Consider the following 57671-nt stretch of genomic DNA (forward strand, 5'->3'; position numbering starts at 1 on the left):
TCGTGTGCAGCTTTCTTTGCACTATTCGCACACGAGACCGCGGGTGCAGCGCGCATCCGGCATTCCCTGCGCCCTCTGAATTTTGGGGGCGAAGAATTCCAGCACAACTCGGGCGCATCGCGCCGCGAGAATGCGAAGGTGCGTTTGCTTACCCTCCCCTGGAGGGGTCCGAGACAAGCGAAGCTTGCTCGTGGGTCGACGCGAAGCGGCGGGGTGGGGTGACGGTCTATCCCCTCGGACAGTCCCCGTGTTGAGAGATCACCCCACCCCGTCTCACATTTCGCTACGCTCAATGCGAGCCGACCCTCCCCCTCCAGGGGAGGGTGAAAGCAACGCATGCGCCGGTATGAAGACTTGGTACTGCCGGGATGCACCCCCGCTCCCCCCGCATCATCTTCGGGCATGACGGCCGGAATTTCCTCCGCTAACCTCCATTCAAAATGTCCGGGGAGGACAAGCGTGCATAGAGGGCGTGTGGTATTCGGCGCCATGGATGAGGTCGTGTTCGGACGGCCTGCATCCGAGGTGATCGTCGAGCAGATGGACCGGCTCGGCGCTGTCAGAGCGTTCCTGATGGTCAGCGGCACGCTTAACCGCGAGACTGACGTGATCAGGAACATTCGCGACGTGCTGGGGCCGCGCTGCGTCGCGACGTTCGACGCGATGCCCGCCCACACGCCGCGCGCGGCCGTGATCTCAGCGACCGAACAGGCCCGATCAGCCAAAGCCGATCTCATCGTCACCGTCGGCGGCGGCTCGATCACCGACGGCGCCAAGGCGGTGCAGCTCTGCCTCGCCAATGACATTACGACCGTCGAAGGCATCGACAAAATAAGGGCCGTTGCCGGCGCGCCGCCGCCGATGAACCCGCCGGCGGTGCGGCAGATCAGCGCGCCGACGACGATCGCCGGCGGCGAATTCACCGCAAACGCCGGCGTTACCAACGAGCGGACCAAGGTCAAGGAAGCGCTGCGCCATCGGCTGGTGATGCCGCGCGCCGTGATCCTCGACCCCGCGATCGGCCTGCACACGCCGGAATGGCTGTGGCTGTCGACCGGCATCCGCGCCGTCGACCATTGCGTTGAGGGCATTTGTGCGCGCGAGGCGCATCCCTATGCCGACGCCCAGGCGCTGAAGGGGCTTGCGCTGCTGGCGCAGGCGCTGCCGCGGGTGAAGGCCGATGGCGCCGATCTCGACGCGCGGATGGATTGCCAGATCGGCACCTGGCTTTCGACCGGGCCGCTGGCCGCGGGCGTGCCGATGGGCGCCAGCCACGGCATCGGCTACGTGCTCGGCGCCGAGTTCGGCGTGCCGCACGGCCACACCTCCTGCGTGATGCTCCCCTTCGTGATGCGCTGGAACAAGCCTGTGAATGCCGAGCGCCAGGCGCTGGTATCAGCCGCGATGGGGCATCCGGGCAAGGATGCCGGCGACGTGCTCGATAATTTCATTCGCGGCCTCGGCATGCCGCGCAGCCTGCGCGAGGTCAAAGTCGGGCCTGAGCATTTCGACCGCATCGCGCGGCAGGCGATGGCGACGCCGTGGGTGCCGCGCAACCCACGCAAGATCGAGGGACCTGCACAGGTGCGCGAGATTCTCGAACTGGCGGCCTAGAGCATGATCCGGAAAAGTGGGCACCGGTTTTCCGAGATGATCATGCTCAAAACAAAGGGATAGACGGAAAGTAAATGTACACCGGCAAGCATGTAAAACTTCGTCCGCTGCAGCCCGCCTTCATCATGGCGGGAACCGGCGAGACCGTCACCTATCGCGAACTCGACGCGCGCTCCAACCGGCTGGCGCATCTGTTCCGTCAACGCGGCCTGAAGCGGCTCGACCATTATTCGATCTTCATGGAGAACAACAGCCGCTATCTCGAAGCCTGCGGCGCCGGCGAACGCTCCGGCCTCTATTACACCTGCGTGAACTCCTACCTCACCGCAAGCGAGCTCGCCTATATCCTGACCAACAGCCAGTCGCGCATCCTGATCACATCGAGGGAAAAACTCGATGTCGCGCGCGAGGCGCTGAAGGAATGCACGCACGTCGAGCTTTGCATCGTCGCCGATGGCCAAGGAGAAAGTGGGCCCGAAAGCGATCGCATCGTCGGCCTGCTGGACGTAACGGCAGGATTGCCGCACACGCCGATCGCGGATGAATGCGTCGGCACCGCGATGCTCTATTCCTCCGGCACCACCGGCCGGCCGAAGGGGATTCTGCGCCCGCTGCCGGAACTGCCGGCCGACCAGAATTTGCCGCTGTTCGATTTCCTGGTGAAGATCTGGCAGTACCGCGAGGGCATGATCTATCTATCGCCGGCGCCGCTCTACCATTCGGCGCCGCAGGCCGCCGTCAACCTCACCATCAAGATGGGCGGCACCGCCATCATCATGGAACGGTTCGATCCCGAACATTATCTCTCGCTGGTTCCGAAATGGGGCATCACGCACACCCAGCTGGTGCCGACGATGTTCTCGCGGATGCTGAAGCTGCCGGAAGAGGTGCGCACGCGATACGATCTCTCCTCGCTCGAGATCGCGATCCATGCCGCCGCGCCCTGCCCCGCGGCGGTCAAGGACGACATCATCAAATGGTGGGGACCGATCATCCACGAATATTACGGCGCCACCGAAGGGCTCGGCTTCACCTCCTGCAACAGCCAGGAGTGGCTTGCCCATCGCGGCACCGTGGGCCGGGTGCTGCTCGGCGATCTGCATATTCTCGACGAGAACATGCAGGCCGTTCCCGTCGGCACGCCGGGCACGGTGTGGTTCAAGACCGCGACGCCGTTCGAGTATTTCGGCGACCCGGCCAAGACGAAGGAGGCGCGCTCGGCGGACGGCAGCATGAGCACGGTGGGCGATGTCGGCTATGTCGACAATGACGGCTTCCTCTATCTCACCGACCGCGCGACGTTCATGATCATCTCCGGCGGTGTCAACATCTACCCGCAGGAATGCGAGAACTTGCTGATCACCCATCCCAAAATCGCCGATGCCGCGGTGTTCGGCGTACCCAATCCGGATCTGGGCGAGGAAGTGAAGGCGGTGGTGCAGCCAATGCCCGGCGTTTCGCCAGGAGCGGATCTCGCGGAGGAATTGATCGCGTTCTGCAGCCAGTCGCTGTCGCGCCAGAAAGTGCCGCGCTCGATCGATTTCGAGAAGGAGCTGCCGCGGCTGCCCACCGGCAAACTCTACAAGCGCCTGTTGCGCGACCGCTATTGGGGCAACAAGACCTCGCGGATCGTGTGAGGAGCTCAGGATTGGCAAACGCGCGACCGCGTTGATGCGAAATATGCCGGAACGTGACGGCGTGAGCGCTCGGGTGAGGCATTATGGCGCGATCATCTTGTGTGCGTCGCAACGACGGCGCCAATTGCTCAGCCATATCCGTGCAAACGGTCGCAAAAGTCAGGCCAGTTCCGCCATACGGAGTTTCATTCGTCCGAATTGCCAACCTCCGCACGGCCTTGGCCGGTTGCCCGGCAGGATGGTCATGCTATCGTCGGCGGTAATCGGCCATTTGAGACCGAACATTCTCGGGAGGGGACACCATGCGGAGCGTGCGAACGCTTGCCGTCGCGGCGTTGTTATTGCTGCCGGCCTACCATGTTGCATCGGCGGGCGAGCCCAAGCAGGGCGGCATCCTCAAGGTCTATCACCGCGACAGCCCGGCCAGCGCCTCGATCCACGAGGAGGCGACCTATTCGGTCAACATTCCCTTCATGCCTGTTTTCAACAACCTCGTGATCTACAAGCAGGACGTCCCGCAGAACTCCATGGAGTCGATCGTCCCTGACCTCGCGGAGAGCTGGGCGTGGAGCGGCGACAAGAAGAAGCTCACCTTCAAGCTGCGGCAGGGCGTCAAATGGCACGACGGCAAGCCGTTCACCTCCGCCGACGTCAAATGCACCTTCGATATGCTGATGGGCAAGTCGCAGCAGAAATTCCGCAAGAACCCGCGAAAATCCTGGTACGACGAGGTCGTCGACGTCACCACGTCAGGCGATTTCGAGGCGTCGTTCAATCTGAAGCGGCCGCAGCCGGCGCTGCTGGCGCTGCTCGCCTCCGGCTATACGCCGGTCTATCCCTGCCACGTCTCGCCCGGCGACATGCGCACCAAGCCGACCGGCACCGGCCCGTTCAAATTCGTCGAGTTCAAGGCCAATGAATCGATCAAGCTGACGCGCAACCCGGATTACTGGAAGAAGGGCCTGCCGTATCTCGACGGCATGGAATTCACCATCATCACCAACCGGTCGACGGCCATTCTCGGCTTCATCTCCGGCCAGTTCGACATGACCTTCCCCACCGAAGTGTCGATCCCGCTGCTCAAGGACGTCAAGAAGCAGTCGCCGAATGCCGTGTGCGTCGTCGAGCCGATCAACGTCTCGACCAACATCATCGTCAACTCGTCCTCGCCGCCGTTTGACAGCCTGGATATCCGCCGCGCGATGGCGCTGGCGATCGACCGCAAGGCGTTCATCTCGATCCTGTTCGAGGGACAGGCGGATATCGGCGGCACCATGCTTCCCGCGCCGGGCGGGTTGTGGGCGATGCCGAAAGAGATGCTGGAGACCATCCCGGGCTACGGCCCCGACATCAACGCCAACCGGGAAGAAGCGCGCAAGCTGATGCAGAAGGCGGGCTTTGGGCCGGACAAGCGGCTCGCGGTCAAGGTCGCCACGCGCAACATTCCGATCTATCGCGACCCCGCCATCATCCTGATCGATCAGCTCAAGAGCATCTATATCGATGGCGAGCTTGACGTGGTCGAGACGGCGAACTGGTTCTCGAAAGTCGCGCGCAAGGATTATGCGCTCGGCCTCAATCTGACCGGCAATGCCGTCGACGATCCCGACCAGTCGTTCTACGAGAACTATTCCTGCGGCTCGGAGCGCAACTACACCAACTACTGCAACAAGGACATCGAAAAGCTGTTCGGCGAGCAGTCCCAGGAGACCGACGTCGCCAAGCGCAAGAAAATCGTCTGGGAAATCGACAAGAAGTTGCAGGAGGACGTCGCCCGCCCGATCATCTACCACGGCCGCTCGGGTTCCTGCTGGCAGCCCTACGTCAAGGGCATCACCATCATGGTGAACAGCTCCTATAACGGCTATCGTTACGAGGATGTATGGATGGACAAGTAACGTCCGCCATTACGTCGGCCGGCCAGGGAGAATAGCCAGGTGTTTGCTTATATCGTGCGACGCCTCGCCTTGATGTTCGTGACCCTGATCGGGATCTCGATCATCATCTTCGTGCTGCTGCGCGTCGTTCCCGGCAATATCGTCGACATCCTGTTCGACGCGGCCGGTTTCGTCGATCCCGCCGACAAGGCTAATCTGGAAAAGGAACTCGGTCTCAGCGACCCGATCGTGGTGCAGTATTTCCGCTGGATCGGCGGGTTGCTGCACGGCGATCTCGGCTATTCCTATGTGTCGGAAAAACCGGCTCTGCAGGAGATCCTGCCGCGGATTCCGATCACGGCGCGGCTGGCAGGGCTGGCGCTGCTGTTCTCCGCAGCGATCGGTATTCCCTTGGGCGTCATCAGCGCCGTTCACCAGGGCACAAGGCTCGATTATGCCTTGCGTATCGTCAGCCTGAGCGGGCTGTCGCTGCCCTCGTTCTGGCTCGGACTGCTGATCCTGATGGCGTCGGTTTCGATGTTCGGAACCATGCCGATCTTCAATCCCAATCCGAAAACCTGGACCGAAGCGATCGCCATCTACTGCGTTCCGGCGATGGCGGTCGGCTTTCGCAGCGCCGCGCTGACGATGCGCATCACGCGCTCCTCGATGCTCGAAATCCTGCGCCAGGATTTCATCCGCACCGCGCGCGCCAAGGGCGCCTCGGAGAATTCGGTCAATTATCGCCATGCGCTGAAAAACGCCATCCTGCCCGTCATCACCGTGATCGGCATCGAGGCCGCCTTTTTGATCGGCGGGCTGATCGTCACTGAAACCGTGTTCAATATCCCGGGCATCGCCCGCTTCCTGGTCGAGGCGCTGCGCTGGCGCGACTACCCGATCGTGCAGAACCTCGTGATGCTGATCGCCGTCGTCGTGGTATTCGCCAACTTCACGGTCGACTTGCTGTACGCCGCGATCGATCCGCGCATCCGGTACGGGGATTAGGAGATTCAGGTTTGGCCGTGGTCAATTACGATAGCGAACTGAAACGCGCCGGCGCCCATTCGACGCATGGCTGGCGCCGGCTGACGTTTCTCGCGCAACGCTACATGCTCGGCACCATCGGCCTCTTCATCATGGTGATGTTCGTCTGGGTGGCGATATCGGCCGATCTGATCTGCCGCTTCAGTCCGCTCAGCGTCGATTCCACGCACCGGCTGGCGGCGCCGGACGCCGTGCATTGGCTGGGTACCGATTCATTCGGCCGCGATGTCTGGAGCCGGATCGTCCATGGTGCCCGGATTTCGCTGGCCGTCGGCATCGGCGCCACGGTGCTGGGCTCAACGCTCGGCGTCATCGTCGGCCTCGTCTCCGGCTATCTCTCGGGCTGGGTCGATTTGCTGTTCCAGCGCGTGACCGACATTTTGCAGGCCCTGCCGCTGCTGGTGCTGGCGCTGGTCATGACGGCGGCGTTGGGGCCGTCGCTGCCGAACGTCATCATCGCGATCGCGATCCCGCTGATACCGACGGTGGCCCGCGTGATCCGCGCCAACACGCTGGCGTTGCGCGAACTGCCGTTCGTCGAGGCCGCCAAGTCGATCGGCATGAGCGAGACTCGTATCGCGATCCGCCACGTGCTGCCGAACACGCTGGCGCCGCTGATCGTGCTGGCGACCGCGCAGCTCGGTTCCACCATTCTCACCGAAGCCTCGCTGTCGTTCCTCGGCCTCGGCATTCCCGAACCCTATCCGTCATGGGGCCGCATGCTGTCGGAATCGGCGGCGGAATATGTCCGCACCGCGCCCTGGCTGGTGATCTTCCCCGGCGTCGCGATCAGCCTTGCGGTGTTCGGCACCAATCTGTTCGGCGACGCGCTGCGCGACATCCTCGACCCGAGGCAGCGCGGCTGATGACCGAGGCACGCGCGGATGAGACGGTTCTCGATGTGAAGAACCTGCAGACGGTGTTCTTCACCAATTCGGGCCTGTTCCGGGCAGTCGATGACGTATCGTTTCACGTCCGCCGCGGCGAGACGCTGGCGATCGTCGGCGAATCCGGCTGCGGCAAGAGCGTCAGCGCGCTGTCGATCATGCGGCTGGTGCCGGACCCGCCGGGGCGAATCGTCGGCGGCTCGGTGACGCTCGAAGGCACCGACCTGCTCGGCATCGGCGAAGCGGACATGCGCAAGATCCGTGGCAACCGGATGTCGATGATCTTCCAGGAGCCGATGACCTCGCTCAATCCGGTGATGCGGATCGGCGACCAGATCACCGAGGTGGTGCGCCTGCACCAGGACATGACGTCCAGGCAAGCGTGGACGAAAGCCGTCGAGATGCTGCGGCTGGTACGGATTCCCGAACCGGAGCGGCGCGCGCATGAATATCCGCACCAGCTTTCCGGCGGCATGCGCCAGCGCGCGATGATCGCGATGGCGCTGGCGTGCCGGCCGGCGCTGTTGATCGCGGACGAGCCGACCACCGCGCTCGACGTCACGATCCAGGCCCAAATCCTGGCGCTGATCGTCGATCTGCAAAAGACCCTCGGCACCGGCCTGATCCTGATCACCCATGATCTCGGCGTGGTGGCGCAGACCGCGCAGCGCGTCATCGTGATGTATGCCGGCAAGAAGGTCGAGGAGGCTACCGTCGAGGCGCTGTTCGAGAATCCACGGCATCCCTACACCCGCGGCCTGATGGCCTCGATGCCGGCGGTGATTTCGCTTGGCGCGAAAGAGGATGTCAGGTTGAACGAAATTCCCGGCATGGTGCCGTCGCTGACCAATTTGCCGCCGGGCTGCGCCTTTGCACCGCGCTGTCCGTTCGCGATCGACCGCTGCCGCGCCGAATATCCGCCGCTACTGGATTTCGGCGACAATCATTTTGCGGCCTGCTGGCGCGCGGCGGAAATGGTGGCCGCGATATGACCGACGCAACGCCCCTGCTCGAAGTGACCGACCTCGTCAAACATTATCCGGTGCGCGGGGGCATCCTGCGCCGGCGCATCGGCACCGTGCATTCGGTCGACGGCGTCAGCTTCTCGGTCGGCAAGGGCGAGACGCTCGGGCTGGTCGGAGAATCCGGCTGCGGCAAGTCGACGGTCGCGCGCAGCGTGCTGCGGCTGGTGGAACCGACCAGCGGCGCGATCAAGCTCAACGGCACTGACATCACCAACCTCAGCAAGGCGGATCTGCGGCCACATCGGCGCTCGATGCAGATCGTATTCCAGGATCCGTTCGCTTCGCTCAATCCGCGCATGACCGCCGGCGACATCGTCGGCGAGCCGCTCGGCGTCCACGGCCTTGCCACCGGCGCTAAGCAGCAGGAACGGGTCGCCGAACTGTTCGCCCAGGTCGGCCTGCGCGCGGACCAGATGAAGAACTATCCGCATCAGTTCTCCGGCGGCCAGCGGCAGCGCATCTGCATTGCCCGCGCGCTGTCGCTCGGGCCGAGCCTGATCGTCTGCGACGAACCGGTATCGGCGCTCGACGTCTCGATCCAGGCGCAGGTGATCAATCTGTTGATCGACCTGCAGCGCAAGAACAATTTTTCGTATTTGTTCATCGCCCATGACCTCGCCGTGGTCGCCCATATCAGCCACCGCGTCGCGGTGATGTATCTCGGCCGCATCGTCGAGATCGCGGACAAGACCGAGCTGTTCGCCAACCCGCGCCATCCCTATACGCAGGCGCTGCTCGCCTCGGTGCCGGTCGCCAACCCGAAGGCGAAGAAGCTCGCGCCGATGATCGACGGCGACGTGCCAAGCCCGATCAACCCGCCGTCGGGCTGCGCCTTCCACACCCGCTGCCGCTACGTGATGGACCGCTGCAAGGTCGAACGGCCGTCGCTGCTTGATGCCGGCGCGCGGCATCAGGTCGCGTGCTGGCTCAATGAGGGGACCGGGCGGGCGGAGTAACCTCCATCGTCGTCCCGGCGAACGCGGGTGGAGTAAACTCTATCGTCGTCCCGGCGAAGGCCGGGACCCATAACCCCGGTCATCTGTTGTTGGAAGAAGCCGTCGACCATTGTGCTCAACAATAACTGCCGCGGCGTATGGGTCCCGGATCGCGCTTCGCTTGTCCGGGACGAGATATGGTTTGCTGCTATACCGCCGCCTCGATCTCGACCACGATCTTCCCCGTCGTCACCTGCTCGCCCTCGGCCACATCGATCGCCGCGACCTTGCCCGCAACACCCGCCGTATGCACATGCTCCATCTTCATCGCCTCCAGCGTCATCACCGGCTGGCCGGCCGTTACCTGATCGCCCGGCTTGACCAGCACGGCGACGACGCGGCCGTTCATCGCCGCCCTCACCTTGCCGTCGCCGCCGCTGGCCGCGGCCGACACCGGTGCCGCCAGCGTCAGGTCACGAACCGCAATCGTGGCGCCGCGGTGCAGGAAGTAGAGCCGGTCCCGGTCACGCAGGAATTTGACGGACTCCGAAAGACCGTCGCGGCTGAAGCGGATGGTGTCGCCGCCGACGGCGTGAACTTCGATTCGATAGAGCGTGTTGTTGAGCCCGCGATAGCTGCCGTCACGCTCGCGCACGATCTCGATCTCATGGACCGCACCGCCGATCTCGACTCGAACGGGAACCGGGAACGCCGCCGCCAGCGAGCGTCCGGGCTTCCATTTCGGTGCCGAGGGATCGGTGACATACAGCAGCAACGCCGCAAGCTCGGCATCCGAAGCTGCACCCTTGCGCGGCGCCAGCAATTCATCGCGATGGTTGCCGATGAAGGCGGTGGTCGCCTCACCCGCGGCAAAACCGGGATGGCGCAGGCATGAAATCAGAAAGCCCTGATTTGTGGTGACGCCGAATGCGGCTAGCTGCTCCAGTCCAACGATCAGCTTGCCCCGGGCCTCATCGCGGGTCGCGCCGTGGCTGATGATCTTGGCGATCATCGAATCATAGAACGGCGGAATTTCGCAGCCGGATTGAAGCGCGTGTTCGACCCGGATACCGTCAGGCATCTGCCACAACGCCATCGTGCCGGATTGCGGCATGAAGTCGTGGCCGGCATCCTCCGAACACAGCCGCACCTCGATGGCATGGCCGGAAAATTTGATGTCTTCCTGCACCAGCCCGAGCGGCTCACCGCTGGCGACGCGCAGTTGCAGCTCGACCAGGTCGAGGCCCGTGATCGCCTCGGTGACGGGATGCTCGACCTGCAGCCGCGTGTTCATTTCCATGAAGTAGAACTCGCCGCTGCTATCGAGCAGGAATTCCAGCGTGCCGACGCCCTCATAACCGATCGATTTCACCGCTGACACCGCAACCGCGCCCATCCGCGCCCGCAGTCTCGGCGACACCGCCGGCGACGGCGCCTCCTCGATCAGCTTCTGGTGCCGCCGCTGCACCGAGCAATCGCGCTCACCGAGATGAACCGCGTTGCGGTAACGATCGCCGAACACCTGGATCTCGATGTGGCGGGGATTAACGATGGCGCGCTCGAGGATCACGGTGGGATCGCCGAACGCGCCCTGCGCTTCCGACCGCGCGCTCCGCAAGGCATCCGGAAATGCCGCCGCGTCCGCGACCAGCCGCATGCCGCGACCGCCGCCACCGGCGACCGCCTTGATCATCACGGGAAAGCCGATCTTTTTGGCTTCCGCCAGCATAACAGCGTCGCTCTGGTCGGCGCCCTGATAGCCGGGCACGCAGGGCACGCCAGCCTTTTCCATGATCTCCTTGGCGCCGGCCTTGTTGCCCATCGCCCGGATCGCTTCCGGCGACGGTCCGATGAAGACCAGACCCGCGTCACGGCAGGCCTGAGCAAAATCTTCGTTCTCGGCGAGGAAGCCGTAGCCGGGATGGACCGCCGTCGCGCCGCTGGCTTTGGCCGCCGCAATGATCGCCTCGATCCGCAAATAGGATTGCGCCGGCAGCGCCTCGCCAATCCGCACGGCTTGATCCGCTTCGCGGACATGAAGCGCGTCGCGGTCGGCATCGGAATAGACCGCGACCACGCCATAGCCGAGACGGCGCGCGGTGCGCATGATGCGCAGCGCGATCTCGCCGCGGTTGGCGATCAATATCTTGAAGAACGGCGTCGACTTCATCATCGTCATGGCCGCGCGACCGAGAATTGCATGGGCTGCGGCGTCCGTGCCTCGGCCTCGCGGCAGATTGCCAGCACCTCGGATAGCACGCTGCGGGTATCGCGCGGATCGATCACGCCGTCATCGAGCACACGTGCCGAGGTCGAGAACACGTCCATCTGGCCGTCGAACACGCCTGTTATCTGCGCCTTCATCGCGTCAAGCTTTTCCTTCTCGATCGGTTTGCCACGCCGCGCAGCCGCCGCTTCGGTAACGATCGCCATGGTCTCGGCCGCCTGCTCGCCGCCCATCACCGCCGTCTTGGCGTTGGGCCAGGAGAAGCAGAAGCGCGGATGGAAGCCGCGCCCGCACATGCCGTAATTGCCGGCGCCGAACGATGCGCCGCAATAGATGGTGATCTGCGGCACGGTCGCCGAGGTTACCGCCTGAATCATCTTGGAGCCGTGCTTGATCATGCCGGCTTCTTCGTAAGCCTTGCCGACCATGTAGCCGGTCGTGTTGTTCATATACAAAAGCGGCGTGCGCGACTGGCAGCAGGCCTGGATGAAGTGCGTCGCCTTGTTGGCGCCGGGCACATCGAGCGGACCGTTGTTGGTGATGATACCGATCGCCTGTCCCTCGATGCGGGCGTGGCCGCAGATGGTGGCGGGGCCGTAATTGCTGCCGAATTCGGTAAAATCGGAATCGTCGATAAAGCGCGCGATGGCCTGCCGCATGTCGACCGGACGCTTGTGGTCCATCGGCATGATGCCAAGCAGTTCCTCCGCGTCATAGCGCGGCGGCCGATACGAGGTTTCGGCCGGTTTTGGCCGGTCCCACTGCATATTGGTCATGATGTCGCGCGCGATCCGCAGCCCGTCGCGGTCGTCTTCGGCAAGATAATCGCCGAGGCCGGAGATCGAGGTGTGCATCTCGGCGCCGCCGAGTTCCTCTTCGGTCGCGATCTCGCCTGTTGCCGCCTTAAGCAGCGGCGGCCCCGCGAGGAAGGCGCGAGTGCGGCCGCGCACCATCACGATGTAGTCGGAGAGCCCGGTCTGGTAAGCGCCGCCCGCGGTCGATGAACCGTGCGTCACGGTGACAACAGGCAGTCCCGCCGCCGACAGCCTGGCCAGGTTACGAAAGATATTGCCGCCGCGAATAAAATCCTCGACGCGGTAGCGCAGCAGATTGGCGCCGGCGCTTTCGACCAGTTGCACGTAGGGCAGCTTGTTCTCCAGCGCCAGTTCCTGCACGCGCAAGGTCTTGTCGAGGCCGTAAGGCTGCAACGCGCCGGCGTCGATGCCGGAATCATTGGCGCTGATCATGCAACGGATGCCGGAGACGAACCCGATGCCGGCGATCGCCCCGCCGCCCGGGATGCTCTTGTCGGCATCCGGCACGTCGAACATGTAGCCCGCCAGCGTCATCAATTCGATGAAGGGCGAGCCGGGATCGAGCACCAGCGCAACGCGCTCGCGCGGCAATAATTGGCCGCGCTTGTGGAAGCGGTCCTTGGCAGCGGCGGAGGCGGTGCGCGTCCGCTCCTCAAGCCCGCGCATGCGCGCGATCAGCGCCAGCATGCCGTCGCGGTTGGCTCTGTAGCCGGCGCTGCTTGGGGCGATGGTGGATTCGATGATGGCCATGAATTAGTTTACTCCGTCGTTCCGGGGCGCGCAGCGAACCCGGAACCTCGAGATTCCGGGTTCGCGCTGCGCGCGCCCCGGAATGACAACTTAATGCCTCGTCCCAAATATCTGCCTTGCCTCGGCGGGGCTGGCGATCTCTCTGCCAGCACGGCGGGCGCAGGCGGCCATCGCTTCGATCAATTGGCCATTGGAGGTCACCTTGGTGCCGTCGGCGAGATAGAAGGTGTCCTCCAGCCCGGTGCGCAAATGACCGCCGAGGTCGGCACAGCGTTGGTGCAGCGGCCAGATTTCGGCGCGGCCGATCGCGGTGACCTGCCAGTGCGCTTCGGGCAATTTGAGCTTGAGCAGGATCGGCAGCAGATCCGGATCCGCCGGCATGCCGGATGCAACGCCCATCACGAAATTATACTCCAGCGGCCCTGAATACATGCCAGTCTGCCGGTACATGCCGACGCAGCGCACGATGCCGACATCGAAGCATTCGAACTCGGGGATCGTGCCCGCCACTTTCATCACGCCGAGATAGTCCTGCACCTTTTCGACGGCGTTATCGAACATCATCGGCGGCCAGGCCCAGGTGTTGTCGGATTTCACCTTGAGGTAATTCAGTGAGCCGGCATTGCAGGCCGCGATCTCGGGTTTGGTCTCGCGCACGCAATCGAGCGCGCCGCTATAATTGGGACCCGAGGTCCCGGTGGTGTGGTTGATGATGACGCCGGGGCAGGCCTCGCGCACCGCCTGCTGAATCTCTTTGCTGACGCTGACTTCCCAGGACGGCAGATGGCCCTTGCCCGGTTCCTGCTGGCGCAGATGGATATGCATGATGCTGGCGCCGGCGTTGAAGGCGGCCTTGGCCTCGCGCGCCATCTGTTCAGGCGTGACAGGTACGTTGTGCTGTTTCGGGTCGGTCAGCACGCCGTTCAGCGCGCAGGTAATGACGGCCTTGTCGCTCATGGATCAGCCTTCGAAAATGGGCGGAAATCGCCTTGTTTTGCGCATGATCCGTTCGGAAAACCGCTTCACACTTTTCCGGATCATGCGCTGGCGATCATGCGGCCCGCATCAGCCCGCTTCTTGCGTCCACCCGCTATTGGCGCCGCCGGTGCGATTGCTGCGGTAGATTGCCAGATCGCGCGAACCGGAAAAGATCGCGCGCGGCTTCAAGCCGTAGAAGCGGCGGATCGAGTGGCTGAAATGCGTGGAGTCGGGATAACCGATGTCCTGCGCGAGATGCGCAAGGTTGATGTCCTGGTTGGCAAAATGCAGCAAATGCCGCGCCCGCTTCCAGGCGCGGAACGAGCGGAACGAGATTCCGGTCTCTTCCTTGAACAAATGCAGGAAGCGCGACGGCGAGAGACCTGCTTCCGCGGCGCAGCTTGCGGCCGTCACCGGTTCGCCGCAGAATCGTCCGATCTGCAGTATCGCGCGCGCCACTCGTGGATCGAGCACGCGTTGCGGGAGGGCTTCGCCAAGGCACAGAAAGTCGAATTCGGCGCTGGAGAAATCGTCGCCCGCATGGTGCTCGCGCAAGGCGAGATAGGCGGCGCGGATGCGGTCGGCAAAAGCGGCGCCTTCAGGCCCCGACAACCGCGCGGCGAGGTCTTCGAGCACGCCGGGACAAACGCTTTCCGGCTCGATCACGACGCTCAGCACCGAACGATAGTCGCTGGCGATGGTATGCCCAGTGTTCGGCAGCACAGCGAACATTTCGGCATGGCTGTTCCGGCCATCGGCTGTAAGCCGCAACCCGCCTTCGATCGCGACATAGATGTTGAACGCACCCGAGCAGCGTTCCCGCGGCCGGCCGAGCAGGCCCGCGTAGAACACGCGTTCCGGAGTGATCAGCATCAGATGGCCCGATTTCCGGCCCATGTCATCCAAGGCGTCGTCCATGGTGCATCCTCCTCGCGCGGCTCTCTGGCCGCTGCGATAGGGGCAACCATAGCGGAAAATGGGGGTCTGTCACCGACAGAACCACCGTCATTCCGGGGCGATGCGAAGCATCGAACCCGGAATCTCGAGATTCCCCGATGCGCAATTGCGCATCTGAGGTTCGCTTCGCGCCCCGGAATGACCGCTCAATCAATTCCGTATCCGCGGCGCCACATTCTGTTCGATGCCCGCCTTTTGCTCGGCGGCCACCGCCCGCTTATAACCGTCACGCGCCTGCAACCGCGCCCAATAGGCTGCGACATTGGGCCCGAAATCCTTGGCCAGGCCGATATTTCCGGCCAGCCGCAGCGCATAGCCGTTGGCGATATCGGCGGCGGTAAAGCGGTCCGCGCACAGCGTTTCCGCCGTTGCGGTGGCGGCTTCCACGGCCCGCAGCCGGCCCAGGAACCATTTGGCATAGTCCCCCGCAACCTGCGGATTCCGGCGCTCCTCCGGCTCGAGCTGGCTGTATCTCAGCACCAGCGTTTGCGGAAAGGTCAGCGTGGCGTCGGAAAAGTACATCCAGTTCAGGAATGCGCCGTAGGCCGGCTCGTCGGGCCCGACCACCAGCGGCGTCGGGCCATATTTGGTGCCGATGTAGTGGCAGATGCCGGACGATTCCGTCATTTTGGTCTGGCCATCGACCATGAAGGGAATGGTGCCGAGCGGATTGATCGCGAGATATTCCTTGGCGAACACGCGCGGCGGAAACGGCAGCATCTTGAGCTCATAGGGCAGCCCGAGCTCTTCCAGCATCCAGAGCGGACGGAACGAACGTGCCCCGTCGCAGTGATATAGCGTGATCATCAGGCGTTTTCCCTCAATTTCGATTCAGGCCAGTTTGGAGCGCCGAAGCGGCGCCCGCAATATCATCTTGGCGGCCAGCGTCAGGCATTGCTGTGCTTGCGCAGTTCGAGGCGGGCAATCTGGTTGCGATGAACCTCGTCCGGACCATCGGCGAGGCGCAGCAGGCGCGCCGTAGCATAGGCCGCAGCCAGACCGAAATCGTTGCTGGTGCCGCCGCCGCCATGGGCCTGAATGGCCCAATCGATCACCTGGCACGCCATGTTGGGCACCGCGACCTTGATCATCGCGATTTCGGCCTTGGCCGCCCGGTTGCCAACGGTATCCATCATGTGCGCCGCATTGAGGGTCAGCAGCCGTGACTGCTCGATCATGATGCGCGATTCCGCGATTCGCTCCTGCGTGACGGTCTGCTCCGAAACCGGCTTGCCGAACGCAACCCGGCTTCTGGTCCGCACGCACATCTTCTCCAGCGTCCGTTCGGCGAGCCCGATCAAGCGCATGCAGTGGTGGATACGGCCGGGACCGAGACGACCCTGCGCGATTTCGAAGCCGCGGCCCTCACCAAGCAGCATGTTGCTGGCGGGCACGCGGACATTCTCGAACACCACTTCCGAGGCCCTGTCAGGCACGCCATAGAACCCGAACACCGGAATCGACCGCAGCACCTTGACGCCCGGCGTGTCCATCGGAACCAGGATCATCGACTGCTGGCGATGGCGATCCGGATTATCGGGATCGGTCTTGCCCATGAAGATGCAGATCTTGCAGCGCGGGTCGGTGGCGTTGGTGGTGTACCATTTGCGACCGTTGATGACGTAATCATCGCCGTCGCGCCGGATGGAACTCTCGATATTGGTGGCGTCGCTGGAGGCGACCGCAGGTTCGGTCATGGCAAAGCAGGAGCGGATTTCGCCAGCCAGCAGCGGCTTGAGCCAACGCTCCTGATGCTCGCGCGTACCGTAGCGCGCCAGCACTTCCATGTTGCCGGTGTCGGGCGCCGAACAGTTGAAGACTTCAGGCGCGAGATGCGAGCGCCCCATCACCTCGCACAGCGGTGCGTATTCGAGGTTGGTCAGGCCGGCGCCATGCTCGCTCTCTGGCAGGAACAGGTTCCAGAGGCCGGCCTCCCGCGCCTTCGGCTTCAGCTCCTCGACAACCGGGAAAACCTTCCAGGCCCCCAGCTCCTCGGCCTCTTTGTAGAAGCGCTCTTCATTCGGATAGACGTGGCGATCCATGAAGGACTGAAGGCGATGCTTCAGCTCGGTAACCTTCTGGCTCTCCTGATAGAGCATATCGATATCCGTTCATGGCTGGTTAAGTTGAATTTTACTTCGCACCCGGCAGCGTGCCCATCATCTTGCACAACACCGTCAGCATCACCTCATCGGCGCCGCCGCCGATCGAGGTCAGGCGGCTGTCGCGATAGGCGCGGCTGACATGTGTTTCGTTCATAAAGCCCATGCCGCCCCAGAATTGCAAACAGGCATCGGTGAGTTCGCGTCCCAACCGTCCAGCCTTGAGCTTTGCCATGGTCGCAAGCCGCGTGACGTCCTCGCCCGCGATCAGCGCCTCGGCGGCGCGGTAGATCAGCGCGCGAAGCAGCTCGACTTCGGTCTGCATCTCCGCGAGCTTGAAATGGACCACCTGGTTGTCGAGGATGGTCTTGCCGAACGCTTTTCGGTTGCGCGTGTATTCGATGGTCTCGGCGATGATGTACTCGTGCGCCTTCAGGCACGCCGCGGCGCCCCACAGCCGCTCCTCCTGGAACTGCACCATCTGATACGTAAAACCCATACCCTCCTCGCCGATGCGATTACGCTTCGGCACCCGGACATTGTCGAAGAAAATCTGCGCGGTGTCGGAGGAGCGCATGCCCATCTTGTCGAGTTTTCGCGCGACCTCGACGCCCTTGCTTTTCATCGGCACGCAGATCAGCGACTTGTTGCGATGCACCTGCCCGTCGCTGGTATTGGCGAGCAGGCAGATCCAGTCCGCCTTTACGCCATTGGTGATCCACATCTTGCCGCCATTGATGACGTAATCGTCACCGTCGCTGCGCGCATTGGTCTTGATCGAGGCGACGTCGGAGCCGACGCCCGGCTCGGACACACCGATGCAGGCCACCGCATCGCCCGCGATCGCGGGCGCCAGAAATTCGCGGCGCACTTCATCGGAGCCGAACCGCGCCAGCGCCGGGGTGGCCATGTCGGTCTGCACCCCGATCGCCATCGGCACGCCGCCGCAATGGATGGCGCCGAGCTCTTCGGCCATCATCAGCGCGTAGCTGTAATCGAGGCCCTGCCCGCCGAATTCGACGGGCTTGTTGAGGCCGAGGAAGCCGAGATCGCCGAGCTTCTTGAACAGGTCATGCGAGGGAAACTGTCCGACCTCCTCCCATTCATCGACGAACGGATTGATCTCGGCGGCGATGAATTTCTGCAGGATACGGCGCGGTTCGTCGTGGTCGGCGGTGAAGAGCATGATTTGTAGTCCGGTTTGAATTTCGAAAGTGGGTGGCCCTTCTCTTACCCTCCCCTGGAGGGGGAGGGTCGGCTCACATAGAGCGCAGCGATATGTGAGACGGGGTGGGGTGATCTCTCAACACGGGCACTGTTCGAGTGGAGAGACCGTCACCCCACCCCGCCGCTTCGCGTCGACCCTCCCCCTCCAGGGGAGGGTAAGGGCGAACGTCACAACCCCATCTGCCTCGACGCCAGATCCTTCATGATCTCCTCCGTGCCGCCGCCGATCGCGTTGACCTTTACCTCGCGGTAGATGCGCTCGACCTTGATGCCGCGCATGAAGCCGGCGCCGCCGAAGATCTGTACCGCTTCGCTAGCGCAGAACGCCATGGTCTGCGTCGCCTGGTTTTTCATCATGCAGATTTCGGCGACCGGGCTTTCGCCCTGGCCGAGCCGCCATGCCAGCATTTCCAGCATAGCCTGCGAGGCCGCGACCTTCTGCGCCATGTCGACCAGCTTGTGACGGATCACCTGATGCTGCGCGATCGGTTTGCCAAAGGTCTGGCGCTCCTTGGCGTAGGCGATCGCGTCCTCGACGCAGACGCGCGCGTAAGCCGTGCAGCTCGCCGCCATGCCCATCCGCTCGCTGTTGAAGTTGTGCATGATCAGCTTGAACCCCTGGCCTTCCTCGCCGAGCAGGTTTTCGACCGGAACACGGCATTCGTCGAAATGCAGCGTTGCGGTATCCGACGCCCACCAGCCCATCTTCTTGAGTTTGGTGCGGGAAAGCCCCGGCGTATCGCCCTCGATCAGGAGCAAGCTGACGCCGCCCGCGCCTTCACCGCCGGTGCGCACGGCGACCGTGAGATAATCGGCGCGCATGCCAGAGGTGATGAACGTCTTTTCGCCGCTGACGACATAATGATCGCCGTCACGGCGCGCCTTGGTGCGGAGATTGGCGACATCGGAGCCGCCGCTCGGTTCGGTGATCGCCAGCGCCGAAATTTTCTTGCCCGATAGCACCTCGGGCAGCACCCGCGCCCTTATCTCGGGGCGGGCGGCGCGCGCGATCGGCGGCGAGCCGATGGTGTGGCTCATCAGGCTGGAGCTGACACCGCCGGCGCCGGCACGCGCGAGTTCCTGCGAGGCCACGATTTTCATGAACTGGTCGGCAGCGACGCCGCCATATTCCTCGGGGAAACCGAGCCCCAGCAAGCCGATCTCGGCGGCCTTGGCGTACAGCGTGCGCGGAAACTCGCCGGCTTCGTCCCATTCATGGGCATAGGGCTCGATCTCGCGCGTCACAAAGCGCCGCATCACGTCGCGAAACGCTTCGTGATCCGCGTTGTAAAACGGGCTGTTCGCCTTTGTCCGCTCCAGCATGCTGTCCTCCCGACGGAATCACGATGCCCTGAATCGGCCGGCCTAAACTTGCGTTGAGCGGCTGACGGGCCCCCTCGCCAGCAACTCAACGCAAGACCGGTTCCCCGGCCATGCCCTAACCTTCTGCAAAAAAGCAATAACACAAAATCGGCAAAACGCCGGGGAGATGAAGCATGATCCGATGGAGCCAATCTGTCCCGGCCATTTTCCTCACGCTGTCCCTCGCCGCATCGTCAGCTGCCTTCGCGCAACAGCCCGGCATCACGCCTACCGAAATAAAGTTCGGCAACATCATGCCGTATAGCGGCCCGGCCTCGGCGCTCAGCGTCGTCGGCAAGGCCTTTGCCGGCTATTTCGACTTGATCAACGAAAAGGGCGGCGTCAACGGGCGCAAGCTCAACATGGTCTCGCTTGACGACGGCTTCTCGCCGCCGAAGACGGTCGAGGCGACGCGGCGGCTGGTCGAAAGCGACAACGTCGCCTTCATGTTCGGCACCATGGGCACCGCGCCGAGTTCGGCGACCGCGAAATACCTCAACAGCGCCAAGGTGCCGCATCTGTTCCTGATCTCGTCCGCGTCGAAATGGAACGATCCGGTCAACCAGCCCTGGCTGATGGCGCTGCCCTGGGCGCCGAATTATGTCGAAGAAGCCGGCATCGACGTGCGCTATGCGCGCGCCAAAAATCCCAACGCACGCTTTGCGATCCTTTACCAGAACGACGACGCCGGGAAGGATTACCTGCGCGGCGTGAAAGAGGCGCTTGGGGCCGACGCCGACAAGGCGATCGCGCTGGCATCGAGCTTCGAAGTCGCCGATCCCAGTGTGGATTCGCAGATCCTGACGCTTGCCAATACCAAGGCCGACGTTTTCCTGATTTACAGCGTGACGCCGCGCGCCTGCGCGCAGGCGATCCGCAAGGCCTATGAGACCGGCTGGCGGCCGATCCGATTCATCTCCTCGGGCTGCGCCAACAAGGAGACGGTCATGGTGCCGGCGGGCCTCGAAGCCGCGAGTGGCATCATGTCGGTCGGATCGCTGAAGCCCTATTCGGCCGACTCCAAAGATCCTGACCTGGTCGCCTACCGCGAATTCATGAAGGCGCGGGTGCCGAATGTCGATCCGGCGAATTTCGCCGCCGGCTATGGCTACATGGTCGCCCAGGCGCTGGTGGTGGTGCTGGAGCAGTGCAAGAACGATCTGAGCCGCGAGAACATCATGGCGCAGGCCGCCAACCTCACGGATGTGCAACTCCCGCTGCTGATGCCGGGCGTCAAGCTCAACACCTCACCGAAAGACTATCGGCCCATCAAGGACGGCTACATGGTCGAGTTTCGCGACGGCCAGTTCAATGTGATCAGCGAACTGCTGCGGGGTTCGTGAGTTCGAGACGCGGACCAAATGTGCGGCGACCCGAACGGCGACAGCCGTCAGATCTCCTGGAGGGTAACGGGCCGGGGCCCAACGCCTCTACCTTGTCAGGCGGTCTTTGATCATGTGAAGCGTGACGATGACGCCTTCCGCACTCCAATCGCACGAAATCGAGCCGCCAAGCTGGATCGTCATGCTGCGATTGAGCAGCTTGCTTCCATACCCGCTTTCACCAGTCGGCGCCGCGACCGGCGGGCCACCGCGCTCAGTCCATACGACGACCACTTCCGTATCGTGGGTGGCGCAGGATATATCCAGCGTACCGGTTGGGGAGGATAACGCGCCATACTTGAGTGAATTGGTGGCCAGTTCATGGACAACGAGCGCTAGCGTTGTAGCTGCTTGCTCGCCGACGCCCATGCGGGGGACTGAGACGCGGACGCGACCGCTAAATGCTCCCAGATCATCATAAGGCGCCAGCAGTACTGTCAAAAGGTCACCTAAGAGCGCAGCTTTTCCACCCTGCCCCGGAAGGGGACGGACAAGATCATGGGCGCGACCTAGCGCCGCCAGCCGAAGCGTAAGTTCCTTCGCCATGTCGGCGGTCGTCTTGGCGGACCGCGAAGTGATGGCTGTGAGGCCGGATGCAATTGCCAAGAGGTTCTTCACCCGGTGGCTCATTTCGCCGGCGAGCAACTCATGGCCTTCCTCGGCTTGCTTGCGTCCCGTCACGTCGATGAAAATTCCGTGCATGATGCGACCAACAATGCCCGCATCATTTCCTTGGCCGCGGGCCGAAACCCACCTGACCTCCTCGCCAACCATTATGCGGAAATCAATTTCATACGGACCGATGATCGCACGCGTGGCGGCAAACGCAGCTTTTACGCGATCACGGTCGGCCGGATGGATGTGTGACGACAGATCATCGAACGACACGTATTCATTCAGCGGCACGCCCCAAAGATCGAAAGCTCTCTCGTCCATCGTAAATCGATTGGTGTCGACGTTCCACGACCAGAGCGCGACCCCCGCCGCCGAAATAGCCAGACGCAGCTGTTCCGCATCCCAAACTGGCGGGCCCGCCTTCTCTGCCGGGTCTGCGGAAAGCTTCGGGACAGGCACCGATTCAGCGACGCCAACACCTTGCGCTTCCATGTTTTTCCTCAGCATTGGTGAACCTTATCTGGCGCAGTCGATTAGATCAGCAACAACGCCAGGCAGAACATGCCGTAAGAGACCTTGGGTGGAGACCTGCCAATTGCAGCTATGGATGCCAACTCCATGGGCCATGAAAGGTTCAAGTCGGTTCCTGACCATAAAAGGGCTTGCGACGCCAAATACTCAGTTAGTTGAAAAGATTGACCGATGATTTCAGTAACGAAACGAGCGGTCATCCTTGTTGTTGAAGATGACGTGTTGATCCGGATGGACGCGGCTGAAATGATTGCGGCAGGCGAGTTCGATGTGATCGAAGCAGCGAATGCGGATGAAGCCATTGATATTCTCGAAACCCGGTTAGACATCACTGTCGTCTTTACCGACATTCAAATGCCCGGCAGTATGGACGGTCTAAGACTGGCTGCCGCGGTCAGAGATCGCTGGCCTCCGATCAAGATCGTTGCCACTTCCGGCCAGGTCACAATCGGTCGTGACGATCTGCCCGACGGCGGGTGCTTTTTGCCGAAGCCCTACAGCCCTGCTCAAATCCTGAAAACACTTCGTGAATTGACGGCGCCCTGACTCGGCGCCGACGCGGAGAGAGCTAAGGGCGTCATCCCGCTTGGTTGTCCAATGCATCATGAGTCCCAGCCGGCGCCCACGTTGGCTTGTATTCTGATTTTCAGAATTATTCTGGTCCCGACCCGGTACGAGGGGCGTTTCGCGATCGTCATCGTGGGATGGGACGGTGGACGCCGATGTTGCGACTCACGATCGTGACGGAAGCGTACGGCGAAGTCGTGTGGTCCTGACGCCCCGTATGCTGGCGTCAAGCTCCCGAGGGGCGAACGCTCCAAGGGGGTGACGGCGACAACGAGCCCGGGTGCAGCGCGCACCCGGCATTCCCTGCACCCTCTGTTTGGAGGGTTAAGGAAATTCAATAGCGAGCCTCGGTCGCTTCGCGACGCGAGATCGCGAAGGTGTGTCTTCCGTCATTGCGAGCGAAGCGAAGCAATCCATTCTTCCTTTGCGCGGCGAGATGGATTGCTTCGTTGCTACGCTCCTCGCAATGACGGTGGATGGAGCCCGTCGCCCGCCCGAATCGCCCCCCACCCCAGCCACTCCACGCAAGACAACATCCCCTATGACCGCTCATCTGCTAAACAGAATGCCATCAAGCAAAACCAGCGGCGCAAGAACCGCGCGACGTCAGGAGGAAACCTTGTCCGTCCGCTATTATGACTGGATCGCCCATTTCGGCCGCCGCACGCCGGATAAAATCGCGGCGATCGACCTCGCCAGCCAGCGCCGGCTTTCCTATGCGGAGTTTGATGCGCGAGTCTCGCTGCTCGCCACGCATCTGCGCGACAAACTCAAGATCGCGCGCGGCGACCGGGTCGCGGTGCTGGCGCTGAACACATCAGATACGCTGGAGGTGCAGTTCGCCTGCTTCCGGATCGGCGCCGTGTTCCTGCCGCTCAACACCCGCCTCACCGTTCCCGAGCTGCAGTTCATTGTCGGCGATGCCTCGCCAAAAGTCATGATCCACGACACCGATCTTGCCGAGGTCGCGCTATCGGTCGCCAAACTCTGCAACGTTTCATCGGCACTGCTGCTCGGTCCTGGTGGCTCCTATGAGGCGGCGATCGCGGCGTCAAAACCACTCGATCGCGCGGAGATGGTCACGCTCGATGACATCTCGACCATCATGTACACCTCGGGCACCACGGGCCAGCCGAAGGGCGCGATCATCACCCACGGCATGACGTTCTGGAATTGCGTCAATCTCGGCGGTCCCGCGTATATCTCGCCGTCGTCGGTGCTGCTCACGGTGCTGCCGCTATTCCACACCGGCGGGCTGAATTGCTACACCAATCCCGTGCTGCACGCCGGCGGCACCGTGCTGATCATGCGCGCGTTCGATCCTGCTGTTGCACTCCAACTGATTAGCGACCCGTCTCACCGCATCAACCAGTTCTTCGGCGTGCCTGCGATCTACCAGTTCATGTCACAGCATCCGTCGTTTGCTGCGGCCGATTTCAGCCGGCTCGTGATCGGCGGTGTCGGTGGCGCACCGATGCCGGTGCCGCTGTTGAAGATATGGGAAGCCCGCGGCGTCGCCCTGCAGCAGGGTTACGGCATGACCGAGACCAGCCCCGCGGTGCTGACGCTCGACAAGGAGGACGCCGCGCGCAAGGCCGGCTCCTCCGGCAAGCCGGTGCTGCATACGGAAGTCCGGATCGTTCGCCCGGATGGGTCGGACGCCGATGTCGGCGAACTCGGTGAACTCTGGGTCAAGGGACCGAACGTCACGCCCGGATACTGGAACCGGCCGGACGCCAACCGATCATCCTTCACCGACGGCTGGCTGCACACCGGTGACGCCACGCGCGTCGACGAAGAGGGTTTCTACTACATCGTCGACCGCTGGAAGGACATGTACATTTCCGGCGGCGAGAACGTCTATCCGGCCGAGGTCGAGAGCGTGCTGCATCAACTCAACGCCATTGCCGAGGCCGCCGTGATCGGCATCCCGAACGAGCAATGGGGCGAAGTCGGCATGGCGATCGTCGCGATCAAGCCGGGCCATAGGCTTTCGGCCGACGAGATTCACGCGCATTGCCAGGCCAATCTGGCGCGGTTCAAATGCCCGCGGCTGATCGAGTTCGTCGATGCCCTGCCGCGCAACGCGACGGGAAAGATTCACAAGCCGACGCTGCGAAAGAATTTCAGCGTTTCGAAGCCGACCGACAAGGCCATTGCCTCGTGATCGCGCCGACAAACGAAAAGCCCGCAGGTTCATCACCGGCGGGCTCTTGTCTCAGAGGCTGATTAGAGGATCCCAGTACATCCGTGGTAATCCGTAATCAGCAGCAACCTTCAAAGCGTTTTCAAGCGAAGCGGATACCCGGTTCGCGTGAAGAAAACGCGTCAAAATATCTTTAGTCGACGCGAAGGTTCTCAGCGCTGGTCTTGCCGCGCATCGGGTCCTTCTTCGCTTCGAACGAGATCTTCTGACCTTCGTTGAGCGAGCTCAGGCCTGCACGTTCGACAGCCGAGATGTGAACGAACACGTCCGTTCCACCATCGTCGGGCTGAATGAAGCCAAAACCCTTGGTCGCGTTAAACCACTTAACTGTTCCGGTAGCCATGTAACTATCTCCAAGATGCGCAAATGCGCTTTGCTCACACGACCTCCGCGTGAGCTTGATCCGATTTCAACGATGTCTTGGGGATGGGCCGGTGTCGGCGTAGTCAACAAGGCAAACGACAATTCGAATAGGTGGGATATAGGCGACGATTGTGGCAAATACAAGGGCGCAACAGTTAACCGGGTAAAAACATGGCAAACGGCTCGTCGATTGTTCGTCGCAGACGTTCGCGATACAGCGCATAATTGGCATTATCGGACGAAATGCGCCCAAAACTCGGGTTTGCGACCATCTTGATCGGCACATACGCGATCGGAGCGGCAATCGGCGTCAGCATGGAGCCGCGCCCCGCCAGCAGCGTGGTGATGATGCCGTACATTTCGCCAGAAATGGCCACGCGCGCCACCGTGATCAGACGATGCTGACCGTTCCGGTTGGTGACGAGATAGATGTGGCCGGACTGGTTCGGCACCGCGACTTCGCCGAATTGGGTGTACAGGGCATCCTGCCGCTCGCCTTCGTGGAACACGAGCGACGAGGCCGCATCACTCCAGACAATCTCGGTACGGTAGGCGAAGATCGCGTCCTTGTCGCCGAACGACGGCCGTATCGTGACATAGGCGCCTTCAATCCACGCTACCGCGCGGCGCGAATAGGCGCCCAACCCATCCGGCGCGATGTCGCCATTGACCGGTGCGGCCGGCGCCGGCGCGTCAGGCGTCTTGCGCAGGGATACGCCGAGCGCCTGTTCGAGCCGGACCGTGGTCGCGAGCGTGAACGGACGGCGGCCCCCGAGCACCTTCTCCAGCGTGGAAAGACTGAGTTTTGCGAGCTCGGCCAGCGACTGGCGGGAGATGCGGCGGCGGGCGATCTCTTCCCGAATGGTATCGGCGATCTGCCGGCTTTGTTCGGCGGAAAGCTGCTTGTCCGGCGTCGGCATCGTCACCCCTGTTCGGCCTGTTTGGGCAGTCTACCAGACGCACAATCCATCACAAACCCGCACAAAGCCGCCCAGGCCGTGGCGCACGGCGCTGGCGTCAGGCTGAACAAGGCCGATCATTCCGCTCGCGCCAGATCGCGCGTTACCGGAAATTTCCTCCCACGACGAACACGTCGCACGGGAGTGAAGGAAATGACGATCTGCGGTGAAATCCAGCCCGACAGGCGTGCGCGCCTGTCGCGCAAAATGCGCGTAATACTGTTCTTCGCCTTTGAAGGCGCCGCCGCACTCCTGATCGGATTTGCGGCCTTATTTTTGAGTTTGCCGGCCTGGTCCGCCGAGCGCACGCAGACCGCCCTTCTCAAGCCAGGCGACGCCCGCTCCGGCTCGCTGCTGCTGAAGACCGAGGACGGCTACGCCGACGCCTCGCGGCTCGGCATCGATGTCGACATCACCGTGTCCGGCCCCACGGTCCGCGCCCGCGTCACGCAGGTTTTCCGCAACCCGACGCAAAACTGGGTCGAGGCGGTTTACGTCTATCCGCTGCCATCCGGCGGCGCCGTCGATACGCTGAAGATGGTGGTCGGCGACCGCGTCATCGTCGGCGACATCAAGGAGCGGCAACAGGCCCGCATCATCTATGAGCAGGCGGCACGTAACGGACAGAAGGCGGCGCTGACCGAACAGGAACGGCCGAACATCTTCACCAATTCGGTCGCCAATATCGGTCCCGGCGAAACCGTGCTGGTGCAGATCGAGTATCAGGAACCGGTGCAACAGAGCGGCAATGAATTCTCGCTGCGGCTGCCGATGGTGGTGGGGCCGCGCTACAATCCCGCACCCGTTGTACAGAGCGTCGACTTCCGGCCCGGTGGCGGCGGCTGGGGCGCCAGCAAATCCGATCCGGTGCCGGACCGCGACCGCATCTCTCCGCAAGTGCTCGACCCCGCGACCAACGCGCCGGTCAATCCGACCACCATCACCGTGCGGCTGCAGGCCGGCTTCCCGCTCGGCGAGATCAAGAGCCATCATCACGCCATCAAGACCGAAAGCCCCGACGGCAGCACGCGCATCATCAAGCTCGCCGAAGGCGCGGTACCGGCGGATCGCGACTTTGAACTCACCTGGAAGCCTGCCGCGGAGAAGGCGCCGTCGGTCGGCCTGTTCCGCGAACATGTCGGCGGCAGCGATTACCTGCTCGCCTTCGTGACGCCGCCATCGGTCGACCAGAATGACAGGAAGCCGCTGCCGCGCGAGGTGATCTTCGTGATCGACAATTCCGGCTCGATGGGGGGCGTCTCGATCATCCAGGCCAAGGCCAGCCTCACTTACGCACTCGGCCGCCTGCAGCCTACCGACCGCTTCAACGTGATACGCTTCGATCACACCATGGAGATGCTGTTCCCCGCCTCCGTGCCGGCTGACCGCGAGCGTGTCGGTCAGGCCACCGCGTTCGTCGGCGCGCTGCAGGCCAATGGCGGCACCGAAATGGTGCCGGCGATGCGCGCCGCGCTCAGCGACACGGCCCCCGGCGGCGATACCAACTATGTGCGTCAGGTCGTGTTCCTGACCGACGGCGCGATCGGCAATGAGCAGCAATTGTTCGAGACCATCAACGCGTTGCGTGGCCGCTCGCGCATCTTCATGGTTGGAATCGGCTCCGCGCCAAACACCCATCTGATGACGCGCGCCGCCGAACTCGGCCGCGGCGCCTTCACCCATATCGGCTCGGTGGAACAGGTCGAGGAGCGCATGCGCGGGCTGTTTTCCAAGCTGGAGAATCCCGCGGTGACCAACCTCACTGCCAAATTCTCCGATGCTGCGGCCGACATCACGCCGTCGGCGATCCCGGACCTCTACCGCGATGAGCCGCTGATTCTTACCGCCAAGCTCGACAAGCTGGCCGGCTCGGTCGAGATCAAGGGCCGGATCGGTGACCGTCCGTGGGTGGTGACGCTTCCGCTGGCGAATGCGGCCGAGGGCAAGGGCCTGTCGAAACTATGGGCGCGGCGCAAGATTGCCGATGCCGAAGTTGCGCGCACCACGCGGCAGGAGAGCCCGGAGGATGCCGACAAGACCATCCTCGCGCTCGCACTCGATCATCAACTGGTGACGCGGCTGACCAGTCTCGTCGCGGTCGACAAGACGCCGAGCCGTCCCGAAGGCGAACCGCTGAAAGTCTCGGAACTGCCGATCAACCTGCCGGCCGGTTGGGATTTCGCCAAAGTGTTCGGTGAACGCCCGCTTCTGCCGGTCACGCCGATGGAACGTCGCGCCGAGGCCGGCGAGGCCAGGGTTCAGGTTGCGGCATTGAAACGCGCGGCCCCTGCGGTCACGGCAGCGCCGAGCACGGTCCAGCTCCCGAAGACGGCGACCGACGCCGAGCTGAAAATGATCCTGGGTGTGATCTTCCTCATATTCAGCTTTGTCCTGTTCGCGTTCAATCGGCGCCAGGCGTTGATCCCCTGACGCCCCCTTGACGGAGGAGGCCCCCCAAGCTCCTCCCGAATGCGCGCGCGGCCCTCCGTCCCCCAGGGTCGCGCGCGCGACTTTTTCCGAACCGTCATTGCGACGAGAACACCGAAGAATGCGCCGCTTCATCCTCCCTCTCCTCCTCGCCGTCACCGGCCTCATCCTGTTCGGCCAGGGCGGCTACATCCACGCCAAGGCGTTGTTCGCGCAAATCCTGCTCGAGCGCGCCTTCACTGAATCCATCGCCACCGGCCGCGAGACAAAACCGTGGTCATGGGCGGACACCTGGCCGGTGGCCCGCATCGAAGTAAAGCGGATCCATGCCAGCACCATCGTGCTGGCGGGCAGCAGCGGCCAGGCGCTCGCGTTTGGGCCGGGTCATGTCGAGAACACGCCCGATGCGGGCGAGCGCGGCGTGGCGGTCTACTCCGCGCACCGCGATACGCACTTCCGCTTCCTGCAAAATGTCGTCATCGGTGACGAGATCGACGTCACGCGCCGCGACGGCAGGAAATTCCGATATCGCGCGGATTCGACCTCGATCGTTCGTTTCGACGCTTCGGGCATCGATCCGTTGCGCGACGGATATGAGCTGGTGCTGTCGACCTGCTGGCCGTTCGAGGCGTTGACGCCGGGGCCGGATCGCTATCTCCTGCACGCCATCTTGATTGGGCCTGTTCCCTGAGTTCTTCCGCCCGTCAATCCCGGGGCGACGATGAATACTCCGCCTGCCGGGATATCGTGCGCTGCGCGAAGGGCGCTATCGGGCCAACGCGTGTTGCCACCCTCCTCAAGTCTCAATAAAAAGAATGAAAACGCATGGCCGAAGCGATCGCACGAGATCGCCGTCTGCCAAAGGAAACAACAAGATAAGGGCACACTCCATGGAAGCTCGGGTAGTCAACGCGTCGCATTCGGCCGAAAACTGGTCGCCCTCGTCCGACGCCAGCGACATCGTCAAAAGCATCCATGCGATGCTGCACCCGCGCAACATCGTCCTGGTCGGCGCGACCGACAAGCCCGGCAACTACGCCGAGCGCATCTGGAACAATCTCGTCCAGTACCAATACAAGGGCAAGCTGTTCCCTGTTAACGCCAAGCGCGAAACGATCTGGGGCGTGCCCTGCTACAAGGATTTCGCCAGCCTGCCGGAGAAACCCGACCACGTGCTGGTACTGGTGCCGGCCCGTTTCGCGGTGCAGGTGATCCGCGACGCTGCAGCCGCCGGCGCCCGTTCCGCCACCATCGTCACCTCGGGCTTCAGCGAGTTGCAGGACGCGGAAAGCCAGCGGCTGGCGGTCGAATTGAAAGAGGCGGTGCGTGAAACCGGCCTTGCCGTGACCGGCCCGAATTGCCTCGGCAATCTGAGCGCGGGCGAAAACCTGTTCACCAATATCGATGACCGCATCGTCACCATGGAAGCGGGCCCCGTCGCGATCGCCGGGCAATCCGGCGCGATCGTGATGGCGATCCGGCAGGCGCTGGAAGATCGCGGCGTGGGCGTCGGCTACATGGTCACGACCGGCAACGAGACCGGGCTCGAGACGCCGGACCTGATGGCCTATTTCGCGGCCGATCCTTCGATCCGCGTGATCGTGGTCTATCTCGAAGGCGTGCGAAACACCAAGGTGTTCCGTGAGGCCTGCAAGGCCGCACGCGCCGCCGGCAAGCCCGTGATCGCGCTCAAGCTCGGCGCCTCCGAGGGCGGCCGTGCGGCTGCGATGGCGCATACCGGCGCGCTTGCCGGCTCCATCCAAACCTTCGACGCGATCTCGACCCGCGAAGGCGTGATCCGCGTTCGCGGCCTCGACGAACTGATCGAGACCACCGAATGTTTCGTGCATGCCGAACCGCCGAAGAGCAATCGCCTCGCCGCGGTGTCGCTGTCGGGCGGCAAGCGCGGCCTGCTGATCGACGCGTTCGATTCAGCCGGGCTCAACTTCGCGCCGCTGAGCGCGGACGCGACCGAGAAACTCACAAAGATGCTCGGACCGGGCAGCATCGTCGGCAATCCGCTCGACGCCGGATTTGCCGCCGTGGTCGATCCCTCCGTCTACATGCAGTCGATCAAGATCATGATCGACGATCCCGACACCGATATCGTCATCATCGACGCCGAACTGCCGAAGGCGCCGCATGAACTGCGCGAGCGCAATCTGCGCATCGTCAACGACATGGCGGGCGCCGCCAGCAAGCCCGTGGTCTACATCAGCGCGATGTCGATCGGCTTTACCGAGTTCACCAAGGGCTTGCGCAAGTCGCTGCCGAACATCGCGGTGATGCAGGGCCTCGACCGCGCGGTGGGCGCGATCAAGTCACTGATCGAATATGCCTCGCTGCGCAAGGTCGTGCCGGAGATCGCGTCGAGTTCGAAGGCTTCCGCCCGTGCCGTGCTGGAGAAGACGCTAAGAAGCGCCAACGGCGCCGCGGCGCTCGACGAAGTCGCCTCGAAAAAACTGCTGAAGGCCTATGGCATTCCGGTCTCAAAGGAAGAGATCGCGCAGACCGCGGCGGACGCGGTGAAGATCGCCAAGAAGATCGGCTTCCCCGTGGTCGCCAAGGTGGTCAGCGCCGAGATCCTGCACAAGTCGGACATTGGCGGTGTGGTGCTCAACATCAACAATGCCACTGAGGTGAAGAAGGCGTTCAACGACATCACCGCGCGGGTCAAGAAGCTGAAGAGCAAGCCGAAGCTCGAAGGCATTCTGATCGCGCAGCAGGTCAAGTCCGACCTCGAACTCGTGGTCGGCGCCTCGCTCGATGCGGAGATGGGCCCGGTGGTGCTGTTCGGCACCGGCGGTGTCGATATCGAACTGATGAAGGACGTCGCGCTTGCCGGCGCGCCGCTCGATGCAGACGAGGCGAAACAGCTGATCGGCAAGACCAAGGCCGGCGTCAAGATGAAGGGCTATCGCGGCAAGCCCGCGCTGCACGAGGCTTCCGCGGTGAAGGCGCTGGTTGGGCTATCGAATCTGATGGCGGACGCGGGAACCCGCATTGCGTCGATCGACGTCAATCCGTTCCTGATCAACAGCAAGGTCGGCGTCGCCGTCGACGGATTGATCGTGCTCAACAACGCCGCGGCGAACAAGGCGGCGGGGCATTAGGCTCCCTTGTCATGCGCGGGCTTGACCCGCGCATCCATCAAAAATGAATCGCTTGAAGGGGATGGATTGCCGGGTCAAGCCCGGCAATGACAGTTGGGCTCACAACCCCGCGCCCCATTGCCGCACGGTCTGCACCAGCCAGTCGCGATAGAGCGTCAGCGGCGTGACGCCGGTGAGCCCGCCGCAACCGGCCGAGCTATTGGGTCCGGTCGACCAGCTGACGACGCCGACGATGGCCGGACCTGATTGCTTGTCCTCGAATACCGGCCCACCAGAGTCTCCAGTGCAGGCGCCGAGCCCGTCGCGGGTGCCATGGCTCACGGGATCGACCAGCCGAATCTGCAGCGTCCCCGGCTTGCCGGTTGCGACCAATCCGGCGGCGCGGATGGTGCCGCCGCTCTTGCCGTCGCCGCGCGTCGTGACGCCGATGCCGGCGATCGTAAAGCGGCTGCCGACGATGATGGGAATATTGGGCATGCCGAGCGTCGACGGCGTCTTGCCTTTGACGGCTGAATCCAATTGCAGCAGTGCCACATCGGCCGTCGCCCGGTGCGCCAGCATCGCCTGCATCTTGAAGCCGGGATGAATGGCGACGCTCTTGACGTCCTGCAACGATGGCTGCTTGTCCGCGCCATATTCGACGATCTTGTAATCGGCACCGGGCTGCACGCAGTGTGCCGCGGTCAGCACGATTTTGGGCGCGATCACCGCGCCGGTGCAGAAATTGCCGCGGGAACCGACAATGGTGACGACCGAACGACCGACGCCGTCGGCGGATGGCGCGCCACCTCCCACGATGGCGTAAGCGGGCGCGACCACTAGCAGCGCAAGACTGGCAATTATTCGAGCGAGGACTTTCATGGCCGCATGCAATACCCCGCGCAACCGACATCGCCAAGCCGCGGATCGGACTGGCCCCGAAAGGCATTCCGTGTTAGCCGCTCCCCCGTCGCGTATTGATATGGCGGGGAAATAATGGTCGAGGCGGTGATCTGGGATTTCGGCGGAGTGCTGACCACTTCGCCGTTCGAGGCGTTTACGCGGTTCGAGACCGAGCGCGGGCTGCCCGCCGACATCATCCGGCGCACCAACGCGGCCAATCATCTGGAAAACGCCTGGGCGAAATTCGAACGCGCCGAAGTCGACATCGAAGCCTTCGATGCGCTGTTCGCGACGGAATCGAAGGCGCTGGGCGCCGAGGTCCGCGGCAGGGATGTGTTGCCTCTGCTCTCGGGCGATCTGCGCCCCGAAATGGTCGAGGCGCTCAAACGCGTGAAGGCCAAATTCAAGACCGGCTGCATCACCAACAATCTTCCGGCCAACGCGATCGGGAGCCGCAGCGGCCGGTCGCTCTATGTCGCCGAGGTCATGGTGCTGTTCGATCACGTCATCGAGTCCGCCAAGATCGGCCTGCGCAAGCCCGACCCGCGCATCTACCAGATGATGATCGAGACGCTGCAGGTCGATCCCAAAAACTGCGTCTATCTCGACGATCTCGGCGTCAACCTGAAGCCGGCGCGGCAGATGGGCATGACCACGATCAAGGTGCTCAATGCGGCGCAGGCGATCACGGAGCTGGAGGCCGCGACGGGGCTCACATTGCGCTAGGCGGAATTAGCCGAATTTGCCGTCTCCGTATGACCAAACGAGGCTTGTTCTTTGCCGGGAACGCAGGCAGAACACTCTGAAATCCAGTGAATTTCGGAGTTGAAACCCGTGGCTGAAAAAGGGCCGACCGCCTCGATCGAGGCAGTGGAAAGCGGCCTCGCCGCGCAGGGCTATATTGCGAGCCGGCAGATCGCGACCGCGGTCTATCTATCGCAACAAATAGAAAAACCCATCCTGGTCGAAGGTCCCGCCGGTGTCGGCAAGACCGAGCTTGCGAAGGCAATCGCGGCGTGGCGCGGGCTGAAGATGATCCGCCTGCAATGCTACGAGGGCCTGGACGAAGCCAAGGCGCTCTATGAGTGGAAATACGCCAAGCAGCTTCTGTACACGCAGATCCTGAAGGACAAGCTCGGTGAAGTGCTCGGCGGCGCCGAAACGCTGCATGACGCGCTGGCGCAATTGCATGATTTCGGCGACGTGTTCTTCTCCAAGGAATTCGTCGAACCGCGGCCGCTGCTGCAGGCACTGGAACAGCCGGCCGGCTGCGTGCTCTTGATCGACGAAATCGACAAGTCGGATGCCGAATTCGAATCGCTGCTGCTGGAAATCCTCAGCGACTTCCAGGTCACGATTCCGGAACTTGGCACCGTTACCGCGGTCGCCGCGCCGACCGTGATCCTGACCTCGAACAGCGAACGCGATCTCGGCGACGCGCTGAAGCGGCGCTGCCTCCATTTGCACATCGGCTTCCCCGAGCAGAAGCTGGAGGAGCGCATCGTCGAAAGCCGGGTGCCCGGCATCTCGCAGACGCTGCGCAAGCAGATGGTCGGCTTCATCCACGAGGTTCGCTCGCTGGACCTGAAGAAACTGCCCTCGGTGAGCGAGACGATCGATTGGGCACGGGTGCTGGTGCTGTTGCAGGCGCCCGAACTCGGCAGCGAGATCGTCAAGGATACGCTCAACGTGCTGCTGAAGTACGAGGCGGATATCGAGGCCACACTGCCCCAGGTATCCACCTTCATCGCCAAGACATCGCGGCAGAGCGTCGTCTTCGGATAAAGCGGATGAGAGAAAACCTGCATCGCTTCTTTCGTGCGGCGCGGGGCGCAGGCGTCAGGCTCTCGCCGGCCGAAAGCATCGATGCGATGCGCGCGGTTTCCAAGGTCGGCTTCAGCGACCGCACAGTGCTGCGCGACACGTTCCTCCTCACGCTCGCCAAGACCCAGGACGAGAAGAAGGCGCTCGGCGCCTGTTTTGATCTGTTCTTCGATCAGCCTGAGCCGGCGCCACCACCTTCCGACGAGAGCGAGACGGATAAGTCCGACACGCCGGAATCCGGTGCAGCGTCCGATGCGCAAGGCGACGCCGAAGGCGGCGACCAGGCGCAGGATCTCGGCCAGCTCGCGCAGATGCTGCTGTCGCAGGACCGCAACGCGATGGCGGCTGCCATCGCCAACGCTTCGAATGCCGCATATCTGTCCGACATCCGCTACTTCACGCAGCGCGGCATCTTCTCGGGCCGCATCCTCGACCAGATGGGCATCCAGCGCCTGCGCGACGACCTCGACGCACTGACCGCGACTAATCCCGCCTTGGCGGAGCGGCTGCAGACGGCGCTGGACGGCTTGCGTGACACCGTGCGCGAAACCGTCTCGCAAGCCTTGATGCTGTACGGCCGCGAGGAAGCCGAGAACTTGCGCAACGAGATTTTGCGCAACGCGCCGCTGTCCCGGATCGAGCCGCGTCAGGTCGAGCAGATGCGGCTTCTGATCCGCCAGATCGCGCGCCGCCTGCGCGAGCGTTACAGCAAGCCGCGCAAGCGCCAGCGTCGCGGCCATCTCGACGTACGCCGGACCATCCGGCGCAACGCCGCCTGGGGCGGCGTGCCGTTCCTCACCGCATGGAAACGACGCCACCGCGACAAGCCAAAAATCATCGCACTCTGCGACGTCTCGGGTTCGGTGGCGCGGGTATCCGATTTCTTCCTGCTGCTGATCCACAGCCTGCACGAAGTGGTCTCGGACGTCCGCTCGTTCGCCTTTTCCGGACACCTGATCGAGGTCAGCGACATCCTGGAATCGAAATCGCCGGAAGAGGCGATGGCCGAGATCATGTCCAAGGTCGGCTTCGGCTCGTCGGATTACGGTAATTCCTTTGCCGATTTCGAGCACGAATGGATGAACGCTATCACGCCGCAGACCACGGTGATCATCCTCGGCGACGCCCGCAGCAACAATCTCGATCCTCGCGCGGATATCCTTCGCCGTATCGGCGAGCGATCGAAGCGGCTGGTGTGGCTCAACCCCGAAGGGCGCATGGCCTGGGGCTGGGGCGACTCGGAAATGCCGCGTTATTCGACCTTCTGCACTGTGGTGCGGCAATGCGCGACCGCGCAACAGCTGGAACGCGCAGTGTCGGATATCGTGGCAAGTTACCAGTAGTTCCACCCTCGGGCGCCGGAATCCTGTATTGTTCGTCTCGCGCACCCGATTCCCGCCTGTTCACCCCGTTTTGAAGCCGATATGGAAGCAGCCCTTAACCGCAAGCCGGACAAAGCCCCTGACGCGCTGTCCGTGCTGAACTCTGTGTTCGGTCTGCCGGCCTTTCGGGGCGAGCAGGAAAAGATCGTCCGGCACGTCACGGACGGCGGCAACTGCCTGGTGCTGATGCCGACCGGCGGCGGCAAGTCGCTGTGCTATCAGCTGCCGTCGTTGTTGCGCGAAGGCTGCGGCATTGTGGTGTCGCCGCTGATCGCATTGATGCGCGACCAGGTCGCCGGCCTGCTCGAAGCCGGCGTCAAGGCAGCGGTGCTGAATTCGACGCTGTCGTATGAGGAAGCCAATGCCGTCGAACAGCGGCTACTGGCCGGCGATCTCGACGTGCTTTACGTCGCCCCCGAGCGGCTGTTGACGCCGCGCTGCCTCGGCCTGCTTGCCCGCGCCAGGATCGCACTGTTTGCAATCGACGAGGCGCATTGCGTGTCGCAATGGGGGCACGACTTCCGCCCCGAATATATTGGTCTATCCGTCATATCAGAGCGTTTCCCCGATGTGCCGCGCATCGCGCTAACCGCCACCGCCGATGACCTCACGCGCCAGGAGATCGCCGAGCGGCTCAAACTTACCGATGCGCCGCGCTTTGTCGCCAGTTTCGACCGCCCGAATATCCGCTATGAGATCGTTGACAAGCAGAACGCGCCCGCCCAGCTCAAGGCCTTCATCAGCGAGCGACATGCCGGCGACGCCGGCATCGTCTATTGCCTGTCGCGCGCCAAGGTCGAGGACACCGCGGCGGCATTGAACAAGGCCGGCGTGCCGGCGCTGCCTTATCATGCCGGCCTCGACGCCGGTCTGCGTTCCCACAACCAGGATCGCTTCATCAACGAAGACGGCGTCGTGATCGTCGCCACCATCGCGTTCGGCATGGGCATCGACAAGCCCGACGTGCGCTTCGTGGCGCATCTCGATTTGCCGAAGAGCATCGAGGCCTATTACCAGGAGACCGGGCGCGCGGGCCGCGACGGCAAGCCCTCCAGCGCCTGGATGGCCTATGGCCTGTCTGATATCGTGCAACAGCGCCGCATGATCGACGAATCCACCGGCTCGGACGCATTCAAGCGCGTGTCGGTCGGCAAGCTCGATGCGCTGGTCGGCCTCGCCGAGACCGCGGGCTGCCGGCGCAGCCGCCTGCTCGGCTATTTCGGCGAAGCGGTCAGCGCCGGCAATTGCGGCAATTGCGATAATTGTCTTTCACCGCCACAGCTTCTCGACGGCAAGGTGATCGCGCAGAAAATATTGTCTTGCGCTTACCGCACCGGGCAACGCTTCGGCGCCATGCATCTGATCGATGTGCTGGTCGGCCGCATGACGGAGCGTGTCACGCAATTCGGCCATGACAAGATATCCGTGTTCGGCATCGGCGCCGAACTCAACGAGAAGCAATGGCGCGCCGCGATCCGGCAAGTCGTCGCCATGGGCCACCTCCACGCCGACAGCGAGGCCTTTGGCGCCTTGAAGCTGACGGAAAGCGCGCGCGGCGTGCTGAAAGGTGAGACCGAGGTGATGCTGCGTGAGGCGCCCGCCGGCACCCGCGTTCGCGCCAGCCGAACCAAATCAAGGCGCGGCGATCTGTCGCCGCGGGCTACCGGAGAAGGTGCGCCCGCCGATGCAGGCCTGCAGGCCGCGCTGCGGGCCTGGCGCTCCGAGATTGCGCGCAAACGCGGCGTGCCGGCCTATGTCGTGCTGCACGATTCGACCATCGACGGCATCGCCGCTTCCCGCCCGGCGACGCTCAACCAACTGCGTAACATTCCCGGCATCGGCGACAAGAAGCTCGAGCACTATGGCGACGAGTTGATCGCGCTGGTGAAGGCCGCGGAGCACTAAGCACTCACCGCCGCGTTAGCCATTGCGGAACGTGTAGGCGTACCCGTTGATCGCGGGCGCGCCGCCGAGATGGGCGTACAGCACCTTCGATCCCTTGGGAAAATAGCCCTTGTTCACGAGATCGATCATGCCCTGCATGGATTTTCCCTCGTAGACCGGGTCGGTGATCATGCCTTCGAGCCGCGCGCAAAGCCGGATTGCTTCCTTGGTCTCTTCCGAGGGAACGCCATAGGCGGGATAGGCGTAGTCTTCGATCAGCACAACGTCGTCCTCGACGATCTCCTTGCCCAGTTCAACCAGGGAAGCCGTGTTGCGGGCGATGTCGAGCACCTGGGCCTTGGTCTGATCGGGCGTGAACGAGGCGTCGATGCCGATCACCTTGCGCGCGCGGCCGTCCTTGGCAAATCCGACCAGCATGCCTGCATGGGTCGAGCCGGTGACGGTGCAGACCACGATGTAATCAAAGGCGAAGCCGAGTTCCTTTTCCTGGGCGCGGACCTCTTCAGCGAAACCGACATAGCCGAGCCCGCCATATTTGTGCACGGACGCACCGGCCGGGATCGCATAGGGCTTGCCGCCCTTGGCCTTCACGTCTGCGATCGCCTCTTCCCAACTCTGGCGAATGCCGATGTCAAAACCTTCATCCACCAGCTGGACGTCGGCGCCCATCACGCGGCTGAGCAGGATGTTGCCGACGCGGTCGTAGACGGCGTCTTCATGCGGCACCCAGCTTTCCTGCACCAGGCGGCATTTCATACCGATCTTGGCCGCGACTGCGGCGACCATGCGGGTGTGATTGGATTGCACGCCGCCGATCGAGACCAGCGTATCGGCGTTGGATGCGATCGCATCGGGCACGATGTATTCGAGTTTGCGCAGCTTGTTGCCGCCGAACGCCAGTCCCGAATTGCAGTCCTCGCGCTTGGCGTAGAGCTCGACCTTGCCGCCGAGATGCTGCGTCAGCCGCTCCAGCTTCTCGATATGGGTCGGCCCGAATGTCAGCGGATAGCGTTCGAATTTTTCCAGCATGCGTCATCCCCGTTGATGTCTGATCTTGCGGGAACGCCTATCATCAGACGACGGAAAGGTGCTCTCTAAGTTGTCACCATATTTCGGCTGATTGGTTGCCAAGATCGTCCAGAATGTTAGTTTTCGTCCACCATCTGGCTTATTTATGAAAGATTCTTCCGTGAGCAACCGACTGGACCGCATCGACCTCAAGATGTTGCGTTTGCTGCAGAATAATGGGCGGTTCAGCAATGCCGAACTGGCCGAAGCGGTCGGGGTCAGCCCGGCTACCTGTCATCGCCGCACCCAGCGCCTGCTCGACGACGGCTTTGTCAGCGCGGTCCGCGCCATGGTGGCGCCGCGCAGGGTCGGCAAGGGCGCGCTGGTCATGGTCGGCGTCGTGCTGGACCGCTCCACGCCCGAAAGTTTCGCCTCGTTCGAGCGCGCCGTTGCGAAACTGAAATTCGTCCTCGACTGCCACCTGGTGGCCGGCGATTTCGATTATTTCCTCAAGATCCGCGTTGGCGACATGGAGGATTTCAACCGCATCCATGGCGAGCAGCTGATCGCGCTGCCCGGCGTGCGCCAGACCCGGACCTTCTTCGTCATGAAGGAAGTCGTCGACAACGCGCCGCTGGATTTTTGAGAAGGCGTTTTGGCGAGGAGCGGATCACTCGTTTGATTTTTTCGCGCTCGCGCTCTGTTCGGTCGCCGTGCAGGAAATCAGCAGCGTGAACGCCCTTGCATTGCGCGCGATATCGGACGTCTTCAGCTCGGCCTTTGCCTCGACGGCGGTCTGGTAGGGCACGACGCTGTTGTCCAGGAAGTCCCGCAGCGCGCCGGTCTTGATCGCGAAATTGATGTTCTCGGGGATGTTGCCGGTGGCCCTGGCAACTTTCAACGCATTGAGTTTTGCTGCCACCATTCCGGCGATCGTGCCGCTGGTGTCCAGCAGCGGCCCGCCGCTGTTGCCGGGCTGAACCGCCGCGCTGATCTGCAGGAAGCGGGTATCGTTCATGATGCCGCTCAGGGAACTTACAATCCCGGTGGTTACCGTGAAATCGGAGGACAACAGGCCGTGGAACGGATAGCCGATGGCAACGACGGTGTCGCCCGAATGGATCGCCTTGCCCCGAATTGTCGCCACTTCCTTGAAGGCGCTCGGCGCCTGCAGCAGTGCGAGATCGTTGGTTTCATCGCTCGAAACGAGACGCAGCTTGAGCGGAGCCTCGCCGGTCAAATTTCCGAGGATGTCGCCAACGCAGCCATTGATCACGTGCTGATTGGTGACAACGTGCCCGGTGGCGCTGACGACGAAGCCGGTACCCGTTTGGTTGACAGACCTGCCGCCCTTCGGCGGCGCTGCGTTCGGTTGTGCCGGCCCGGCCGCCGCGACTTGCTTCGGGGCGACCGCGAACTCGCCGGCGGCAGCAACGCCGCCTTTCTTGACGGTAGCCACGCAATTGGCGAGCGCGGGCAACAATTGCGCGGTCTGATCGAGCTTGAACTGGAAAAGCTGCCCTTGCGTAAAGGCCGTCATCGTCTTGGCCTTGCGGAATTGCGCAATGAGCGCCGAGTTATCCGGCATCGGCACCTGGAGCAGCTTGTCGGAGAGCGGAACGCCATGGACATTGAACGGCGTCTGACCATCAAACGTCAGGACAATCGGAAATGCCTGTCCGTTCGCAAACGCCCATCCTTCGTGGGCAAACCCCAGACTCCATCCCGCTTTATTGTCGATCGTGACGGCAAAATAGATGCCGCTGGCGTATTGCGCCCCCGCAGCGCAATGCGTGAAAGCGCCGCTCTGGTCGTGGGTATAGGCTCCGCCCTTCCAGTTACCGACATTGATCGTGCCATAGGGGCCGCGGGCATCCGAGGTTGAAAGCGTCGCAATCAGGCAGAACGCGGCAACAATTGCTTTGATTGCAAATTTCATTTCGATCCACTCAAATGAGCGTCCATCATAAGAGGCGTTGAAATCAAACCGCAAGCGCTGCGCGAATCTTCAGCGCCGCGTCACCGCGACCGGCGCGAAGTGCAGCAAAAGCCTCCACAAGTTCCTATTTTGTTCTTTCAACTCCTGCGTGTCAATCCGGAAATTGACCTGCGAGGCGCGGCGCCCTACTTCGCTTCGCTCGCCTTGACGCCAGAGCTTTCAACCAGCTTGGCCACCCGTGGCAGGTCGGCGGCGAACAGGCGTGCATGCGCCTCGGGCGTCAACTCGCTCTCAGGGAATGGCAGGGTGCCGAGCTGCGTCAGCTTCTCCAGCAGCACCGGGTCAGCCAGCGCCTTGCGGAGCGCCGAATTCAGTGCGCCGACGGTCTCCTTGGGCGTGCCCTTGGCCACGTAGAGCCCATGCCACATCGTGTAGCTGACCTCGGGCATGCCGAGCTCGGCGGTGGTCGGCACGTCTTTCAACTGTTCAAGCCGCTTGGGCGACGTAATGGCGATGCCGTGAAGGGTTCCGGCCTGAATCTGTGGCAACGCATTGGTCACCTGGTCCCACAGCAGATCGATCTGCCCCGCCAGGAGATCGCCGATCGCCGGCGCCGATCCGCGATACGCCACGACGGTCGGCTTGAAGCCGAGCACATTGCCCATCATGACAGCGCACAAATGACTGTTGGTGCCGATACCACCATGCGCGAAGTTCGCCTTGTCGCCCTGCAACTTGATCCAGGACACATAGTCCTTCGGTCCCGTGCCGGGGATCGACTTGCGGCCGATCAACACCATCGGCGCGTTGTTGACGAGGCCGACCGCCTCGAATGCGGTTGCCGTGTCGTAGCGCAGATTGATGAACAGGCTGGGCGCCGCCAGCAGCGCGACGTGATTGATCAGGATGGTGGAGCCGTCGGGCGCCGACCGGGCAACACGGTCGTTGGCCAGCGTGCTGCCGCCTCCGACCACGTTCTCGATGATGACAGTCTGGCCTAGCGTGCCCGACATCCGCTCGCCGATGAGACGTGCCACGGTATCGGTGCCGCCGCCTGCCGCATAAGGCACCACCAGCGTGATAGTCTTGGAGGGCGATTGCGCTTGGGCCTGCGTCGCAAGCGCGCCAAGCAAGAGGCCAAAGCCCGTAAGCGCGCTTCTAAAAAGCCGATTGATCACAACGGCGTCCTCCCTGGTTTTTCTTGTCATGCCGCATGTTTGCGGTCGTGCACGCGCTTGCGACGCCGCACTGCAGCAGGCAGCGCCGCCTCGCATGGCGTCAGATCATGCTGATTGTGCGTCAGCAAATCAAATACAAAGCGATGCGGGAATTCCTAGTGCGCCGGGCTCAATGTCGGACGCTGATAGCGAAGCCATATGACGGCGGCGGCGGCGGCCAGCATCAGGAGAACCGAAAACCAGTTGAGCGGATGCCAGCCCCAGCGATCCTGCAGAAACCCAGCCATGAAGCTCGACGTCGCGGTCGTGCTGAAAACCAGGAGATCGTTGAGCGCCTGGGTCTTGCCGCGCTCGCTCGGGCGGTAGCAGGTCGTCACGACAGTTGTGGCGCCGACGAACAGGAAATTCCAGCCGACGCCGTTGACGGTGAGCGCGATCCGGAAATTCCATTCGCTCAGCCCCGCGAGCGCGGCAGCAACGCCGGCCAGCATCAGCATGACGCCCCAGGCCATCACAGTCGTGGCGCCGTACCGGTTGATCAGATTGCCGGTGAAGAACGACGGCACGAACATGCCAAGCACATGCATGAAGATGACCCAGTGGGCTTCCGCGTGCGGAAACCCGCAGCCGACGATGGCCAGCGGTGAAGCGCTCATGATGAAGGACATCGTGCCGAACGCCAGCATGCCGGCGATGACTGAGGCGATGAAGCGCGGCTGGCTGGCAATCACCCACAGCGGACGCGGAGGCGCTGAAGAGGCGGCTGCACCCTCGGCAGCGGCCGAAGCCGAGACCGAGGGGAAGGTGATGAAGGACATCACCGCAAAGACGATCACATGCAGGCCGAGAATGGCGGCATAGGTCGCAAGATACAGCGGCATCACCAGATCATGCGTCACGCGCACGAGGCTGGGGCCGATCACCGCAGCGGCGACGCCGCCGGCCGTGACCCACGAAATCGCCTTGGCACGGTAATGGATCGGCACCAATTCCGCCGCGGCAAACCGGTACATCTGCAGGCAGGCTACCGCGTAGCCGAGGATGAGACCGCCGGCACACATGACCATGAAGTTGGCGGTGTATAGTCCGGTGCACATGATGATGGCGCCGGCCATCCCGAACAGCGAGCCGACGCGAAAGCCGATGCTGCGGCCGACCCGCTGCATCAGGAGCGCCGCCGGGAATACCCAGATCATGACGCCGAGGTGCTGCATCGTGACCGGCAGGTTGGCGAACTCTGGATGGTGATAGAAGGTGATGACGGACAGCCCCGTCGCCGCAAACATCATGGTGTTGCAGGACTGGCCGACCGCCTGGCAACAAGCCAGCAGCAGGAGATTGCGACGTGCGCGCCGGTCGAGGTCCTGCGCGGGATCCGCTTCCGGCTTGAGCCCTGATTGGGGGTTCAGTGCGTCCATTATTGTTCTTGCCCAACTGACCTCGGGGCGCCGCGCGTGACTGCCCGTCACCTTCTCTAGGAAAAACGACTGTTTCTCAAGGGCCGGGTGGAAGATTTTGCTGCCTGCAGCCGCATGGGAGGCATGAAAATCCCTTCGGCGTTGCTGCCCCCGCGAAATCGCGTAAGCTCCGTGGCAGGGGAAACGAATGTCCGATGATCTGAAATTCACGGTCCAGCGCCCGCCGGCCTATGGCGAATTGACCGACGTGCTGCCCGGATTGTTCTGGGTGCGGCTGCCGATGCCGACGATTCCCAATCACGTCAATTGCTGGCTGCTCGACAACGGTCCGGGATGGACGCTGGTCGATTGCGGACTGAACACCGACGACACGTTTGAGATCTGGGACAGGCTCTGGCGCGGGCTATTGCGCGCCCGTCCGTTGCAGAACCTCACCTTCACGCATGCCCATCTCGATCATTTCGGCCTCGCCGGATATCTGGTGAAGGAAATGAAATGCACGGTGCGCATGCCGCTCGCCGAATGGCTCAGCGGCTGGAAGATGTGGCATGAGCGCGAAGAGGTTCCGGACGAGCATTTTGCCGCCTTCATGACGCGGAACGGCGCCTCCGACGAGGACGCCGCCAGGATCATCCAAGCGCAGCGCCCATCGAAATATCTTGGCCTGCGGCCGCCGCGCGAATTCATTCGCATCCGGGACGGCGATGTGATCGCCATGGGGCAGCGCGAGTGGCTGACGATCACGGCGGGCGGCCATTCGCCCGAACATGCGATGTTCTATTGCGAGAGCGACAAGCTCCTGATCGCCGGCGACCAGATCCTGTCGCACATGGCGCCGTCGGTGATCGTGCCATCGGCGCAGCCGGAAGCCAACCCGATGAAGGAGTACCTGGAAGCGCTGACGCGGCTCGAGGCGCTGGCGCCGGATACGCTGGTGCTGCCGTCGCACGGCCTGCCATTTCGCGGACTGCATGCCCGGCTCGCCCAGCTGCGCGAACATCACCAGGCGCGGCTCGACGACGCGGCATCCGTCGTGTCAGGCAAGACGAATGCGTTTGCGATTGCGCAGGAAGTATTCCCGCGGGTGCTGTACGCCAATCCGCGCCAGGCTTTTGGCGAGTCGCTTGCGCATCTGAACATGCTGGCTTCGATTGGCAGATTGACGCGCGATGTCGATGCTAATGGTGCGATCACCTTCGCACCGGCGTAACACAACGTGCCATCAGCAACCGAACCAAATCCTTCCAACCCATCAGCCGGCCTGCTCCACTCGAAGGGGTGGCAGATCGCGATGATCGGGCTGGGCACCGCGACGGCGCAGCTCGACACGTCAGTCAATATTGCCTTCCCTGCCATCACCCGCGGCTTCGAACTTTCGATCGGCGACATCCAGTGGGTGGTGATCTGCTACGTCTTGACCTACGCCAGCCTGCTGTTGGCGCTCGGGCGCATCGGCGACACCATCGGTCACGCGGTCGTCTACCGGGCCGGCCTGATCTGCAGCGCGGTGGCGTTGCTTCTGGTCAGCTGTGCGCCCAGCTACGGCGCGATGCTGGTGTTTCGCTGCCTGCAGGGGATCGGCGCGGCACTTGTGATGAGCTGCGGCGTGGCGCTGGTGACGTCGCTCTACGGCGAGGAGCGACGCAGCCGGGCGCTCGGTGTTTACACGATGATGATGGCATTGGGCTGGATGCTCGGTCCCCTGCTCGGCGGCGCTTTGACTTCGATCTGGGATTGGCCGGCGGTGTTCTGGTTCCGAATTCCGATCGCGATCGCGGCACTGCTGCTGCTCCGCGGCCTGCCCGCGGCCCCGCCGCGCCTGACAAGCGAACGCTTTGACATTCCGAGCGGCATCGCATTGGCGCTGGGCCTGGTGACCATGCTGATGGCGATCAACCGCGTCAGAGAGTTCTCCGCCGTCTGGCTCGGATTGCTATCCGTCGTGGCGTTTGCAGGCTTTGCCTTCCGCCAGTCCCGCGCGGAGCGACCGATCATCGCAATGGACATTCTCAAACTGCCGGGCTTTGCGCTGCTCAACTTTGTCAGCGTGCTGGCCAATCTCGCAGCCTTTTCGGTCTGGCTGCTGGTGCCCTATTATCTGGCGCGAATGCCCGGTTACACGCTGACGGAGGGCGGCGCCATCCTGGCCGCTGGCGCGGCCGGCGCTGCACTGGCAGCGCCGATCGGCGGTCGCCTCACCGGGCGGCTCTTCTCATCGGAGCGACTGGCCATCGCAGGTGCCGCCATCATTGGCGCCGGGCTTCTGCTGCTGGGCGCATGGACGGCGCAGACCCCGACTGCGCTGCGGGTTACAGGGCTGATCGTGCAGGGTATCGGCCTCGGCCTGTTCCAGCTCGCCTATTCTGATATCGTGACTGCAACACTTCCGCTGACGGAGCGCGGCGTCGCGGGCAGCCTTGCGCTCCTCACGAGAACGCTGGGCACCGTGACCGCGGCGTCGGTTTTCTTTCTGGCGTTCGAAATCCTGCAAGCGACGCATGGCTTCTTTGAAGCCTTCCAGCAGACGTTTCAGCTCGCAGCGGTACTGGCATTTGTCGCGGCGGGGCTGTTGACGCTTGCACCGCGCAAGATCGGCAAGGCGTAGGCCACGCTCAATCCGGCGACACCAGCAGCCACGCCAAATAGCCGTAATAGCCGGTCGCGCCCAGCGCGATTGCGAGCGCAAGGCCGGCGATGATGTCGGTCGCGGCAGACTTCGACGCCTTCATCCGCCAATAAGACGAATGCTCCGGCGTTGGTTCCTCGGCATTGCCGGCGCATCGCGGAAGAATCAGCCCGCCGTCGCTGCTCCGCAGCTATGGCGCGGCACCCACTGTCGCTTGCGCTCATCGCAGGCATGCCGCGCCGAAGCGAAGGCGGCTGGCGGAGGGAGAGGAACTGGGATCGAACCTTCTCCAAGTAGCCTAGAGTAGTCCATAGGATCCAAGCGGGTCGTTGTGGGCCAGAGGCGTCTTGTCCAGTCCGACCCCGCCAGGCTCAGCCCAAGAGATCGCCAGAAACGGTCTGACAGCTTGCGGGGGCGGACCCAGGAAGCCAGCGGCGAATGGAGGCCGCCCCTTGACCTTTGGTTCCCTCTTGGATCCGGGCATCAGACGCTGAGCAAGTGCCCAGGAGCGGCCTTTATCCGACAATACGACGAGGCTCGGCCGCCCTCCTAGGCCACCACGGAGCCCTCTAGGGCCGCATGGTCGGCACCGGGCCACACGGGCCTCTGCGGGGAACTTGGGGGCTCGATAAAATTTCTGGAAATCGTAACATTCTACTTGCCTCGTCGGGCAAATCACTGGTTTATGAAGCGCTGGTCTAGCAGTCGCATACGGAGCCAGCTCGATGTCTGAACATCTCGATAGGTCTTCAGAATTAGTCGAAATATCCAAACTCAACGGCAGCTTCAAAAGGAACTATGGAACATTAATCGGCGCTTATCTGTATTTGCGCTCCGTCAATGCCGTGCGCGGTCAGTCTTTCTTCTGGGCCGGGTTGGCTTCGGTGGCTTTTTCCGTTGCGCTTGCCTGGCTGTTGAAGCACGGCTTGGCTTGGTTACGCGTCGGATGAGTGATTTCACCAGTGTTTCGAAACTTGCAAAACTCTCCGGTCCACGACGCGCGCGAGCCATTTCCGTAAATCTCGTCAACGATCCCGTCATGTCCGTGGTTCGAAGCAATAGATAGTCGAGCACAGCTTCATTCCGCTCTCCCAATCTGACCGCGATGATCCACCCCTCGGGCGTACCGACCCGACGCTTGATCGACCAATGCGGTGCGAACGTTTCCTGCTCTCCGCCGCGCCACCGCGCCAAGAAAAAGGACACACCCTCCTTATTCACGACCAAGCAACCCGAAGCGCTATCGAACGCGAAGCAGACGGATGCGTTTCGAAACGCATCTGCTAACTGCGCGGCAAGCCCAGCAAATAGGTCGAGCCACTGTTGCCGGGTGTCGATGTGGTTGCAGTCCCGCTTGGACGTATAGCCCACGAGGCTATAGGCTTGGCGCAGGCTGCCGAAATGATCAATGTAGGTTTTAACGCAGGGAACGCCCACGGTTGCGTTGATAATTGCCGGACTAAGGCGCCCTCGCTTCAGCAGAGTTCGACGCAGGCGCGTCAACATCTCTGCCTCCGAAATATCAACGCGACGATCTAATATCGTCTTCCTGACCTTGAAGAACACCTCTGGCTGAACAATCGGTTCGAGACAGCCCTCGCTCCTGATCCAGAGATCGGGCGGGTTGCTTACCTTCTTCTCTCGTAGCTTGCACGATTGACGGTTGTAGATGAGATTTCCGATGTAGTTTTCATTCCGGAGAATCCTACCTATTTGAGCGCGATTCCACGGCTCTTTCGAGTTAGTGGGTATCAATTTCCGATTGAGTTCTCGTGCAATGGCCGTTTCGGACCTCAACTCCAGGAATTGCTGGAAGATCCACCTCACCACCCCGACCTCGTCGGCTGCGCCGGGCCTCAGTCTGATATGGTCGGTGATGAGATACTTGCGGTCGCCATCGTTCAGTACCCCCTTTGACTGCAGCTTCTCATCGACCAATTCTCGCCGCAGAGCGTAGCCTGTCGGGGCGCCGAACCTGAATCCCATTCGCACGAAGCGGCAGACACCCGCGTGCACTTTTACAGATAGCTCGCGGCTATATTCTGCTGCCATCACCCTCTTAAGGTTCTTGACGATGCTTGAGAGCATGCTGCCATCATTGTCGAACTGCTCGGCGCAATACGCTACTTTAATGCCCGCTTTCTTGCAGACGTACTCGTAGTGAGCACTTTCATCAACGTCCTGGAAGCGTCCCCATCGACTTACATCGTATACAAGTACGTGCGCAAAGTCGGCGTGCCCGCTGCTAACGTCATCGAGCAGCTGCTTCAAGCCAGGCCTGTTTTTTAGCTGAAGTCCGCTTTCACCTTCGTCGGGGTAGGTTCGAACAATCGTCAGATCATGAGCATGCGCATATGCCCCTATGACAGCGGCCTGATTCTGAATAGAATATCGCTGCTTGTCGGTGGACATGCGAACATACTGTGCGGCACGATGGCCGCTTTGTGATCTCGGCAATTGGACGTTTCGAACCACGAGCGCATTGGCTGCCATTGTATGGCTCTGCTTTGCAAAATCGCCGTCGGCACTCTGCACCGTGGCGGAATGGCGTTTCCTGGCCGTTATGAAATCGCGCCAATATTGACCTCAGTTAGTGCTAGTCTTTCGGAATATTGGAGGCATCAATGTCAGACCAGGCCGTCGAAATTCTCATCACTAACGCGATCCACACGGCTTTCATAAAGTATCCCGAGGGTGATGGTGGCCCGAACCTCGACTATGAATGGATCGCGCCGGACCAGAGCACTCACATCGCCAGAGCGATCCTTCAGGATCTCGCGGCCAACGGATACCAGATTATGAAAAAGGCTGCCGGTGCCAGTTAAAAATGAAAATGCCAAGATTACGGCCGGTGCTATCACCGCCGTTATTATCGTCGCCCTTCTTGCGGTGATTGCCCTCGGCTTTCTTTGGATACCGCCCCCACCATAAATGCGGATAGGTTGCTGGCAGTGCCAACTCGGGCGCGAGTCTTCGAAAAGCAACAGCTTCGTACGCTCGGGAGCGTCGACCTCGCAGAAATTATACCACGGTGAACGCGACATGTTGGCGATCACGATGGCAGCTGAGAGCAGCGACGTTCTCGGTTCGGTTCGAAACCGCCGATGACCTGAAGAGCGCCAGCCGGAGCGTTTAAGAAAAACGCGAACCGCATTCGCGTATGCGATGGAAGAAGCCGGCCAATGGCCGAGCCAGCGCGCTAAAGGTGCGCTTCACACACTCGGGGAAGCTGCCAAATTTTCGAGAGGCGCTGTCAGACAGCAAATTAATCCGGTTGACCCCCACCCACGACAATCTGTAGGTCAGTGGCCCCCAAGAGATTAATAATTTACGGCTAGGTGCCCGGCCGGCGCTTCTACGGTGCATGCCCGAACTCACTCCTCGCCCTCATCCCGAACGCACCGATTGCTGGCACGTCTACTACGGACGTTCAGGTCGGCACGATCGCAGTTCAGTCGGGGCTGCCTATCACTCCAAGCAGTGGCGTCAGTTCCTTCATTAACTTTTCCGGTGTGAGCAATTTTGACCACTTCGTCGGCTGCCGGACATGCCAGATTATCCCGACCGCTCGGCCTTCGGCTTCCATCGGTGATTGAGAGTGCGTTGCGCTCCCGCCCGACTAAAAAGGGGGGCACATCACATGCCCCAACCTCATGCCCGTCCTGAACCATCGCTGATCCCAATTGAGCGGCCCCGCTGCCCCCAATGTTCCAAACAAATGATGCTTACGAGGATGTGCCCCAACTGCAATCACACGATGACGCGCACCGTCGCGCGCGATCCGATGTCTGACGAGGCGGGCTGGCGATACAGCAACGTCAAAGCCCCGGAGTGAGCTATGCGGCGCCACCTTGTGAGCTCCAGCACGACACTTGAAGAACGCCTGATCGATTTGGCTCGACGGGTCCGGTCAGATGTGGAGACGCTTGCGCCATGCAGCGAGCGCGACGAATTAGTCCAGAAGCTTCGGCAGATTGAAACGGCACTTGATATGAGCGAGTTCCTGTTATCCACTAGCTCCAATCGCCCGTAAGGCCGCCCAGCTGGCGGCCTTTTTCATTTCGGGGGCCGCAGAGAAGCTGGCCCCAGCAGGGCGGGAAGCTCGCTGGGGCCGGCCCATCCACCGCAACGCCAAAAAAAACGCCAACGGCGACTAAAGTTAACGCAACTTGTTGGATCGTTCCGAGCTACTTTGGAGTACCTCCGCAGCCTCTTCGTAAACCAGCCATCCGTTTGGAACGCTGGGCCGGGTCACTCGTTTGAATTTCATTCCAAGTGGTGTTTTTTGTCGTGGAGTAAAATTGTGAGTGACGTAGAAGAATTTAATAGACTGGTCGTCGGCGCTCGCTTCAAGATCAGTGAACTCGGAGCCACTCGATTACGATGGCTGGCCGGCAAGACAGGCATCGTTGTCGAGGTTTCCCGTCGCAATACGGGCGTCACCGTGTTGTTCGATGGTGCCCACAAACCAACTTGCCTGCACAAAGATTTTATCACCCCGATCTGGCGTTAACGCATCGGCTCGGCCCGGCTTCCCCGCAAGAGAAGGTGTTGTGGCGCCGGGCGGCTCCCGTCCCGCGCGTCACGGCCCCGCCGTCTTTGCTGTTAAAACGTCCAAATTTTGCCGGGCTTTGTGCCGGGTAAAACTACGGACGCTGCCCTTGCCACCATTACTTAGCCGATTGGTCCCTTTCACTTTTTGGGCAACCCTTTTTGATCCTCGTAAGCGCCGTATTCCTGCCGCGCTCTGTTCATGCTCCAGAGTGAGTAGTCCCGGAACAGAAAAAGGCAGTACCGCGTCTTACTTCCTTACCAGCCGCGCGATCCGCCGGTGATCATAAGACCAGATCTCGATGGTCGGATGTTCTTCAAGATACTGCCGGGCCTCCCGCTCGGCGGTTTGCGAGTCGGTAGCGGCGAGGTCATAGCTGGCCAGCGCGACCCCGCTAAGGTCGACCCCGTAGGCAATGAACTTCCTCATGGCTAGGGCCTCGATATTAATCGTGTCCTACGAAACGACGCTGGTATCACTGATGCCGGCCGAACCGTTTCTGGCTTTCCTCTAAATATTCTTGGAATTTGACGCCGATCAACTTCTCGGTTCGCCATATCACTGTGCACCTGATACGATCAGCGGCGATCAGAAGTGTAAATTGCGCTGGGATGCCCACCGGGCTGACTACCTCAAGCCCCGCTCCAGTCTCGGACTGGTTACGAATGAGACAGGCGATCGCGCGTCCGCTGAACTCGATGATACCGGTCTTCATGAAACGACCTTTGGTCCGCACAATACGATAAGTCAAAATTGGGGAACGCCAGGATGCATCTGCTTCCAGGGCAATCGCAATGCGAGCCACGCTAACCTTGTTTAGAACGATCGCAACGAAACTCGCGTGTTAAGCTTGATGTGCGCGTTGCGGGTTAATTCTGGAACTGCAATCGCTGCAGCGAACAGACTGCCGCGCGCCGATCGCAAGCGGCCTTGGGACCTTGTCCGGGATCACGCCGGCCTCGATGGCATCAGAATCCACGGATGGTCTAGGTAGTGGGCAGTCGTTTGGGAGTTCTTATGCCCGAGCAAAAGCGATTATTGGTAGACCCGTGGCACGGAGGGTTTTTTTTGGTCCTGGGAGACTTCACTTTCGCGCCTATCGCAGATGAACGACTTCGGGAGTTTCCTATGCTCCGCAATCATGGTGCCGCTGATTTTCTTAATCCACTTCTTTTGGGACGGCTTCGTGTGCTCATCGCCGCTATCCTCAAGCGATCCCAAGAGTCGATTAAAACGAGAGCGCGGACGTTAAAACGATTGTCCCGGCCGACTGAGGATTAACGACTACAAACCGGCCCGTAAGATATCGCCGCAGGGCGCACCCCGAAGTCCCAGTCCGAATCGCATTTTCGATCGTCGGTGCCGCATGGCATTCGCGCCACGCGGTCTGCCCCGCCGATCGGTGAATGCGTTATGTGGCAAGTACGAATCGAAGTGGAGTCGAATCATGTTTCGAGCACGATAAAAGAAAGCGGTGTTGCATGGACGCGACATGACAATGCCGCATCAGGCTTGGCAACGGTGGAAACAAAGAACTTGCAAAAGCGGAACCCCCGCCGGTCTGGGAAGACGGCGGGGGTTATGCAGGAAAGATGGCATGAGGCTAAAGCTCGGAGTCTCTAGGTGTCGCGCCAAGGACCCGCACATCAATCGAAGCGCGGATGCTAAGTTTCAGCAAGGCGATTTGGTGAGCAAGCCGCACAGTATTTCAGCGTTGACGTGCTGGAACAAAACACCTGTTGACCGCGCTTGTATTCGGCGGTGGTCCAGCGTTTGTGGTGCCGACGGACGTGGGGAAGTGCCCGAAAATGGGTGGCTATTTTTCGCTTTCGGAATAATTCGAAGCTGTTCGCAGTTCGAACGTCCCCAGCCGAAATTCATCGGTTTCTATTGGGCCGCCTAGGGTTCGGACGAGAGTGAAAGCCGCGGTTGGGTTGTTTTCCCATACCCATAAATCCTCGGCTGTTATCGTCAGCCAGCCGAACCTAAACATGTATCGACCTGGATCTTTGACGCGCCCAACCTGTGCCCAAGTGAGCTTGTTGATATCCGACATTCGTCCATCGCGTTGCGTACACAGCCTCAAACCATTGGGCGAAGCGTTTGGTTCCTAGCCTCTATGACATTGGAAGAATTAGTCTGGGTACAGAGCTGCTTTACACAATCCCAAGCGCCGCGTGCGTCAGCAAGCTTGATTTGGACCGGGATCGTGTCCGTGAACGAAAGCGCGATACGTAAATTCTTGCGCCCTGCAGTCGATCGTGGCGCCACAGAAACAGCGTGCTAGGGCGACGCGAGGGTCAGCTACGAGGTCGTCGCAAACCGGGGTAAAGAGTTGGCTGAGAACTTGCGGATAGGCTGAGGCCTGTTTCCGTCTCACCGACTCTTACGCGGGTCAGGATGCTTATCTCGACTTGGCTCCGCCCTTACCGGCGGAGCTTTCTTCTTGACGTTAGGAACGTTCCGGCGCCTTAGGAATCGACTCTGCGCTCCCGATAGACTCCTCAACCTCTGACCGGGAGAAAACCCCCACTGGGTTGGCGGCCTGCAGCGTTGCGCATTGCGCTGGGGCCGTTTGCGCCGAGGGTGCGCGGACGGGATGCTTCGCCAAAAGAAAAAGCCGCCTCGAAGGGCGGCTTTAGTTTAACCATTGACGTCCACCCACGGGGGATGGGCTTCAACTGTTAATTCCGGCTCGTGACCGTTTTTTTACAGGCGCCCCCGCCTGACTGCTCAGTCTGCTGTTCGCGACGGGTAGCTGCATCGCGGCAGCCCGTTCTTTCCGTTCCTTCTTGGAAAACTCGCGCTCGCGTTGCTCGAAAACCACAAGCTCCCGTTGCGCCGCTTCAAGAAAGCGATCACGCGGTGTTATTGCCAATTGAGTGTGTCCCGTCATTACGCACCGAACTGATTGCCTAGCCCCTTCTACCCAGGTGCGGGAACCGGGAAAAGGTTCGGCCACGTTTCCGTTGCCGCTGCAGGATTTCACTGACCGCTATGAAGGCCGGTATCGAGACGTCCAACTGCCGCTGCCGATGCGCTTGGTCTGAAGATGGCGCCGCGGAAGAAACCCGCCGCGATCGGCGTCAAGGCGCCCTTCCCCGGGTTCATTGCGGCAGCACTGGCATCCTCGATCGACAAGGTGCCATCCGGCGAACGCTGGATCCACGAAATCAAGCTCGACGGTTACCGCGTCCAAGTCCATCTCGCGAACGAAGCGGTGAAGGTCTTCACACGTCGTGGCCACGATTGGACAAATCGGTTCAAGAAAGCTGCCAACGACGCATGGCACATCAGTGCAGGCTCTGCGATCATCGTGGCTAGATCGTTGTGCCGGCCGCCGATGGCACGACAGATTTTTCCGTTCTGCAGAACGAACTCAAGGGCAAGTCCGACAAGATCGTTTTCGGCTCGGCGGCGCTACTCGCTTCCACGTTCTCTTAATTCCGATTCCGCCTGGAGCCAGAACTCTAAGTCCCGACCCACCGGGCGGCCCTGCTGCACCGACAGCTCGTGGGCACGCGCCCTGATTTCTTCTTTGGTCCGTCGCGCCGCCAGGCGCTGCCGTAGCTTCTGTCTCAGCTCCTCGACCCAGGCGGTAAGGCGCTGATAGGTAGTCTGGTCGGTTACCCTGGAAGCTATCCGGGTCGCCTGCTCGATCTTGCGTTCCAGTTCGCGGGGATCCTCATTCTGGTCCATGGCTAACCTCCGTCAATGTATGACGAAGTTGGCCGGCAATTGTTCGCTTCCTCACTTAGAAGGACTAGTCGTATGGAACGGTCGCGGCGGTCGTGAATTAGCGAAGCGTCGTGCCAACCCCGAGCACGATAGACAACCTCCAAGACGGCCCTGGATTTCGTGCACCAGGGCCGTCGCTTTTTGAGGGCGGTCTGAACTTAGCGGTGTTAGGGTGTGTTCATGGCTAGCTGGAGTGCCCGCCGTGAAGGACTATCAAAAGCAGTTAGAAAAGCTCAGGACCGACGCGGCCGAATGCAGACTGATTAGCGACCTCGCCACGGACCCGGCAAAGCGGGATCTGTTTGACCGGCTGGCCTTGCATCTCACAACCCTTGCCGATCAGGTTAAAGAGGCCTTGCTTCATCGGAAGCCAACCGGAGCTTAAGAGGTACGGTCGCCTGAGGCGATAAAGGCCAACCAGTAAATAGCTAGGACCGCTACCGCTACAATTACGGCCACCAGCGCCCAATCGCGTTTCGTGAGCAGTTCAAGCATAGTTGGTTCTCAAAGGCGGCTAACGTGGCCGTTGCATCCAGATTTCAACAATGCCCAGCATGCACCGAAACCGAATTGCGGTAGATGCACAAGTGTACAGAACTCTGGTGCTGGTCCGCGCGTTATTGTTCCATCAAATTGGAGCAGCGCCATGCAGCGACGCCGTTTCGGACCTCCAACAAGCTCACTCGACGAGCGCGCCAAGGAGCGAGCCGAGCAACTTCTCAAGGAAGCTCAGAACACCCCACCGGGGGCTCAGCGCGATAAGCTTCTGCGCAGGGCACGACAGGCGGAAATCGTTTCCCATATGCAAGAGTGGCTTTCTTCCCCCGGCCCACGACAGCCACGGTAAGAACATGCAGTTTGCTCTTAGGCTTGCTCCGTCTGGAACAGCGCCCCGCGTCTGGAATTAACCCCACGTCGTATACCCTGACGCCGTGAACCTTGCGATGCTTGGAAGTAGGAACAGGCCCTGGACGGAGGAAGATGATCGCCGGCTGCTTGTATTGCGAGACAGCGGCAGATCTTATCTTTCGATAGCGGTGGCCATGAGACGCTCGGCCTCGGCGATTAGAGGTCGTCTGTGTATTGTCCGGGCACGGGCGAGATCCACCCCAAGCTCGCTGAAGGCCGATGCGTAGCGCCATTCGAACCCTGCATCCCGCCCCGCGCCACCAGGTCCCGACCTCCATAAGCTGGATCCATCAGGTTTAGCACGACGGCTACCCGCTGATCGTTCCTCACGAGGGCAAGCGCGTACGTCTGTTCACACGGAACGGTTACGACTGGAGCGATCTCTTCGCCTAATCCTCAGGACGATGAAGGAATTTGGCAGGATGAGCAGGCAGCAAATGGAAATCAGGAGGTTCGAAATTTCTTCCGTTTTCGTCGGTGATAGAGGTTTTCCAACCTTCTTCGATGAAGATTTTGGCCTTGGCTACAGCGATAAGGGCACTCTCTCTTGTGCTTCGTATGGTTTCGTCGCCGCGTTCTGCGACTATTTTATAGGTCAAAGTGTTGCTCCCGGTCTTTCTACACATATGACTAAGGCCATGCGGGCGTTACACCGCATGGCCTTTAGCCGGGACTGTCCCGCTCCTCGCGTGATTCCGTCTCCGCTTGCACTAACCGCGGACGGGCGAAGACGTTCCTGACGAGATCGGAGCAACGGCAACGAAAAAACCGGCCGGAGTACACCCGCGGGCAGCTGCGCCGTTCCATGCACGGCGCGCATAGTGCTCATCGAAACCTGCCCCGTTAGGCGGACGTAACCGATGCGCTGGAGGAATTGCTAATCCAGGCCTAAAGCCCTCGTCGTCAAGCACAGTTTTTGAAGCTTGACGGCGGGGGTGCACGCGTATGCGATGACGGATGACAGGCTACTGCTTGTCGAGATGGGGCCGGGGTCGAGGGGGAAATGCAGTGGCTAAGCTTCTAGCTTCGCCCAGTGGCCTGTTTTGAATCTGCGAGTGGCCTATTTCGGCCAGTACCCGCTATCCGTTGCGGCCATTGCGGGGATACCCCTCTTGCTTTCCAGCGAGCTATGCCGAATCCCGAGCGCGGCTGCTCTGGAAACACGAATCCGGGACCTACGTGAAGTTAACCCCGGTCGGCGCCCCGAAACGCCCGCCTAGGAACCAATTCGTCCTGCAGCGATTGACGGGGCGGCCGGGATCACCCCGGCGGGTCGCGCCTCGCCACGGAAGGCTGTCATGGTTGAATCCTCATTACCCCGCTTCCTTGTCAGGCAAGACGGCAGCGGCACAAATTGGATGGTGTGGGACCGACTATCAAAGCGACCAGCCAGGCTTAAGGACGAGGAGCTTGTGAAGCTGGCATTCTCGGCCGCTGAAGCCCTCCGGGATTCTCTGAACGCTGGTCCACCGACCCATGGCTGACCGTCAGCAGCGGCCGCCGTTTTACGTTCCAAAGCGTTTCTTCACGGGATGAGACCACTTCATCACTCTGACTCGCTAGCTCGCTTGGAGCGTTGCGAGCTTTACCCCGGGTTTGCGGCACCCGTAGCCGTCCAGTAGCCCGGAGCTTTGACGATCACCTCATGACCCTGCCGGAGCGCCAATGAAGCTGCGGCAACCGCGGCTTCGAATGCGGATTCCTTGGTTTGATAGACATTCTCTGCCTTGCCGTCATGGCTCACTCGCCGCTCCCCCGCGCTGCGCGATTTCGTAAGACGCCAATCCATTGTCAGCTCCTAATGTGTTCCGGACTTTTGCCACTTCTCAAGGTCGATCTTGGCTCCGTCGTTGCGCTGCTCTTTCTCCGGGTTGCCCTTCCATGGCTTGTCCGTCTGTGCGTGCGAGCCTTGATCGGTGCGTTGGCGAGGGTCGTCTTTCGGGGTTTCTTTGCTCATGGTTCCTCCTGCTAATTTAATCGCTTAGCCGGCATCCCGTTCCAGTGTGGGGAACAAATCAGCAGCGTTTCGCTTGAATCCCGGTTCCGTGACGGAGTTGCGTTGTGGCGTTTCAGCGGAGGAAACCGGCGGCGATCGGCGTAAAGGCGCCGTTCCCCGGATTCATCGAGCCTGCGCTCGCAACCTCGATCGGCAACGTCCCCAATGGGGAACGCTGGATCCACGAGATCAAGTTCGATGGCTACCGCGTCCAGGTCCACCTCGCCAATGAAGCGATCAAGGTCTACACCCGGCGCGGCAATGACTGGACCAACCGGTTCAGGAAGATCGCCGACGATGCCTGGCACATCAGCGCCGGATCCGCGATCATCGACGGCGAAGTCGTGGTGCCGGCCGCCGACGGCGCCACGGATTTCTCCGTCCTGCAGAACGAACTGAAGGGAAAATCCACCCGCATCGTGCTGGTCGCCTTCGACCTGCTCTATCTCAACGGCTACGACCTGCGAAAATTGCCGCTGATGGAGCGCAAGGCGCACCTCAAGAAACTGATCGCCGCGACCGACATCCAGTTCAGCGAAAGCTTTGAGACCGACGGCCGCGAGATATACAAGCACGCCTGCAAGGTCAGGTTGGAAGGCGTAGTCTCAAAGGTGCGCGACAGCGTCTATGCGTCCGGCCGGGGCAACAACTGGGTCAAGAAGACCTGCGCCCAGCGCGAGACGCTGGCGATTGCCGGGTTCGCGCTCGACG

The 57671-nt window shown here is 61.8% G+C and carries 46 protein-coding genes and 2 pseudogenes (1 of these 48 running past the window's edge); 25 read left to right on the forward strand and 23 right to left on the reverse strand.

What is annotated here, in order from left to right; translation table 11 throughout:
• The first annotated feature begins 459 nt into the window (after positions 1–459).
• From JQ611_RS26170 to JQ611_RS26200, 7 genes are all read left to right on the forward strand, one after another.
• The gene (locus JQ611_RS26170; protein ID WP_212467002.1) at positions 460–1614 is read left to right on the forward strand and encodes an iron-containing alcohol dehydrogenase; all 1155 of its coding nucleotides are present in this window, start codon (positions 460–462) and stop codon (positions 1612–1614) included.
• Positions 1615–1688: 74 nt separating this feature from the next.
• Entirely contained in the window at positions 1689–3251 is a 1563-nt protein-coding gene (locus tag JQ611_RS26175; protein WP_212467003.1) for an AMP-binding protein, read from the forward strand.
• Between the two features lie 302 nt (positions 3252–3553).
• Positions 3554–5149: an ABC transporter substrate-binding protein gene (locus JQ611_RS26180; protein WP_212033552.1), complete on the forward strand. Its 1596-nt coding sequence runs from the start codon at positions 3554–3556 to the stop codon at positions 5147–5149.
• Between the two features lie 39 nt (positions 5150–5188).
• On the forward strand, positions 5189–6136 hold the full coding sequence (locus JQ611_RS42755; protein ID WP_212033553.1) for an ABC transporter permease: 948 nt from the start codon (positions 5189–5191) through the stop codon (positions 6134–6136).
• 11 nt (positions 6137–6147) lie between these two features.
• Positions 6148–7041 (forward strand): ABC transporter permease, encoded by an 894-nt coding sequence (locus JQ611_RS26190; RefSeq protein ID WP_212269402.1) that lies wholly within the window; start codon positions 6148–6150, stop codon positions 7039–7041.
• The gene (locus JQ611_RS26195) at positions 7041–8054 is read left to right on the forward strand and encodes an ABC transporter ATP-binding protein (protein ID WP_212467004.1); all 1014 of its coding nucleotides are present in this window, start codon (positions 7041–7043) and stop codon (positions 8052–8054) included. Before JQ611_RS26190 ends, JQ611_RS26195 begins: the two co-directional genes overlap by 1 nt.
• A complete protein-coding gene (locus tag JQ611_RS26200) occupies positions 8051–9043 on the forward strand; it encodes an ABC transporter ATP-binding protein (protein ID WP_212467005.1) in 993 nt (330 codons plus the stop codon). Before JQ611_RS26195 ends, JQ611_RS26200 begins: the two co-directional genes overlap by 4 nt.
• Positions 9044–9230: 187 nt before the next feature.
• On the opposite strand, the gene JQ611_RS26205 is transcribed toward JQ611_RS26200, so the two are convergent.
• The 8 genes from JQ611_RS26205 to JQ611_RS26240 form a co-directional block, all read right to left on the reverse strand.
• Complete coding sequence (locus tag JQ611_RS26205) at positions 9231–11192, reverse strand: acetyl-CoA carboxylase biotin carboxylase subunit (RefSeq protein ID WP_212467075.1); 1962 nt, start codon at positions 11190–11192, stop codon at positions 9231–9233.
• Between the two features lie 5 nt (positions 11193–11197).
• On the reverse strand, positions 11198–12814 hold the full coding sequence (locus JQ611_RS26210) for an acyl-CoA carboxylase subunit beta (RefSeq protein WP_212269399.1): 1617 nt from the start codon (positions 12812–12814) through the stop codon (positions 11198–11200).
• A 90-nt stretch (positions 12815–12904) separates the two neighbouring features.
• Entirely contained in the window at positions 12905–13771 is an 867-nt protein-coding gene (locus tag JQ611_RS26215) for a 3-keto-5-aminohexanoate cleavage protein (protein WP_212269398.1), read from the reverse strand.
• A 108-nt stretch (positions 13772–13879) separates the two neighbouring features.
• Positions 13880–14698, reverse strand: coding sequence for a helix-turn-helix domain-containing protein (locus tag JQ611_RS26220; protein WP_212269408.1), 819 nt, complete (start codon positions 14696–14698; stop codon positions 13880–13882).
• Positions 14699–14899: 201 nt separating this feature from the next.
• Entirely contained in the window at positions 14900–15556 is a 657-nt protein-coding gene (locus JQ611_RS26225; RefSeq protein ID WP_212269397.1) for a glutathione S-transferase family protein, read from the reverse strand.
• 80 nt (positions 15557–15636) lie between these two features.
• Positions 15637–16848, reverse strand: coding sequence for an acyl-CoA dehydrogenase family protein (locus tag JQ611_RS26230; RefSeq protein ID WP_212467006.1), 1212 nt, complete (start codon positions 16846–16848; stop codon positions 15637–15639).
• Between the two features lie 34 nt (positions 16849–16882).
• Positions 16883–18037 (reverse strand): acyl-CoA dehydrogenase family protein, encoded by a 1155-nt coding sequence (locus JQ611_RS26235; protein WP_212467007.1) that lies wholly within the window; start codon positions 18035–18037, stop codon positions 16883–16885.
• 209 nt (positions 18038–18246) lie between these two features.
• Entirely contained in the window at positions 18247–19401 is a 1155-nt protein-coding gene (locus JQ611_RS26240) for an acyl-CoA dehydrogenase family protein (protein ID WP_212392056.1), read from the reverse strand.
• 173 nt (positions 19402–19574) lie between these two features.
• Here JQ611_RS26240 and JQ611_RS26245 point away from each other — a divergent pair, with 173 nt between their 5' ends.
• A complete protein-coding gene (locus tag JQ611_RS26245; RefSeq protein ID WP_212467008.1) occupies positions 19575–20783 on the forward strand; it encodes an ABC transporter substrate-binding protein in 1209 nt (402 codons plus the stop codon).
• Positions 20784–20870: 87 nt separating this feature from the next.
• On the opposite strand, the gene JQ611_RS26250 is transcribed toward JQ611_RS26245, so the two are convergent.
• Positions 20871–21944 (reverse strand): sensor histidine kinase, encoded by a 1074-nt coding sequence (locus JQ611_RS26250; protein WP_249133458.1) that lies wholly within the window; start codon positions 21942–21944, stop codon positions 20871–20873.
• 195 nt (positions 21945–22139) lie between these two features.
• Between JQ611_RS26250 and JQ611_RS26255 the strand changes: the two genes are divergently transcribed.
• A complete protein-coding gene (locus tag JQ611_RS26255) occupies positions 22140–22514 on the forward strand; it encodes a response regulator (protein ID WP_212467009.1) in 375 nt (124 codons plus the stop codon).
• A gap of 640 nt (positions 22515–23154) precedes the next feature.
• On the forward strand, positions 23155–24702 hold the full coding sequence (locus JQ611_RS26260) for a long-chain fatty acid--CoA ligase (RefSeq protein ID WP_212467010.1): 1548 nt from the start codon (positions 23155–23157) through the stop codon (positions 24700–24702).
• Positions 24703–24874: 172 nt separating this feature from the next.
• Here the strand turns inward: JQ611_RS26260 and JQ611_RS26265 are convergent, their stop codons facing one another.
• Together JQ611_RS26265 and JQ611_RS26270 are read right to left on the reverse strand one after the other, a co-directional pair.
• Positions 24875–25084: a cold-shock protein gene (locus JQ611_RS26265; protein ID WP_192735591.1), complete on the reverse strand. Its 210-nt coding sequence runs from the start codon at positions 25082–25084 to the stop codon at positions 24875–24877.
• Between the two features lie 175 nt (positions 25085–25259).
• The gene (locus JQ611_RS26270) at positions 25260–26024 is read right to left on the reverse strand and encodes a helix-turn-helix transcriptional regulator (protein ID WP_212392061.1); all 765 of its coding nucleotides are present in this window, start codon (positions 26022–26024) and stop codon (positions 25260–25262) included.
• Positions 26025–26270: 246 nt separating this feature from the next.
• Between JQ611_RS26270 and JQ611_RS26275 the strand changes: the two genes are divergently transcribed.
• The 3 genes from JQ611_RS26275 to JQ611_RS26285 all read left to right on the forward strand — a co-directional run bounded on the left by JQ611_RS26275 (position 26271) and on the right by JQ611_RS26285 (position 31603).
• The gene (locus JQ611_RS26275; RefSeq protein ID WP_249133470.1) at positions 26271–28493 is read left to right on the forward strand and encodes a marine proteobacterial sortase target protein; all 2223 of its coding nucleotides are present in this window, start codon (positions 26271–26273) and stop codon (positions 28491–28493) included.
• 118 nt (positions 28494–28611) lie between these two features.
• On the forward strand, positions 28612–29181 hold the full coding sequence (locus JQ611_RS26280) for a class GN sortase (protein ID WP_212467012.1): 570 nt from the start codon (positions 28612–28614) through the stop codon (positions 29179–29181).
• 199 nt (positions 29182–29380) lie between these two features.
• Positions 29381–31603 carry an acetate--CoA ligase family protein gene (locus JQ611_RS26285; RefSeq protein WP_212467013.1) on the forward strand — a complete coding sequence of 741 codons (2223 nt, stop codon included), beginning with the start codon at positions 29381–29383 and terminating at the stop codon, positions 31601–31603.
• Positions 31604–31702: 99 nt separating this feature from the next.
• Here the strand turns inward: JQ611_RS26285 and JQ611_RS26290 are convergent, their stop codons facing one another.
• Entirely contained in the window at positions 31703–32464 is a 762-nt protein-coding gene (locus tag JQ611_RS26290) for a trypsin-like serine protease (RefSeq protein ID WP_212467014.1), read from the reverse strand.
• A 111-nt stretch (positions 32465–32575) separates the two neighbouring features.
• On the opposite strand from JQ611_RS26290, the gene JQ611_RS26295 reads away from it, so the two are divergent.
• The 4 genes from JQ611_RS26295 (at position 32576) to recQ (ending at position 37596) form a co-directional block, all read left to right on the forward strand.
• Positions 32576–33211 (forward strand): HAD-IA family hydrolase, encoded by a 636-nt coding sequence (locus JQ611_RS26295; protein WP_312012186.1) that lies wholly within the window; start codon positions 32576–32578, stop codon positions 33209–33211.
• 108 nt (positions 33212–33319) lie between these two features.
• Positions 33320–34270, forward strand: coding sequence for a MoxR family ATPase (locus JQ611_RS26300; RefSeq protein WP_212269384.1), 951 nt, complete (start codon positions 33320–33322; stop codon positions 34268–34270).
• Positions 34271–34275: 5 nt separating this feature from the next.
• On the forward strand, positions 34276–35652 hold the full coding sequence (locus tag JQ611_RS26305) for a VWA domain-containing protein (RefSeq protein WP_212467016.1): 1377 nt from the start codon (positions 34276–34278) through the stop codon (positions 35650–35652).
• 81 nt (positions 35653–35733) lie between these two features.
• Positions 35734–37596, forward strand: coding sequence for a DNA helicase RecQ (gene recQ, locus JQ611_RS26310; RefSeq protein WP_212467017.1), 1863 nt, complete (start codon positions 35734–35736; stop codon positions 37594–37596).
• A 15-nt stretch (positions 37597–37611) separates the two neighbouring features.
• Here the strand turns inward: recQ and JQ611_RS26315 are convergent, their stop codons facing one another.
• Positions 37612–38625 (reverse strand): 1-aminocyclopropane-1-carboxylate deaminase, encoded by a 1014-nt coding sequence (locus JQ611_RS26315; protein ID WP_212269381.1) that lies wholly within the window; start codon positions 38623–38625, stop codon positions 37612–37614.
• 160 nt (positions 38626–38785) lie between these two features.
• Here JQ611_RS26315 and JQ611_RS26320 point away from each other — a divergent pair, with 160 nt between their 5' ends.
• Entirely contained in the window at positions 38786–39250 is a 465-nt protein-coding gene (locus JQ611_RS26320) for an Lrp/AsnC ligand binding domain-containing protein (protein WP_212467018.1), read from the forward strand.
• A 24-nt stretch (positions 39251–39274) separates the two neighbouring features.
• Here the strand turns inward: JQ611_RS26320 and JQ611_RS26325 are convergent, their stop codons facing one another.
• The 3 genes from JQ611_RS26325 to JQ611_RS26335 form a co-directional block, all read right to left on the reverse strand.
• The gene (locus tag JQ611_RS26325) at positions 39275–40543 is read right to left on the reverse strand and encodes a S1C family serine protease (RefSeq protein ID WP_212467019.1); all 1269 of its coding nucleotides are present in this window, start codon (positions 40541–40543) and stop codon (positions 39275–39277) included.
• A gap of 185 nt (positions 40544–40728) precedes the next feature.
• Positions 40729–41721 (reverse strand): tripartite tricarboxylate transporter substrate binding protein, encoded by a 993-nt coding sequence (locus JQ611_RS26330; protein WP_212467020.1) that lies wholly within the window; start codon positions 41719–41721, stop codon positions 40729–40731.
• 155 nt (positions 41722–41876) lie between these two features.
• Positions 41877–43139, reverse strand: a complete 1263-nt coding sequence (locus JQ611_RS26335) for an MFS transporter (protein ID WP_212467021.1) — start codon at positions 43137–43139, stop codon at positions 41877–41879.
• Positions 43140–43326: 187 nt separating this feature from the next.
• On the opposite strand from JQ611_RS26335, the gene JQ611_RS26340 reads away from it, so the two are divergent.
• Both JQ611_RS26340 and JQ611_RS26345 read left to right on the forward strand, forming a co-directional pair.
• The gene (locus JQ611_RS26340) at positions 43327–44349 is read left to right on the forward strand and encodes an MBL fold metallo-hydrolase (RefSeq protein ID WP_212467022.1); all 1023 of its coding nucleotides are present in this window, start codon (positions 43327–43329) and stop codon (positions 44347–44349) included.
• Between the two features lie 6 nt (positions 44350–44355).
• The gene (locus JQ611_RS26345; RefSeq protein ID WP_212467023.1) at positions 44356–45744 is read left to right on the forward strand and encodes an MFS transporter; all 1389 of its coding nucleotides are present in this window, start codon (positions 44356–44358) and stop codon (positions 45742–45744) included.
• A gap of 858 nt (positions 45745–46602) precedes the next feature.
• Here JQ611_RS26345 and JQ611_RS26350 read toward each other — a convergent pair.
• Positions 46603–48258, reverse strand: a complete 1656-nt coding sequence (locus tag JQ611_RS26350) for a recombinase family protein (protein ID WP_212467024.1) — start codon at positions 48256–48258, stop codon at positions 46603–46605.
• Between the two features lie 131 nt (positions 48259–48389).
• Between JQ611_RS26350 and JQ611_RS26355 the strand changes: the two genes are divergently transcribed.
• Together JQ611_RS26355 and JQ611_RS26360 are read left to right on the forward strand one after the other, a co-directional pair.
• Positions 48390–48590, forward strand: a complete 201-nt coding sequence (locus JQ611_RS26355; RefSeq protein WP_212467025.1) for a hypothetical protein — start codon at positions 48390–48392, stop codon at positions 48588–48590.
• Positions 48591–50068: 1478 nt separating this feature from the next.
• Positions 50069–50278, forward strand: a complete 210-nt coding sequence (locus JQ611_RS26360) for a hypothetical protein (protein ID WP_212467026.1) — start codon at positions 50069–50071, stop codon at positions 50276–50278.
• A gap of 288 nt (positions 50279–50566) precedes the next feature.
• On the opposite strand, the gene JQ611_RS26365 is transcribed toward JQ611_RS26360, so the two are convergent.
• Both JQ611_RS26365 and JQ611_RS26370 read right to left on the reverse strand, forming a co-directional pair.
• A complete protein-coding gene (locus tag JQ611_RS26365) occupies positions 50567–50746 on the reverse strand; it encodes a hypothetical protein (protein WP_212415578.1) in 180 nt (59 codons plus the stop codon).
• A 46-nt stretch (positions 50747–50792) separates the two neighbouring features.
• Positions 50793–51122 (reverse strand): PilZ domain-containing protein, encoded by a 330-nt coding sequence (locus JQ611_RS26370; protein WP_312012181.1) that lies wholly within the window; start codon positions 51120–51122, stop codon positions 50793–50795.
• Between the two features lie 2247 nt (positions 51123–53369).
• Here JQ611_RS26370 and JQ611_RS26375 point away from each other — a divergent pair.
• Positions 53370–53743, forward strand: a pseudogene (locus tag JQ611_RS26375) (DNA ligase); the annotation flags it as partial.
• On the opposite strand, the gene JQ611_RS26380 reads toward JQ611_RS26375, so the two are convergent.
• The gene (locus tag JQ611_RS26380; RefSeq protein WP_212467027.1) at positions 53738–54016 is read right to left on the reverse strand and encodes a DUF2934 domain-containing protein; all 279 of its coding nucleotides are present in this window, start codon (positions 54014–54016) and stop codon (positions 53738–53740) included. The pseudogene JQ611_RS26375 and the gene JQ611_RS26380 sit on opposite strands and share 6 nt — an antisense overlap.
• Before the next feature lie 241 nt (positions 54017–54257).
• On the opposite strand from JQ611_RS26380, the gene JQ611_RS26385 reads away from it, so the two are divergent.
• Positions 54258–54440, forward strand: a complete 183-nt coding sequence (locus JQ611_RS26385) for a hypothetical protein (RefSeq protein ID WP_212467028.1) — start codon at positions 54258–54260, stop codon at positions 54438–54440.
• Positions 54441–55353: 913 nt separating this feature from the next.
• On the opposite strand, the gene JQ611_RS26390 is transcribed toward JQ611_RS26385, so the two are convergent.
• From JQ611_RS26390 to JQ611_RS26400, 3 genes and pseudogenes are all read right to left on the reverse strand, one after another.
• On the reverse strand, positions 55354–55563 hold the full coding sequence (locus JQ611_RS26390; protein ID WP_249133461.1) for a hypothetical protein: 210 nt from the start codon (positions 55561–55563) through the stop codon (positions 55354–55356).
• A gap of 986 nt (positions 55564–56549) precedes the next feature.
• Positions 56550–56748, reverse strand: a pseudogene (locus tag JQ611_RS26395) (hypothetical protein).
• Positions 56749–56762: 14 nt separating this feature from the next.
• The gene (locus JQ611_RS26400) at positions 56763–56921 is read right to left on the reverse strand and encodes a hypothetical protein (protein ID WP_212039284.1); all 159 of its coding nucleotides are present in this window, start codon (positions 56919–56921) and stop codon (positions 56763–56765) included.
• Positions 56922–57025: 104 nt separating this feature from the next.
• On the opposite strand from JQ611_RS26400, the gene ligD reads away from it, so the two are divergent.
• Positions 57026–57671: the 5' portion of a non-homologous end-joining DNA ligase gene (gene ligD / locus JQ611_RS26405; protein ID WP_212467030.1), read on the forward strand. 275 nt of this gene lie beyond the right edge of the window; 646 of the gene's 921 nt are visible here — the first part of the coding sequence; it begins with the start codon at positions 57026–57028; its stop codon lies beyond the right edge, outside the window.

It is taken from the genome of Bradyrhizobium sp. AUGA SZCCT0182, assembly GCF_018130185.1.
Lineage (GTDB): Bacteria > Pseudomonadota > Alphaproteobacteria > Rhizobiales > Xanthobacteraceae > Bradyrhizobium.

What these genes read in the sequence shown, in the direction of transcription:
- JQ611_RS26175 (WP_212467003.1), top strand. Translation starts at nt 1,689, where the DNA reads ATGTACACCGGCAAGCATGTAAAACTTCGTCCGCTGCAGCCCGCCTTC.
- JQ611_RS26180 (WP_212033552.1), top strand. Translation starts at nt 3,554, where the DNA reads ATGCGGAGCGTGCGAACGCTTGCCGTCGCGGCGTTGTTATTGCTGCCG.
- JQ611_RS26195 (WP_212467004.1), top strand. Translation starts at nt 7,041, where the DNA reads ATGACCGAGGCACGCGCGGATGAGACGGTTCTCGATGTGAAGAACCTG.
- JQ611_RS26200 (WP_212467005.1), top strand. Translation starts at nt 8,051, where the DNA reads ATGACCGACGCAACGCCCCTGCTCGAAGTGACCGACCTCGTCAAACAT.
- JQ611_RS26205 (WP_212467075.1), bottom strand. Translation starts at nt 11,192, where the DNA reads ATGAAGTCGACGCCGTTCTTCAAGATATTGATCGCCAACCGCGGCGAG.
- JQ611_RS26210 (WP_212269399.1), bottom strand. Translation starts at nt 12,814, where the DNA reads ATGGCCATCATCGAATCCACCATCGCCCCAAGCAGCGCCGGCTACAGA.
- JQ611_RS26215 (WP_212269398.1), bottom strand. Translation starts at nt 13,771, where the DNA reads ATGAGCGACAAGGCCGTCATTACCTGCGCGCTGAACGGCGTGCTGACC.
- JQ611_RS26225 (WP_212269397.1), bottom strand. Translation starts at nt 15,556, where the DNA reads ATGATCACGCTATATCACTGCGACGGGGCACGTTCGTTCCGTCCGCTC.
- JQ611_RS26230 (WP_212467006.1), bottom strand. Translation starts at nt 16,848, where the DNA reads ATGCTCTATCAGGAGAGCCAGAAGGTTACCGAGCTGAAGCATCGCCTT.
- JQ611_RS26235 (WP_212467007.1), bottom strand. Translation starts at nt 18,037, where the DNA reads ATGCTCTTCACCGCCGACCACGACGAACCGCGCCGTATCCTGCAGAAA.
- JQ611_RS26240 (WP_212392056.1), bottom strand. Translation starts at nt 19,401, where the DNA reads ATGCTGGAGCGGACAAAGGCGAACAGCCCGTTTTACAACGCGGATCAC.
- JQ611_RS26245 (WP_212467008.1), top strand. Translation starts at nt 19,575, where the DNA reads ATGATCCGATGGAGCCAATCTGTCCCGGCCATTTTCCTCACGCTGTCC.
- JQ611_RS26250 (WP_249133458.1), bottom strand. Translation starts at nt 21,944, where the DNA reads ATGCTGAGGAAAAACATGGAAGCGCAAGGTGTTGGCGTCGCTGAATCG.
- JQ611_RS26255 (WP_212467009.1), top strand. Translation starts at nt 22,140, where the DNA reads ATGATTTCAGTAACGAAACGAGCGGTCATCCTTGTTGTTGAAGATGAC.
- JQ611_RS26265 (WP_192735591.1), bottom strand. Translation starts at nt 25,084, where the DNA reads ATGGCTACCGGAACAGTTAAGTGGTTTAACGCGACCAAGGGTTTTGGC.
- JQ611_RS26270 (WP_212392061.1), bottom strand. Translation starts at nt 26,024, where the DNA reads ATGCCGACGCCGGACAAGCAGCTTTCCGCCGAACAAAGCCGGCAGATC.
- JQ611_RS26275 (WP_249133470.1), top strand. Translation starts at nt 26,271, where the DNA reads ATGCGCGTAATACTGTTCTTCGCCTTTGAAGGCGCCGCCGCACTCCTG.
- JQ611_RS26280 (WP_212467012.1), top strand. Translation starts at nt 28,612, where the DNA reads ATGCGCCGCTTCATCCTCCCTCTCCTCCTCGCCGTCACCGGCCTCATC.
- JQ611_RS26285 (WP_212467013.1), top strand. Translation starts at nt 29,381, where the DNA reads ATGGAAGCTCGGGTAGTCAACGCGTCGCATTCGGCCGAAAACTGGTCG.
- JQ611_RS26290 (WP_212467014.1), bottom strand. Translation starts at nt 32,464, where the DNA reads ATGAAAGTCCTCGCTCGAATAATTGCCAGTCTTGCGCTGCTAGTGGTC.
- JQ611_RS26305 (WP_212467016.1), top strand. Translation starts at nt 34,276, where the DNA reads ATGAGAGAAAACCTGCATCGCTTCTTTCGTGCGGCGCGGGGCGCAGGC.
- recQ (WP_212467017.1), top strand. Translation starts at nt 35,734, where the DNA reads ATGGAAGCAGCCCTTAACCGCAAGCCGGACAAAGCCCCTGACGCGCTG.
- JQ611_RS26315 (WP_212269381.1), bottom strand. Translation starts at nt 38,625, where the DNA reads ATGCTGGAAAAATTCGAACGCTATCCGCTGACATTCGGGCCGACCCAT.
- JQ611_RS26325 (WP_212467019.1), bottom strand. Translation starts at nt 40,543, where the DNA reads ATGAAATTTGCAATCAAAGCAATTGTTGCCGCGTTCTGCCTGATTGCG.
- JQ611_RS26335 (WP_212467021.1), bottom strand. Translation starts at nt 43,139, where the DNA reads ATGGACGCACTGAACCCCCAATCAGGGCTCAAGCCGGAAGCGGATCCC.
- JQ611_RS26340 (WP_212467022.1), top strand. Translation starts at nt 43,327, where the DNA reads ATGTCCGATGATCTGAAATTCACGGTCCAGCGCCCGCCGGCCTATGGC.
- JQ611_RS26350 (WP_212467024.1), bottom strand. Translation starts at nt 48,258, where the DNA reads ATGGCAGCCAATGCGCTCGTGGTTCGAAACGTCCAATTGCCGAGATCA.
- JQ611_RS26355 (WP_212467025.1), top strand. Translation starts at nt 48,390, where the DNA reads ATGTCAGACCAGGCCGTCGAAATTCTCATCACTAACGCGATCCACACG.
- JQ611_RS26365 (WP_212415578.1), bottom strand. Translation starts at nt 50,746, where the DNA reads ATGAGGAAGTTCATTGCCTACGGGGTCGACCTTAGCGGGGTCGCGCTG.
- JQ611_RS26380 (WP_212467027.1), bottom strand. Translation starts at nt 54,016, where the DNA reads ATGGACCAGAATGAGGATCCCCGCGAACTGGAACGCAAGATCGAGCAG.
- JQ611_RS26400 (WP_212039284.1), bottom strand. Translation starts at nt 56,921, where the DNA reads ATGAGCAAAGAAACCCCGAAAGACGACCCTCGCCAACGCACCGATCAA.